Source organism: Halobellus sp. Atlit-38R (genome assembly GCF_003665925.1).
GTDB lineage: Archaea > Halobacteriota > Halobacteria > Halobacteriales > Haloferacaceae > Haloquadratum > Haloquadratum inordinatus.
The window spans coordinates 1-56,954 of sequence record NZ_QXIJ01000006.1 but is presented as its reverse complement, the minus strand read 5'-3'; the positions used below and the strand labels follow the sequence as shown (position 1 = coordinate 56,954).

Here is a 56,954-nt window from a genome sequence, read left to right as displayed (position 1 = left end):
ATGGCGTCGATGCCGACGGCAGTCATACCTCTCCCATCTCGTGGTTCGCTTATTGTTTTGTCGATAGCGGTGTCGACGATTGTCTAACAGTAAAGACAGGGTCGACGATGCCGAGCGTACGCGGAGAGTTGCGACTCGGTATAAAAAATCGGCCGACAGTCATCTCCAGATCCCACCGAAGATATCACCCCAATCCCAGCCATCGCCGCCACCTCGGGGCTCGTCATCGTCGTCACCCCAGAAGTCGTCCCAGAAGTCGTCCCAAAAGTCACCCCAGAACCCGTCGTCATCGTCGGACTCTGGGTAGACTCTCACGTTCACTTGGTCGGTGTCAGTCGCGCCGGCGACGTCGGATACCGTTAGCTCAACCGTGACCTTCCGAGTCTCGGATGGTGGTGCACCGACGAGCACCACTTTCGGGGTCGCACTCTCCGAATCCACGAGGGTAATGGTCTCTTCGGCGAGTCCACCACGATCGGTGATCTCCCAGCCGTAACTCAGTTCGTCCCCGTCTGGATCCCTACTCCCGGTCCCATTGAGTTCGACGAATGTCCCTCCGATTTCATCCGCGTCGTCGTCGGCCGCTGCAATTGGGACGGCCTCGATCGATACGGGGTAGATCACCGCTGCACTCGGGACACTAGGTTCCGTGAGTGCTCCCCCTTCGCCCCTGCCGATGTTGTCTGGTCCAGCGTGCTCAGGCGGTCCCTCTCCGGGGTGACCGTCGCCGTCATCCTCCTCGTTAGTACGGAGTTCTTTGTCGTCGCCAGCGTCGGCGATCGGCGGTTGGTTAGCCTGTTCGACCGTCACTGTCGTTCGATCCTCTCCGGTCGCCGTCGCGTTCTCGACGGTCAGTTCTACGACAACTGTGTGATTCGCGTCTGTAACGTTCTCTTGGACCTTGAACGTCGAATCGAGGGAATCAGCGTCCGCGACCGCGACGGCGTCGGTCGAGACGTCGTCGTAATCGACAATATCCCACTGATACGTGACCTCGTCTCCGCTGGCGCTGGTGCTCCCGTCTAGGCCTACCGCAGAGCCATTTTCGCCGGAGACGGTCTGCTGTGGCCCGGCGTCGACCACGAGCGTCCGCTCGGCCGCATCTGTCCCGTCCGCGCTCCCGTCGGCGTCCGATTCGGTGGGTGATCCGATCGTCGTCGTCTGTTGGAGCAAGAGGGTCTCGGTCGCGTCATTTATCACCGAGATGGTGACCTCAGATCCGGCGGCCTGATCCCACCCGAGTTGCCACGTCTCACCCGGATCAAACTGTCCGTCTCCACTGCCGCCATTGCGGATCTGTCCGGACGCGAAGGCGTACGAGAACTCTCCAGAACTGTTTGTGACGACAACCCGAAGTGCGTCCGTGGATACCGATGACCCACCGTTGTGCGAGAGTGTGAGTGACGCTTCGGTCGCCGTCATCGTGATCTCGATCGGCGTCCCGCTCGCGCTGCCGGCTGCGCCTGCTGCATCCCCGTTAGATCCTCCAGTTTGAGAGGAGACGTAATATGCACCAAACGTCGTCGCACTGACAATTACCACTGCGAGGAAGAGGACGGTTCCGAGGGACTCTGCTTGGGCGCGGGTGTCTATCATCCGACGGCTTTCTCCTTTACTTCGATGTTGCCGTCAGCATCTTTGGCAGTCACACGCACCACGTACGGATCGGTTTCCCTTTTTTCGTTGAAGTTCTTGTCTGTAATGGTTAGAGAACCAGTTCCTGAACTTGTATCCGACTCGATAGGGGTACTGTTTCCATTTCCATCAACAAGTTCGATAGTGAGTTCTTGGACGTCATCGTCGCTGTCGCTATCTTTGGCGGTCACTGCCTGGATTTTACCTTTTATTCTGTTTGATTTACTTTTATCATCAATGTCGAATGGCTCAATCGTAATCGCCGACGTATCCGACCCACCATCGTCAGGGCCGCCACCACCTGCTGCCTGAACGTCCAGTGCGTACTGCACGTTCTCGTTTCGGCCTCCCTCAAAAGCGGAACTGCTCACGTCGTACACGCCGCCGGCCGCTGTCCGATAGGTCACGTTCACCCAGTCCGGCCCCGCCGCACCGGCGGTGTACTGATACCGATAGCGACCGGGATCAACGACGACACCGTCGGGGACGGTTCCGCTCTGGCTGTCCCCGAGCACGGACGTCCCGACCGGATTGTTGTACTTGTCGCGAGATTCGACGGCGAACGGATACGTCCGCCCGGCGAACGGGCTCTCGGTCAGGTCCTCGACGCTCGTCAGGTACGCCGGCTCCGTGTCGTCGACGTTTGTCCCAACCCCGACTTTCGCAAGCTTCAGTTGGTAGGTCACGTCCTGCTCGAAGAACAGTTCGACGCCGTTTGGTCGCTCTTCGACCCGATAGACGTATCCACCGTCGTTCGGATCCGCGGCGGGATCGTACTCACCGGTCTGATTCAGGAGTTCGAGCCACGACTGGCGGTTCAGTTCCGAGGGAACGAAGATCGAGACGTTCTCGCTCGTGCTCTCGTTCGAGATGCTGATCGTGCGCGTCGAGACGCTCACTGCTCGCGGATCGACGGCGAGTGTGCTGGCACCGCCCCGGGAGAGCTCGCCCGAGAGTGTGACGAGCGAAATCCGCTTCCCGGAGACGATCGGCTGATCGGTGAGAGTGAGATTTCCCGAGCGGAAGCGGTTGTAAACGATGCCGTTCTCGTAAACGGTCGCGGGCGCGCCGTCGTAATTCGCGTAGCTCGGCCGATAGACGAGCGACTTCGTGGTGTAGTTGTGCGTCGTCCCGTTCCAGAAGTCCGCGGTCTCGGGGTAGTCCTCCTCCGTGGTGGCGCGGTCGTCGGCCGTCGCGTTCCGAATCTGAACCGTCCCGAGCGACGACGTCGAGAGGGTCCCGCTCGGTGGCGCGGGATTCACGGCGACGACGCGCGTGGGATACTGCGTCCCGAGTTCGACGCTGGCCGGCGCTGACGATCCCGTCGCGGCCGTACCGAGGATCGTATTTCGGACTTCCTGCAGATCCGACTGGACGCGCTGATTGTGCTGGAACTCGATCTGTCGGTTCTCCTGTGGAACGACAGTCGCCTGATACAACGAGAGCGAGATAACGAGAAATCCCAGGAGCAGGACCGCTCCGATCTGTACCGTCACGGCCCTGTCGTCGCCCCCGAGAGACATACCCCGGAATCGGCGACTGGTGGATAAAAATATGCCGGCAAAGCGGCACGAATCGAGGCCGAGATCGCATCGGAGACCGACGCTCGCGTCCCGGTCACGGGAATGGTAGAGTGATTGTCACTCCCGGCCACCGCGAGCGCCGTCGCGACGACGTGTACCGCTCAGTCCTCGTCTTCTTCTTCTTCGACGACTTCGGGATCGCTCATCGCGCTCTGGAGGCTGTCCAGTCCGTTGACCCACTCGGAGACGAGTCCGTATTCGAGCTCTTCGACGACGGCCATATCGAGTTCGTCGCCCTCGATGATCCGCGTGCCGGCCTGCACGAGGTAGCCGAGCGCGGCGTCCATATCGTCGTCCTGCTCTGCGGCGGCGGCGGCCTCGACGTACTCCGTCAGCGGCGCTTCTTCGGCCGCGCCGGCGACGATGTACTCCTCCGCAGCGTAGAAGACGCAGACGAGACTCGTCTGTACGCCGTCGATGAGCATCACCTTGTCCTCGCGCGCGGCCTCGTCTTCGATGTCCAGTTCGGGCTCGGAGAGGACGATCGTGCGGACGCGTTCGAGTTCCTCGATCGCTTCCTCGTCTTCGAGCCGTCCGTCCTCGTACGCAGAGACGATCTTTGCGACCGCGATGGCCGCGTCGTCCTGCAGATTCAAGAGCAATCGCGCGGAGTCCTCGTTTTCGGGATCGAGATCCTCTTCCTCGACGCGCGAGAGCCAGTTTTGCCAGCGTTCTTCGGTGTAGTAAGTCTCCTCGGCCTCGGTCATATTCCACCATTTCCGCCGGGATTCAAATGCCTTTCTTGTCGAGGGTCCCGACGAGTGCTCACTTAGCGTGACAGCGTCGCACGCGTGTCGATCCCGTAGACGTCCGCAGGCGTCTCGACGTGAGCGCGCTCGACGGCCGCGTCGTACTCCGATTCGAGGAGCCATCGCACGCGACGCGGCACGGTCTTCGGACCGAGCACCATCCCTGGACGGTCGGGGTCGTCGACGAAATCCGTCTCCATCAGGAACGGCTCGCCTGATTCAGCCGCGACCTCCAGGCGATCTTTCTTGCTCATCACGCTCGGCGTCGGGCCCGCGAGCGTCCCACCGGCGTAGTGTTTCACCACCTTGTGGGCCGAGAGCCCGCGCGCTTCGGCCCACTCGGCCACCTCGGTCAGGTCGTCTGTCGCCTCCGTGTGCAACTGGACGGCGCAGTCGTGATCTGCGCCCAGCGAGAACGCGTGGCGCATTACCTCGTTCGAGGCCTCCCACACCGCGTCCGAGACGTCGTAGTGCGGCCGCCCGGACTTCAGCGCGAGCGCGTCGCCCCCGGCGACGTACTCCGCAGCGCAGCCGAGCCCCGCCTGCATCAATGCGCTCGCGTCCGCCGGCGAGAACCCGCGGTCGTCGACGAGCTTCGAGACCAGACCCGGATGGACGCCGAGCACGGGCCACGCCCGGCCCGGCAACAACTCCGTCGCTTCCTCGACCACGTCGATTGTCGTCTCGAAAACCGTGCGGAAGTCCGCCCCTGTCTCGGGTTCGACGCCGAGGAGCCAGGAGGGTTTGTTCACGACGAGCAGGTGCGTCCCGCCGAGCCGCGCGAAGTCGCGGACGGCGTCGAGGCCACGGCCGTGCGCCGGGTCGAGATGTAGGTGGTTGTCGAGCACCGGCGTGCCGAGATCTTCCATACGCGCCCCTCGGCTCGCCACTCAAAAAATTCGCCCGTTTGTCGCTGGGCGGGGAGGACGGTGTGGCGGACAGGTCGGTATGGGCGGTCAAGACGCTATGGGCGGCCAGGGCGGTGACGTGTCGCGGTCGTCGCGCGCCTCGCGAACGGCACCGCCTCCGACGCCTACGCGTCGTAGCCGACGAGGGTCGGGCTGTCGTCGTCTTCCTCTTCCTCTTCCTCTTCCTCTTCGAGTGTGACGCGCTCTGTCGCGGCGTTCCGCAGGGCGTCCGAGCGGCCGAACTCGCCGGGGGCGATCGCGAAGGTCCGACAGCCGTAGGAGTTCGCCGTCTCGATTGCGGGCTTGAAATCGGTGTCGCGGGAGGCGATAGCGATGATGTCCGCGCGGTCTTCGACGGCAAAGCGAGTCACGTCGACGGCGAGTCGGACGTCGACGTCGCCGCTCGTGACGATCACCTCGAAGCCGCGTGCTTCCGCCGCCTGGATGAGCCCCGGCGTCGCGTGCTCGTCGAGATAGAGCCGTATCGCCGTCAGTTGCCCGACGGCTGCAGCCGCCTCGCGTACGTCGTCGAGGTCGACGTCGAACTCGTCGCGGAGGACGTTCGGGCCGTCGACGAAGAGCGCGACCCGCGGTTCGTCCGCCTCGTCGGCGAACAGGCGTCCCAGGAGGTCCATAGCACCGATTTCACGGGGACCGACATAACGCCGACGATGCCGGCCGCCGCCGAACGCGGATCGCAGCGGCACCGCCCGACGACATACTATATCTAGAATATACACCTACTACACCTAATACCGTACGTTTATCAATCAGTATCAGAATATAGTGGACATAACGAGCACGATATCGATGACCGAAACAGATTCGTTCACTGTCGTATCCGCAATGAACCCACACGACGCGCTGACCGTCCGGTCCGCGACCACGCACGCGACGTACCAGTTGGTCGAATACACCGACGAGTCCACGCGCGACGCGCTCGCGCCGCTGCGGCCAGGCGAATCGGTACGGCTGTCGCTTTCGCGTGTCGGCCGGCGCGGCAACGTCTGGCGCGTCGATACCGCGTCTCACCGTGTCCACCCAGAGGCCGTACGGACCGAATCGCAGGCCGGAACGTAACCGGAACCCACGACGGGCCGGCGGTGGTACGCCGCGTCCTTCCCGCGCACTCAGAACGAGGTGTCGTCAAGCACCGTCTCGAACAGTGCCGCGACCACCAGTGCGCCGGCGACGATCACGCCCTCGACAATCCCGTATTGGAACGGGTAGACCGTGAGAGCGATCAGGACGCCGGCGCCGACGAGGCAAATCACCGCAACGAGTAGTGCGCGTGTGCGTCGCCGCATCGCTGTGAAGTCACCTCCGTACGCCGGATTACAGACGCCAAATCTGTAATATGTGTCGGCACCGCCGACACCGGATCACGTGCTCGCTGGGTGTGATCTTCCTCGCGAACGCAGTCCCGCGCTGTAACGCTACGACGTTCGATTCGGGACGTCCAGCAGGTGGATATTTCTCTCTGCCGCACGCGCGCTCAGGCACCTGATGACACAGGAGCGCGTCGGCCAGGGACGAGACGAATCGGGGGCACTGGGCACCTTCAGGCGCTTTTTCGCGCTCGAACGCGACGTACTGGTGCTGTCGCTCGCGATGTTCGCGTTCAGTCTCGGCTTCCAGATGACGAACCGCTTCCTCCCGGAGTACCTCGTCGCGCTCGGAGCCAGCGGCTTCGTCGTCGGGCTGTTCGGCACGGTCGGGAACGTCATCTCGGCAGTCTATCCGTACCCGGGCGGTGCGATCTCCGATCGGATCGGCTCCCGCTACGCGCTGACCGTGTTCGGCCTGGTGTCGACGCTGGGGTTCGCCGTCTGGCTCCTCGCGCCCGGCGTCGGTCCGGTGTCGCTCGCGGGCGTGACGATCCAACCGTGGATCTGGATCTTCGTCGGCCTGCTGCTCGCGCAGGCGTGGAAGTCGTTCGGCCTCGGGGCCACGTTCGCGGTCGTCAAGCAGGCGACCGAGCCCTCGCGGTTGGCTGCTGGGTTCGCCAGTACGGAGACGTTCCGCCGGACGGCTTTCCTCGTCGGCCCCGTCCTCGCCGCTGTCCTCATCGGTCTTCACCCGGCGTTCACGGTGAGCTTCCAGTACGTCCTCGGCGTCGCCGTCGCGTTCGGGGTCCTCGGGACGATCGCCCAGCATCTCCTCTACGACGCCAGCGAGGACACGCTCGGCGGTTCTTTCGCAGGCCTCGATCGAATCCGCCGCGACCTCCGCGAGATGCCGACGACGCTGCGGCCGCTGCTCGTCGGCGACACTCTCGTCCGGTTCGCCAACGGGATGGTCTACGTGTTCTTCGTGCTGGTGATCACGCGGATCTACCAGGTCGGCTTCGCGACGCGTATCTCGGTCGCAGGCTTCTCGTACGCGATCGACCTCTCTCCGGAGGCGTTCTTCGGCTACCTGCTCGGCGTGGAGATGCTCGTCGCACTGCTCGTGATGGCACCCGCAGCGAAGGCCGCAGAGCGCGTCGGCCTGAAGCCCGTCGTCGCGCTCGGGTTCGCAGTGTACGCGCTGTTCCCGGTCGTGCTCATCAACGCGCCGGGGACCGCGGCGGCGATGGTCCTCGTCTTCGCGTTCTCGGGGTTGCGATTCGCCGGCCTCCCCTCGCACAAGGCGCTGATCGTCGGCCCCGCACAGCAGGGGACTGGAGGGCGCGTCACTGGCACGTACTACCTGCTCCGGAATACGATCGTCATCCCTAGCGCCGCCCTCGGCGGGTACCTCTGGGAGTTCGTGAGTCCGGAAGTCGCGTTCACCATCGCCGCCGTAGTCGGCGTCATCGGCACGGGCTACTTTCTCGTCTTTGGCGAGGAGTTCGAGGCGTATGCGTAAGCAACGGTTACTTCGACCGTGGTACTCTCACGCGAACGGAATCGTTCTCCGTTCTTTCCCCCTCCACGATCCGACCGCTGATATTTAAACACGCTGTATATTCAATGCTGATAACAAGACACAGAGTTTATACTATCTTGGTATTTTCATTTGCGATATGGGAACAATCACCAAGCAAGAGCGGGGGCAGGTGGACGGACAGCGATTAACCGAGAAGATCGGTATCGACGACGGCGAGATCAACTGGCGAAAGGACTTCACGCAGTTCGACGAGGCCGACCGGCAGAACCTCGAACAGACGGCGCCGGTTCTCGACGACATCGCCGAGGACCTCGTCGACGACTTCTACGATCACATTCAAGCGTACTCGGAGTCGGTCGCGATACTCGAGTCGTCCTCGAAATCGGTCGAAGCTCTCAAGAAAAGCCAGATCGAGTACTTAAAAGGACTCGGACGGGGAGAGTACGGTCGCTCGTACTTCGATCGGCGGGCTCGGATCGGGAAGATCCACGACATGCTCGATCTCGGACCGAAGATCTACCTCGGGGCGTACGCCATCTACTACGAGGGGATACTGCAGGGAATCGCGGACGAAGTGAAATCGAGCGTACGCGCGGCGGTCGACGAGCCCACGGCTGCTGCGCGGAACGGGCACGACTCGGCGTCTGCTGTCGAGGAAGCAGTCGAAGATGCCGTCGACACCGTCGTCGACCGGACGCTCTCGGTCCTCAAGCTCATCAATCTCGACCAACAGGTCGCGATGGACACGTATCTACACTCCTACACCGAACGGATCGAGCGGGAACTCGATCGGCAGCAGTCCGTCGCTCGTGACGTCGACGCGTCCGTCGGTGCGCTGCGGGAGGCGTCTGACGAGGTCTCCGAGTGCGCTCACGAGATCCGCGAGGTCACCGTCGAACAGTCCGAGAGTATGACAGAGGTCTCGGGTGAAGTCTCGAACCTCAGCGCCACCATCGAGGAGGTGGCGTCGACCGCGAACCAGGTCGCGACGACTAGCGAGCGCGCCGAGACGCTGGCCACGGAGGGCCGCGAGTCGGCCGCGGACGCGATGGACGTAATGGACGACGTCGGCGAGGCTGCAGACGAGGTCAGCGACGACGTCGAACAGCTCAAAGCGCGCGTCGAAGAGATAGACGAGATCGTCGAGGTGATCAACGATATCGCCGATCGGACGAACATCCTCGCGCTGAACGCGTCGATCGAGGCCGCGCGGGCGGGTGAGGCCGGTGACGGATTCGCGGTCGTCGCCGACGAGGTGAAATCGCTGGCCGAGGAGTCACAGACGCAGGCCGGTCAGATCGAAACGATGATCGAGGAGATCCAGGCTGACACTCAAGAGACGGTCGCCAGCCTCGATACGACGACCGACCGGATCGACACCGGCGTCGACAGCGTCGGCGCCGCGATGGCGAAACTGGACAACATCGCCGAGGCGGTCTCCGAGACGTCGAGCGGCATTTCCGAGGTCGCAGACGCGACCGACGATCAGGCAGCGAGCACCGAGGAACTCGCAGCGACGATCGACGAAGCGAGTCACCGCGCCGAACGTATGGAGACCAAGATCCAGGACGTCGCGGATGCGGTCGACCAACAGGGAGAGAGTATCGACGCGATTTCTGAAACCGTGCGCGAGCTCACGAATGACGGCCAGCAGCGGAATTCGGTCGGTTTGTGACGAGCGAAACTCCCCGCGTCCGCCTCGACGCAGCCTCACAGCCGCACATCTCTCCTCGCCTGGTGCCGACCTGTCGCAACGCCTCGGCGGGCCGTGGCTATGCGCTTAGCGGAGAATCCCCCATTTCATATCGCGTCATAGCATTTATCGAGGCGGTAGCGGCCACAGAGCATACCAAAACATTTCTTGTACCAAACCAAGCCATCAGTATGGCCCATCGGAAGCCACCGCTGTACGACGTGTACGCCGCGGACGCGACGTTCACGGAGTTCGGCGGATGGGATATGCCGGTCGAGTTCGACTCGATTCGGGCGGAACACGCCGCCGTCCGCGAATCGGTCGGGATCTTCGACGTTTCGCATATGGGCGAAATCGTCGTCACCGGCTCGGATGCAACGGCGCTGATGCAACGGCTCACCTCCAACGACGTGAGCGCGCTCGCGCCCGGGGACTCCCAGTACGCGATGCTCACCGACGAATCGGGGACGATCGTCGACGATACGATCGTCTATCAACTGCCCGACGAGGAGACGACGCGCTACTTGTTCGTCCCGAATGCGGGCCACGACGAGGAGGCGTATCGGCGATGGGTCGACCACCGGGACGAGTGGGGCCTCGACGCGGAGGTCCGAAACGAGACCGACGCGTGGGCGATGCTCGCCGTCCAGGGACCCGACGCCCCGGACGTCGTCGACGCCGCGACCGACGTCGACGTGACGCCGCTCTCGTGGGGCGAGGCCACCTACGCTGACATCGGCGGGGTCCGCTCGTGGGTGTCGCGGACGGGCTACACCGGCGAGGACGGGTTCGAGATACTGTGTCCGAGCGACGACGCCGAGGCCGTCTGGTCGGTGTTCGAAGGCGACGTCACACCCTGCGGCCTGGGCTGTCGCGACACCCTTCGTACCGAGATGGGCTTTCTCCTCTCGGGGCAGGACTTCGATCCCGTCGAGGAGCCACGCAACCCCTACGAGGCCGGCGTCGGCTGGACTGTCGACCTCGACACCGACTTCGTCGGCCGCGACGCGCTCGCTGAGATCGAACGCGAGGGCGTCACCGAGACGTTCGTCGGGCTGATCCTCCGCGAGCGCGGGATCGCCCGCCACGGCCACGAGATCGTCGCCGACGGCGAAGTCGTCGGGCACGTGACCAGCGGGACGATGAGTCCCACGCTGGGAGAGGCGATCGCGCTGGGCTACCTCCCGACAGATCTCGCAGACCCCGGCACCGAACTCAGTGTCGTCGTTCGCGACCAGGAGAAACGCGCGGAAGTCGTATCCACACCATTCATCGAGGACAACTAATGTTCGAAACACCCGAAGACCGCAAGTACCAGGAATCGCACGAGTACGCAACCACCGACGACGAGACCGTCACGATCGGCATCACCGACTTCGCACAGGACGAACTGGGCGACGTCGTCTTCGTCGAACTGCCCGAGGTCGGCGACGACATCGCTCAGGGCGAGGAGTTCGGCGTGGTCGAGTCGATCAAAGCCGTCTCGGACCTCTATGCCCCGATTTCGGGCACCGTCACCGAGGTCAACGAGGAACTGTTCGACCGCCCGGAACTGGTGAACGAAGACCCCTACGGCGAGGGGTGGATGCTCAAAGTCGACCGCGCGGACGACGCGGACTTCGACGCGTTGCTCTCGGCCGACGAGTACCGCGAGCAGACCGAGTGAGGGCGACAGTGAACGTGACTGCGATCGCGGTTGCTGTCCACAACGGAGAACACCGATGAGCAATCACAACCGACACGAACGCGCCCAGGGAAGTCCCTACGCACCGCACACACCCGAAGACACGGACGCGATGCTGGACGCGATCGGCCTCGAAAGCGAGGCCGAGTTGTTCGACGTCCCGGCGGAGGTCCGCTTCGAGGACGAGCTGGGGATCGACTCGCGGAGCGAGCGCGAACTCCGCGCGGAACTGTCGTCGACGCTCGCGAAGAACGCCGATCTGACGGAGTTCCTCGGCCGCGACCACCACACCCACTACGTGCCGTCGCTGATCGACGAACTCTCCGAGCGCTCGGAGTTTCTGACGTCGTACACGCAGTATCAACCCGAGATCACGCAGGGATTCCTCCAGGCGCTCTTCGAGTACCAGTCGCTCGTCGTCGAACTGACCGGGCTGCCGATCGCGAACTGTTCGATGTACGACGCCGCGACGGCGCTCGGTGAGGCCGCACGGCTCGCCGGGCGCGTCCGACAGGCGTCGGGGACGCGCGTGCTCGTCCCGGAGATACTCCACGAGAACAAGCGCGCCGTCCTCGAAAACTACGTCGGCGGCACCGACCTCACGGTCCACACGTATCCGATGGCTGACGGTACCGTGGACGTCGAGGCGCTCGCGGAGGCGGCCGACGAGGAGACGGCGATGATCTACGCGGAGAACCCGACCGTCCACGGAACGATCGAGCCCCGACTCGCGGAGGTAGGCGACGTCGCAGACGACGTCGAGGCGCTGTTCTGTCTCGGCTCGGACGTCGTCGCGCTCGGCCTGCTCACCGAACCGGCGAGCGTCGGTGCCGACGTCGTCGTCGGCGAGGCCGACGCGTTGGGGCTGCCGACGGCCTACGGGATGGGTCTCGGTCTGTTCGCTACGCGCGAGGCGTTCCTCCGACAGGTGCCCGGCCGACTCGTCGGCGCGGGCGAGGACGCCGCAGGCAAGCGCGCGTACACGCTGACGCTGCAGACGCGCGAACAGCACATCCGCAAGGAGCGCGCGACCTCGAACATCTGTACGAATCAGGCGTGGGTGGCGCTGCGGACGGCGATGCACCTCGCGTGGCTGGGTCCCGACGGACTCGTCGACCTCGCGAGCCAGTGCGTCCGCGAGGCGCAGTCGCTCGCCGAGCGACTGAGCGAACTTCGAGGGGTCAAAGCCCCCGTCCACGACCGGCATCACTTCAGGGAGTTCCTCGTGCGGACCGATCAGCCTGCGTCCGCCATCGCGAACGACCTCGAAGCGAGCGGGTTCGCGGTCCACGTCGTCGACGACCACCGACTGCAGGTGTGCGTCACGGACGTGAACGCCGCAGCGACGGACGCCCTCGTGGCGGCGTTCGAGGAGGCGCTATAATGAATCACGATCAGGCACGCTACGGCGACGACGAACGGTACGAACCGCTGCTCTCCGAGAAGGACACGACGAGCGTCGACGTCGACGAACAGTCGCCGCTGCCCGACGACCTGACGCGCGACAGCCTCGAACTGCCGGGGCTCTCAGAACCAGAGATCGCTCGGCACTACACGCGGCTCTCGCAGATGAACTGGAGCGTCGAGAGCGGTCCGTACCCTCTCGGGTCGTGCACGATGAAGTACAATCCGTCGTTCACCGAGGACGTCGCAGCCGACCCCAACGGCGCTGTTCACCCCGACCGATCCGAAGCGAGCCTGCAGGGGACGCTCGAAGTCCTCCACGGCCTGCAGGACTACTTAGCACGCATCGGCGGGATGGACGCGGTGACGCTGCAGCCCCCCGCGGGCGCGGCCGGGGAGTTCACCGGCATCCTCGTCGCGAAGGCGTACCACGAGTCCCGCGACGACGACCGTTCCGAAGTGATTGTCCCGGCGTCGGCTCACGGCACCAACTTCGCGAGCGCCGCGATGGCGGGCTACGACGTCGTCGAACTGCCCTCGGGCGAGGACGGCCGCGTCGACCTCGACGCACTGGAGGCGGCCGTCTCCGAGGACACGGCGGCGCTGATGCTCACGAACCCCAACACGGTCGGCCTGTTCGAGCGCGACATCGTCGAGATCGCCGACATCGTCCACGACGCGGGCGGGCTGCTCTACTACGACGGCGCGAACCTCAACGCGCTGCTCGGCCGCGCCCGACCGGGTGATATGGGCTTCGACGTGATGCACTACAACGTGCACAAGACGTTCGCGACGCCGCACGGTGGCGGCGGCCCCGGCGCCGGTCCGGTCGGCGTCGTCGACGACCTCGTGGAGTTCCTCCCGAGCCCCCGCGTCTGCGAGACAGAGAGCGGGTACGAACTCTGCGAACCCGACCAGACCATCGGCAAGGTCCACGGCTATCAGGGCAACTGGCTCGTGCTCGTGAAGGCCTACGCGTACATCGCGCGCCTCGGCGACGAGGGACTCGAAGACGCCTCCGCGAAGGCGGTGCTGAACGCGAACTACCTCGCCGAACAGATCGACTACGAGATCCCCTACGGGCCGTTCCATCACGAGTTCGCCGCGACCGCGGGCGATCGGGACGCCGCCGACGTGGCAAAGCGGATGCTCGATTACGGCGTCCATCCGCCGACGACGAAGTGGCCCGAGTTCGTCCCCGAAGCGATGCTCACCGAGCCGACCGAGGCCGAGAGCCGCGCCTCGCTCGACGACCTCGCGGCCGCGTTCAACGCCGCGATGGCTGACTCGATCGAGGACGTCGAGAGTGCGCCCTCGAAGACGACGGCGCGGCGGATCGACCAGGCCGCCGCCGCGCGAAACCCGCGGCTCTCGTGGCAGGCACTCGGCGACGAAGAATAGAACTCGCAGTCGACGAGCCGACTACGCGTTCGCTTTTGCGGTACTGATGCCGTTGATCTCGATGAAGCCGTAGCCACACTCGCCGCAGCGCCACTTCGTCTTCGTTCCGAGGTGCAGTTCCATCGACGCCGTCTTCCAGAACTCCGTGTTGCCACACTCGGGGCAGTCGTACTCGCGTTCGAGACTCATACCCGCGATTTTGGCGTGGTCGGTGTTGAAGATACTGATTCGGTCGATGTCGTGGGAGAAAATAAACCGATAGCCGCGATACGATTTGGCGCTGAGGCCGCTCAGTCGTCGGCGACTGTGGACGTCGCCGTCGGCTTCGGGGCTTCTGTCCGGGGCTGTTCCGTGAGCGGCGTCCAGTTGAGATCGCCCGTGTAGTGGAGCGCGCGGTGGTCCTGCGTGGGATCGACGACCGTCAGCGAGAGCCAGTCGTTGTCCAGCAGACCGGCCAGGTTTTCGTGTTCGGCGACGACGGCGGTCACGCGTTCGACGGGCGCGTGGATGACCGTCGAGAGACGGAGCGGCTGGTGGTACGGCTCGTCGTCCGCGCTCGTCAGTGACTGCAGGGGGAGACCGGTCATCAGATCGCCGCCGTTGCCCTGGTAGACGCCGATGTTTCCGACGGGGTTGTGCGTCACCTTCGAGCCGCTGCCGTAGACCGCGTTGTCGACCGTCGCGAAGTAGTACTGCGCGTTGATCCACTGAGTGACGACCATCGGGCCGGTCAGGATGGCTTCGAGGGCGTCGCCGTCGTCGTCGGTCCGCCAGTCGTAGGAGTGGAGGAACGAACGGCCGTCCAGGTCGAGGTCGTCGGTGAGTGCTCTGGGGCCGATGACGAATCCCGCGTTGCCGGCCAGTCCCCACTCCGGGCGCGTCTCCGCCCAGTCGGCCGCGCGGCGCTCGGTCTCGCGGACCCCTGTCTCGGTCTCGGCGCCCATATCGCTGGCCCGTTCGGCAGCCGCACCGGCGCGCGCGGTCGCGAGGTCGGCACGGAGCTGTTCGACGTCGTCTTCGTGCGTCTCTGGGACGCTCCCGTCGTACAGTTCCACCTCGTCGGTCGTCGTGTTGTGCTCGCCCGCGACGAAGACGGTGTCTTCGGGCACGTCGATCCCGCGCTCGCGGAGTTTCTCTCTGACCGCCTCGTCGTTACAGATGGTCGCGAGGACGCGCGCGTTCGGCCCGCCGGGGTTGCCGGCGCAGGCCCCACAGTCGAGACTCGAACCGAACGGATTGTTCGTCGTGTGGCTGGCGTGACCCGCGAAGACGACGACGCGGGCGAACTGCTCCCAGCCCATCAACTCGAACGCCGCCGCGGCGTACTCGACTTTCTCCTCGAGGGTGAGCCCCTGCGGCAGTTCGTCGTCGGCACCCGGTTGGTGATCCACCGACGGTTCACAGACCTCGTGGTCGCCCGGGAGACGTTCGTCGGTGGCGTCGACGAGGTCGTAGACGCGTGCCGGGAGGAGCGTCCGGGTGGCCAGCGCCAGTCCGTAGCCCGCTCCCGTGCTCTCGACGAAACTGAACGCCGTCGCGGCGTTCGATTTCACGCTCTTCATCGCCTTCTCTGCGGTCGTGAGTGCGGTGTTCCAGCGGTCGTACGTGCGGTGATGATTCTCGCCGCAGTCCGCCGCTGGACGATCGTCGATGTGATGCTCCGCGTCGACGATCGGCGGGCAGGCGTCGACGGTCACGTCAGAGTCGTACCCCGAATACCGCATCGGAATCCCGAAGAAGCCGGCGTAGCCGTGAGTCTCGTAGTCGCCGATCGCCTCGATGTGCCGGCGGATGATCTCCGAGCGCGTGTCGATGCAGAAGACGAACTGGGCGTCCAGGCGGTCCGACCCTGAGTCCGCCGCGACCGACGCGCTTGCGTCGGTGAGCGAGTCGACCAGCTCCGCGCGGTAGGTCGACTCCCACGCACTCAGCCAGACCTCGGAGAGCGGGACGGTGCCGTCGTCTGTGTTTGCACTCCCGTCGACGTCGTCCGGGGCTTCCTCGGGGGCGAGCGGCGCACCGAACAGGTCTGCGAGCGTCAGACGCACGGCCAAGTATCCCGACAGCGTGATCGGGTACGTCGCCTGCCAGGCGTCGTTGTCGGCCGCGCGCTGCTTGATGAACCCCGTCCAGCCGGGGAGCGCGGTCAACTGGAACTCGAAGATGTCCTGCCACTCGCCGACCGGATACTCAGAGAGCCGGGTCCGAATCGCGTCGACCGGCTGTTCGGGGAGATCGGCGATGGTCTCGTTTCCGGGGACGTCGCCGTCGTGTGGCGCCACTGTCCGGAACGCGTCGTAGAATCCCTGTTCGCGGTTCGGCATCGGCCACTCGGCGCGCCCCTGATCGAGGAACGCGGACAGCCACTTCGTCAGGACCGCATCGACCTGCTCTGCGGCCGGCGACCGCGCGGCACTTGAGTCGCTCACGTCCCCGGCTTCGATGCGGTCGAGCGTCGCCTCGGGATCGGCGTCATAGCCGTTAGCACTCAGTTGGTCCCGCAGGATCTCGGGGTCGATCTGACCGTCTTCCCACGCGCGGCGGAACGTCTCGGCGCTCGGGTATCCGTCGCCGCCGAGCAGTTCCTCGGCGTCAGCGACGGCCTCGTGAAACGGCCGGTCCTCGAACCCGGCGAGCGGGTTCGCGGTCACGAACGAGTGGAGTGGCCAGACCGCGCCGACCGATTCGGCCGCTGCGTCGATGCTCTCTTCGATGGCGGATTCAGTACTCATTGTAGTCCTCCGTTGTCGTCAACAGGGTGTCTGTGGGCGGCTGCGTCGCGTTCAACAGCGCGACGTACAGGCGCTGGCTGCGGCGGTAGACGCCGGTCTCGATCGCGAGGTAGACGGCGAGGAACGCGGCGCCGACGAGTCCGTAGGCGAGCGTCAGTTCCGCTGGCTGTCCGATCGCGGGGAGACCGGAGAGCAAGCCCTCGATCACGCCGTAGACCGTGGCGTAGATGGCGATCGCGGGCAACGCGACCAGCGGAACGGCGCCGTAGCGTACCAGGGTCGGAAGCGAGGTCTGCGTGACCACGTCGCGGGTGGCGTGCATCACCGTCAGGACGACGAGTCCCACGAGCAGGACGCCGCTGTCCAGTTGCGTGCCCTTTCCAGTGAGTCCGGCGAACACCGCGCCGCCCGCGAGCGCGGTGAGCACGATCACGGCGACGCCGACGAGACCGACCGATCCCGACTGCTTTACCTTCGTCTTCGTCGGGCTCTCGTGTGCGACCTCACCGCCCGACGAGAGGAACTGGTACGCCTTGTAGAACCCGTGGAGGATGAGGTGGGTGATGGCGGCCCCGAAGAACCCCAGGCCGGCCTGCATAATCATAAAGCCCATCTGTCCGACCGTCGAGCAGCCGAGTTTGCCCTTGACGTCCGTTTGCACCGTTCTGAGAAGCTTTCCCAGAAGGGCGCTCGCCGCGCCGACGAGGACGATCGCGAGCATCACTCCCGCGTCGGCCGTCACCACCGGCGCGAAGCGAACGAGGAGCACGCCGCCGGCGTTGACGAAGCCGGCGTGCATCAGTGGCGAGGCGGGCGTCGGTCCCGTCATCGACGCGAGCAGCCACGTGTGAAACGGGACAAGCGCGGACTGGACCATCGCCGCCAATATGAGTGCACCGGCGGCGAGCAGCACGACCGTAGACGACGCGCCGGCGACGCTCGATGCGAGCCCGGAGACCGTCGTCGCGCCCGTGTCCCACCACAGCGCCGCGAGCGCGATCGTGAGCAAGGCGCTGCTCGCGAGGAAGTACCGGCGCGCGAGCGAGGCTGCGGCCTGGGCCTGGGGCCAGCCCTCGACGTGTCCGATCAGGTCGGCCATCAGGAGCCCCATCGCGAGCCACGCGAGCCCGAACAGCGCGAGGTGGTCGGCTGCGACCAGCAGCATCACCGCCAGCGTGAAGGCGAACACGCGCCCGAAGAACCGGTCGATCGTCCGACTCCCGGCCAGATAGCGCCGCGAGTAACTGTGGACGATCCCGCTGAAGAACGTCACCGTCACCCACATCACGGCCGTCAAGCCGTCGACAGCCACGAGACCCGCGATCTCCCAGCCTCCACCGCCTCGGAACCGGACGGCGAGTACACCCAGGCTCACAATCCACAGGACCCACACGAGCCGCGTCAACGTCGCCGGCACGCGTGAATCGCCGTTCGTCGGCGTCGAAAGCTGTCCCACGGTCGTCGACTGCTCTTGTCCGGTCATCGTTTGGGGTGTCTGTGACCGACCACTGCGACGACGGCGTGCGCCCCGCACACCGATCACAGCATTCGGTCGTTCTACCCAACTGTACGAACAGATCGGTTGTTAAATCTATCTATTCTCCCAGTCTGTTCGGAAAAATAAAATTATAGAACGTGATGGTATCGTGTAGCACACAGGCTCGGCTAGCGCGTGGCTCGCGGTACGCATCAGTAGCTAGTCGAAAGAGCGAGAGCCACCAGGGCGTCTAGATCCCGCCAGGCAGCCCTTGAACCCTCGGAAACGCCGAATAGTGTCCTCGTCGCGAACGGATCAGTCCCTCGTAGAGCAGCATCCTACGCTTCTGTTCGGCTATCAGATGCCCTGCTAGTGACCGTTTTCTGCGTGCGTCTCGGGGTCGAACTTTCCGAACGGCGTGGTCTGGTGACTCCGCACGAGGACTTCGTCGGCGACCGTCAGTCCCATATCCAGTAGTTGCTGTGCGACGGGCGTGATGTCGCTGTCGGACTCTCCGACGACCGTCACGAGGAGGTTCTGCTCGCCGGTGACCAACTCCTGGACCGATACGACCCCATCGATCTCCAGTATCTCGTCGATGAGTTCGCCGCGTTCGGCGATCGATGCGGTGCAGAACAGCAACATCCGAAGCGGGTAGCCCGACCGCTGGTAGTCCACTTCGGCGCTGTAGCCTTTGACGATCTCGTCGGTCTCGAGACGCTGGATGCGCTTGCGGACCGTGCTATCGGAGGTACCGGTTCGCTCTGCGATGTCGCCGGACGACATATTTCGGGCGTCTTCCTGTAGCGCATACAGGATCGCTTTGTCCACGTCGTCGATATCCTGATTGCCCATATCGGTACATCGGCGGCAAAGGCACTTTACCTTTGTATGATGGTGCCCCTCCGTCGCTACGCTTTTGATCGATTACTGTGACGTTTCGCTATGGGTTCGTTTACCGACGCGGTTGCGGTCGTCACCGGCGGCGGATCGGGAATCGGACGGACGACTGCGATCGAGTTCGCCGACCGCGGTGCGCGTGTCGTCGTCGCCGACGTCGACGTCGAGGGCGGCGAGGAGACGGTCACACAGATCGAAGATGCCGGCGGCGAGGCGTGCTTCGTCGAGACCGACGTCACGGACACGGGCGCGACCGAAGCGATGGTCGACGTCGCGGTCGACACCTACGGCCGACTCGATTACGCCTTCAACAACGCTGGGATCAGCGGCCCGAGTGCCGCCGTCACCGACCACGACCCCGAAGAGTGGCAGGGCGTCATCGACGTCAATCTCGTGGGCGTGTTCAACTGTATGAAATACGAGATCGCACAGATGCAAGAACAGGAGACCGGTGGCGTAGTCGTGAACAACGCCTCGATTCTGGGACACGTCGGGTTCAAGAACTCCTCGGGCTACGCCGCCGCGAAGCACGGCCTGCTCGGCCTGACGAAGACGGCCGCACTGGAGAACGGCGAGACGGGCGTCCGCGTCAACGCGGTCTGCCCCGGATTCATCGAGACGCCGCTCCTGGAAGAGGCGGGCCTCACATCCGACCCAGATATGCGAGAGCAGATCGAACAGCTCCACCCGATGAATCGACTCGGAACGCCGCAGGAGGTCGCGGACGCCGTGTGCTGGCTCTGCGAGGACGAGGCGTCGTTCGTCACCGGCGAGGCACTCGGCGTCGACGGCGGCTATTTGGCACGGTAGCGTCGCGCCGTCCGCGTTGCAGAAGCCACCGACTCAGTCGCTCCACTGCTCTTCGATCGGCTGGGGCGTCTCCTCGCCGAGCGCGACGGCTTTGAGCGTCTCTCCCCGTTCGGTGGTGACTTCGAGGTCCGGGACGGAGACGGGATTGCCGTCCTCGTCGATGGCGACGTAGACGAAGTGCGACTCCGTCGTGAGTTTGCACTCACCCGACAGCGGGTCTTCACTGAAGACGCGTAAGTGAATGTTCACGCTCGTCGACCCCGCCTCGTAAGCGTACGCCTCGATGAGCGCGGCGTTCCCGCGCGGAATCGGCTCGTGGAAGTCGACGCTCTCCATATGGGCTGTGACGCAGGTCTGCCCGGCGAACCGCATCGCCGACATCGCGCCGACCTCGTCCATCCACTTGACGACGTTGCCGCCGTGTGCGATCTCGTGGTTGTTCGTGTTGCTCGGCTGGACGAGGACGCGATTCTCGATGTAGGTTTCTTCGAGTGAAATCATAATCTGCTGTTTCCCGACAGCCGTAATTGATCTGTCGTCTCGGCGAAATCGTCACGGGGTGCCGGGACGCTTACGGTTCTCCGAGCCCTGCGTTCACGCGTGGACAGGGACGGACTCGTCATCGGCATTGCGGCAGTGTTCGCGGGGACGACGGTTCTCTTGACCGTCCTCGCGTTCGTCTATCAGCCGTTTCTGCTGCTCCTGGCAGTTCCGTTCGGGATCGCGACGTACCTCCTGTGGTACCACGCGAGCGGTCGTCTCCGCGACCGGCTCCGCCGTACCGTCGAAGCCGGACCCGGATCCGGCCCCGGACGACGAGGGCCGAACGCGGCGTCCCGGGGCCCGCGTGACTTTCAGGGCTTCGGCCCGGGGAGACGCGCGGCGGGGGCCGAGAACGGACGCCGTACAGGCCGGGGGCGGCGAGCGACCGGACGCGGCCAGCGCGCGGCTGACGGCCGTGGTCGCCGAACTGCGGGCCCCCGGCGGGACCCGAACGAGCCGACGCTCGCCGAAGCCTACCGCACACTGGGTCTCGACCCCGACGCGGACGAAGCAGACATCCGAGCCGCCTACCGCGAGCGGGTGAAAGCCGTCCATCCCGACACCGACTCCGGCGACGAAGAGCAGTTCAAGCGCGTGAACCGCGCGTACGAACGCCTCACGGAGTGAATGGGGCGTCTGCGTCACTCCCGCTCTTGGTCGATAAGTCACAGGGCACGCGTCTAGACCGCTACACGCCGTTCGGTACCGCTACTGTGACACGAGAACTCACACCACGAAAAGGGTTTTAGCGGATCGTTCCCTATCCGCGGCTATGAGCGCTGATCGGGCCGTACTGGAGTCGGCCCTCGAGCGCGGCGAGGAGGAGGGCGGAAGCGTCGAGTTCAAAGAGCGACTCTCACGGGAGTTGCATCTCGCCGACGGCCGACTGGAGAGCCTCGCGGCACAACTGCGCCACCGGGTACTCTCCGGCGACGGCACGGCGACGTACGTCGTCGGCGTCACCGACGACGGCGGCATCGCCGGCATTCCGCCCGAAGCCTTCTCCGAATCGATGGACGTCCTCTCGATCCTCGCCGAGGAGGCGGACGCCCACATCGAAGACGTCGAGACGTGGGGCGTCGGCGACGACGGCGAGCGCGGCCTCGTCGGCGTCGCGACCGTCCAGGAAGGGGCGATGCTCGACGTCGACGACGACCACATCGTCGTCGGGACCGCGGGTCACGTCGACCACGGCAAGTCGACGCTCGTGGGGTCGCTGGTCACCGGGACCGCCGACGACGGCCAGGGCCAGACGCGCGGCTTCCTCGACGTCCAGCCGCACGAAGTCGAGCGCGGGCTCTCGGCGGACCTCTCGTACGCCGTCTACGGCTTCACCGACGACGGCGCGGTCCATATGGACAACCCCCACCGTAAATCCGACCGCGCACGCGTGGTGGAGGAGGCCGACCGGCTCGTCTCGTTCGTCGATACCGTGGGCCACGAGCCCTGGCTCCGGACGACGATCCGCGGGCTCGTCGGCCAGCGCCTCGATTACGGACTCGTCGTCGTCGCCGCCGACGACGGCCCGACGAAGACGACGCGCGAGCACCTCGGCATCCTGCTCGCGATGGAACTCCCCACCGTCGTCGCGATCACCAAAGCCGACGCCGTGACCGACGACCGTTTCGAGGCGGTCGAACGCGAGGTCGAACGGATGCTCCGGGACGTCGGACGGACGCCGCTCCGGGTCGACCGACACGGCGTCGAAGCCGCCGTGGATGAACTGAGCGACTCGGTCGTCCCGATCCTGCGAACGAGCGCGGTGACGATGGACGGCCTCGACGACCTCGACGCGATGTTCGAGCGCCTCCCGAAGACGGCGACCGACACCCGCGAGGACTTCCGGATGTACGTCGACCGGACGTACTCCGTGACCGGCGTCGGCGCGGTCGCCTCCGGGACGGTCAACTCGGGCTCCGTCGAGGTGGGCGACGAACTGCTGCTGGGGCCGATTCCGGACGGCTCCTTCCGCGAGGTCGAGGTCCGCTCGATCGAGATGCACCACCACCGCGTCGATCGGGCGAAGGCGGGACGCATCGTCGGTATCGCGCTCAAAGGCGTCCGCGAGGAGGAGATGGAGCGCGGAATGGCGCTGCTGCCGGGCGACGCCGACCCGCCGTCGGTCCGCTCCTTCGAGGCGGAGGTTATGGTGCTGAATCACCCCACTCGCATCCGCGAGGGCTACGAGCCAGTCGTCCACCTAGAGACGGTGAGCGAGGCGGTCGTCTTCCACCCCGAGGGCGGCCAACTCCTTCCGGGCGATACGGGAACGGCGACGGTCGAGTTCAAATTCCGCCCCTACCTGGTCGAGGAAGGCCAGCGGTTCGTGTTCCGCGAGGGACAGTCGAAAGGCGTCGGGACCGTCGTCGACGTCGGTGAGTAGCCCAGACGCTTTCAAGATCCAGTTTTTCTGCCGTTTCGGTCACGCTTCGTCTTAGAGACGCTCCACCCAGGGCAGCGCACGTAGCTCCGGGAGCGAGTGGATCACGTGGTCAGCGGTCTCGCCGTCGGTCGCGGCTGTCTCGTTCCCGTCCGACACGAGGAGTACCGACGTCAGCCCCGCCGCGTTCGCACCAGCCACATCCGAGGCGACCGAATCCCCGACGTGAATTGTTTCTTCGGGGGGGACACCGAGGTCGTCGAGTGCGCGAGAGAACGGTTCTGGTGCGGGCTTCGCGGGCGTGTCGTGGCCGGCGAAGACGACGGTGTCGGCGCGGGTTGCGACACCGGCGGATTCGAGTTTCTGTCGCTGCGCGTCTCGCGAGCCGTTGGTCACGATCCCGATCGAGTACTGCTCGCTGAACTGGTCCAAGACGCGGCGTGCGCCCGCGAGATACTCGACGTTCCGGTGGTCCCGGGTCGCGGCGTACGCGTCCGCGACTCGTCGGCCGAGCCCCGGATCGTGGCCGCGCGCCGAACAGAGCGCCGCGAAGCACTCCCGGCGGAGTTCTGCCATCGAGTCAGTGCATTCGGCAAACTCGTCGAAGCGGTCGTAGTAGGCCTCGATCGGAAAGAGCTGACCAGTCCCGACGGACTCGAACGCTCCCTGGAGGAGGGCGTCAGGCGGACGACGGTAGCGAACGAGTGTGCCGTCGAGATCGAAGAGAACGGCCGATACCGGATCGGGCATCGAGTAGAGGTCACCGCAGAGAGTAAAGAGTGTTCGGCCGTCAGCCACGTTCGGCGCGGTCGATATCGAGTGGGGACTCCCGCGAGGTTGAAGTCCCACGACGCCCCAGGAACGCATATGGTCTCGCTATCCGCGCTCGCACTCGTCGCCCTGCTCGGCGGCGTCCAGGTGCTCGAGACGGTCCTCGACTATCTCAACCTCCGTCACGGCGCGGCGGCCGTCCGCGACGCCGTCGAGTGGGTTCGCTCGGCGCTCGACGTCGACGACCCCGAGGAGATGCTGGCCTACCAGCGCTCGAAGACGATCCTCTCGCAGATCCAGTCGTGGCTGGGCGTCCTCGTCGTGCTCGCTGTCGTCGTCTCCGGGCTCTACGGCGACGTCGCCGCGGCGCTGAGTCGAACTGGCCTCCCGAGCGTCGCCCAGGGCGTGCTGCTCCTCGTCGGGGCAATCGTCGCCGGTCGGCTCCTGTCCGCGCCGTTCGACGCCTACGAGACGTTCGTCGTCGAGGAGCGCTTCGACTTCAACAATCAGACGCCGGCGCTGTGGCTTCGCGATCTGGCCGTCGGGACGGTCGTCGCGCTCGTCCTCGGCGGCCTCGTCGGCGGCGCGATTCTGCTCGCGGTCGACGCGCTCCCGACGCTGTGGCCCGTCGTCGGCTGGGGGCTGGTCGTCGGCTTCTCGCTGCTGTTTATGATCGTCTACCCGCGCGTGATCGCGCCGCTTTTCAACGACTTCGAGCCGATCGAAGACGGCGACCTCCGCGACGCCGTCGAGAACGTCTTCGAACGCGCCGGCTTCGAGTGCGAGCAGGTCTACGAGATGGACGCGAGTCGCCGATCGTCGCACTCGAACGCGTACTTCGTCGGGTTCGGGCGCGCAAAGCGCGTCGTCCTCTTCGACACGCTCGTCGACCAGATGGACCGCGAGGCGATCCAGGCAGTCCTTGCACACGAACTCGCCCACTGGAAGAAAGCGCACATCTGGAAGCAACTGGCGGCCTCCGCCCTGCAGATGGCGGTCGTCTTCGCGTTCCTCTGGTGGGTGACGACCTCTCAGTGGGTTTATTCTGCATTCGCGCTCCCGCAGGAGACCTACGCCGCGCTCGGAGTTGGGCTGCTGTACGCCGGCCCCGTGCTGTCGCTGACCGCGCCGCTCACGAATCAGCTCTCACTGGCACACGAGCGCGAGGCCGACGACTTCGCCGCGGAGACGATGGGCGAGGCCGCGTCGATGACTCGCGCGCTGCGCACGCTCGCGGGCGAGAATTTGAGTAACCCCTTCCCGCACCCGGCGTACGCCGCATTCCACCTCACGCACCCGCCGATTCCCGAGCGCATCCGTCGGCTTCGCGAACGGTACGGGACAGAGAACGAGGACGCAGACCGCGTCGCGGGCGGCGGTTCCGACGCGGGCGTGCCGCCGTCTGCGACGTAGACGGCGAACGGTTTCGCCTACTGGTGCCTGGAATTATTCTCGCGAGCGCACGTAACCACCGTCGCGTTCGGCGGCGAGATCCAACAACACGGCCCACCCCAGAATCCGCTCGACGCGCTCGCGCCAGACGTCGCGCCAGTCCTCGGCCGCGCGGTGGGTCTCCCAGACGGGCACGCGGTCTTCGAATTCCTCGAAGACCGTCTCGATCGACCGGGGCTCGTCGGTGTCGAGCGACGCCAGGACTTCTCGCGCGCCGTACACGCGCTCTCGAAACGCCGTTCTGAGGTGGTCGGGAGTCGGGTCGGTCGACTCCCGGACGAAGCCCGAGGACGTCTCCGAGGCTAATTCGAGCGCACGCAGGAACGTGAGCCACGTGCGCGCGACGTCGCGAGTGGGGAAGTCGAGGCGGCGCATCAGTCGGGCACAGCAGTCGTCTTCGGAGCCGGGGACGAGCGGAACGGCACGCTGGGCGTCCGCGACGCGGTCGAGCGATTCGGGTGGGTCCGGCAGGAGCTTGAATCTCATACGCGTACTCAGTTCACGCCTTCAGGTTCGGTAGCCGAACGACTCCGCGAGCAGTTCTTCGTCGGTCTCGCCGAGCACGTACGTCGGGCCGTCGACGACGTCGACCGTGACCTTTGCGGGCGCGAAGACTGTCTCCGGCACGTCGTAGAAATTCCAGTCGGCCGCCGCGAAGATCTCCTCGAAGGGCGTGCCGTACTCCTCGCGAGCGCTGGAGGGGACTCGATCGAACTCGTCGAAGTCCTCGGCGACGGTGAGGTGGACCTCGCCGCCGTACGCCAGCGCGTCGTTCGTCCGCGCCATCGCGACGCTCTCGTCGTAGCTGACCGGCGCGAGCGGTGCCGAACCGAACGCGGACTGGACGTTGCGGACGTCGTAGCCGAGTTCGAAGAGACGGAAGATCGCGAGTTCGGCGGCGCGCGCGGCCCCGGTGACGCTTCCGACGGTCGAGCCGGACGCGTACGTGGGGAGGAAGACGCCGCCCGGTTCGACGCCGGCGGTCTCGGCGACGTGCTCGGCGATACGGTCGCTCGGGAGGTCGATGCTCTCGACTGAGAGGACCGTCAGGTCGAACTCGTCGAAGTAGTCCAGCGCGTGGAACTCGTCTTCCTCGGCGACGAGCGCGCGGGCCGGCCCCGACCCGAGGCCGTCGAACGCCGGATCGTCGAACGTGAGTTCCCAGCCGGCTTTCTGCGAGCAGAGCAGTGACAGAGCGGGGTGGTCGGTCTGGAGTTCGACGTACGGCGTCGTCGCGCCCGCGACGTCGTCCATCCGCGTCTGGACGGTCGAGAGCCCAGCGGTCTGGATCTCCGCGAGCAGCATTCCGGCTTCGACGCCCGCCTGGGAGTCGACGCCGAAGTCCAGTACTGTCGCGCCCGACTCCAATTCGTGCGGGACGACGCGGAGTTCCTCCGCGAAGTCGATGGCCTCGTCGACGAGTTCGATGGCCATCCGATTGATGGAATCCATATCTCCGCGTTGGTCGTCGTGGGGTAAAGTCGTTGGTAGTTCTGTAGCTTCGTCTGCCGCATCTGTTGTGTGAGTCGTTACCACACAATTTCAGCAGTAGGAGGCTTCTTGCGCCCGCTCAGCGTCAGACAACTACACAAAGTATTTACCGGACCTGGTGCTTGGTTGTCTCGTACCCCTACCAATGGTGGCACCAGCGAGTACTGCGGGCCACGTCCGTTCGATCGGACACACGCACTCGCGTTCCGGTGCGCGCAAAGCTGTTGTCGCCGATTGCAGATCAAACAAACTATGACAGGAAACAACGGCAAACTCCGCGCGGTTTTCCTCGCGGCGCTTATGGTTCTCAGCGTCTTCGCTGGGACCGTGGCGTTTACGGGAAGTGCAGCTGCGCAGGAGTATGCAGGCGGCGCTGTCCACTATAACGACAGCTCGACTGCGAACTGGACGATTGAGGTACCGATTGATGGAGCAATTAGCAGCACAGACCAGATTGACTCGGGTAACGTCACCGTCCTCGACGACGGTGACGCGGTTTCTGGTGCGGTCAACTTCGCTGCGAGCCAGAGTGAAAGTTCGGTCAATACTATCCGGCTCAATATGACCCAAGAGTACGCTTCCAACGATCTGGAAGTCGAACTCTCTGGGTCCTTCGCGGACTCGCTCCAGGGCGAATACTCAGTTGCATACGCAGCTGAATCCTTCGATAACGACGACCTGACGTCGAACGAGACCGTCTACCAGGGCACGACGGTTGCAATCTACAACGTCAGTGGTGAAGGTCCGTTCCCCGTTGAGGGCGAGGACAACGATTACTTCCAGAACTTCGGCCCGGGTACCAACAGCGATGTCTTCTACATCGACACGGACAACCTCGACCTGGGTGACTACAATTATAACGACGGGCAGATGTACTTCATCGTCCGTGACCTCGGCCTGGACGTTAGTGTTGACGACCTGAACGTCACCACTGACGACACTATCGAGGGAACTATCGAAGCCAGAGACTCCAACCGTCCGATGACTGTCGAACTGCTCGACAGTGACGGCGACACGGTCCAGGAAAAATCCTACACGCTCAGCGGACAGGGTGAGGTCGACTACGAGTTCTCGGCAGACCGAGACACGGGCGAGTACACGGTCCTCGTGACCGACGAGGGTACCCTCATCGAGCGCGAAACGTCGACGATCACCATCAGCGAAGCTGACGACCGTGACGCCGCGTTCGCTGACGGAACTGTCTCCGAGCAGCGCGGGGACATCGTCGAAATGACGGTTGAAATGACGAGCACTGACTACGCGTCGATCACGGTGGGTAGTCCGGACCAGGGTATCGTCGCGAACGCAACTGTCGAAGACGAAGACGGCGACGACCAAGCGACCGTCTACTTCAACACGTACGAACTGTTCAACAACAACGACGAGCCCTTCGCAGTTGACTCCGACAGCGACGATTCGATCACCGACCAGGACGTCGGCGTTACTCTCGGTGACCTCATCGACGCTGGCGAGTACGATCTCGAAGTGACTGCTGGCGAGGAGCAGTACGCAGCAGACTCCGATGGAGTCGCGACCCTCGTTCTTGAGGAACGGAGTACAGACCAGTTCCAGATGTGGACTGGTACTGCCGGCCTCAGCCCGACCGATCTTGAAGACATCAACGAAGCTCTCGAAGACGGTGAGATTACGCAGTCCTCGGATATCGCAACGGGCGACTGGGCTGTCCACCAACTCGTCGCGTCTGGATTCGAAGGTGCGCTTGACGCTCGTGAGAATGAGCAGCGGACCACTCAGTTCTTCAACCTCGTTGAGGACGGCCCGATCAACCTGACTGTTGAGGAGGCCAACCCTGGTGCGAACCAGGACGCAGACGAACTGGTTCTCGGTTCGGACAACACGACGGTCATTGCTGACGGTGCCAACGACACCTACTTCATCCTCGTCGACACCGGTGAAGTGAACGTCACCGACGGCACCAGCAACTACAACCTGCCGAACGACGACGACACGGAACTCGAAGCGAACTTCACCGTTCTCAACGACGACTTCGGTCCGGGCTACGACTTCACGCCTGACGACCAGTTCGACGATGACGAGAACGAAGAAACGCTCGTCGAGTACACGGTCGTCGAACCGGAAGTCAACGTTGACGAACCGTTCAACGTCGGCGCAGCTAGCGGACAGGTCGTCAGCGGTGACGCCACGCTCGCTCCGGGTACGGAACTCGACATCCGCATCCGCAGTGACGACGGCGTCACGCCGAGCTTCCTGAAGACCGCGTCGCCGGTCGTCCAGGCCGACGGTACCTGGAACGCGACGTTCGACTTCAGCGAGCAGAACGTCGGTGACACCTACGAGATCACTGTCTCTGACGAGAACAACCTCCTCCCGAGCGACACGACGGAGGACGGCGAAGTCGTCGAAGCGGTCCAGACGACTGCACCGGGCACCACGGAAGCTCCGGACACCACGGAAGCTCCGGACACCACGGAAGCTCCGGACACCACGGAAGCTCCGGACACCACGGAAGCACCCGGTACGACCGAGCAGCCCGCGACTGAAACGCCGACCAGCACGCCTGGCTTCGGTGTGGTCGTCGCGCTGACGGCGCTCATCGCCGCTGCGCTGCTCGCGGTCCGCCGCGACAACTAACGACCTGAACTACCGGACGTAGTCCGGCTCTTCAATTTTCCATTTCTTTCGGCGCTACACCCGATAGCGACAGCTGCGTCCACCGACACGAGATATCGTCTTCCTTTGTAGCCCGGTGCGCTCGTGTTCGGCACTGGGATGATGTCTCACGTACGCAGCGCTAAGAACAACAGTTCAGAATCTTCGAGGAGAGCGTCGCCGGTTGTTCGGTCTGTTCGGATCTAGAATCTGGGGGTAACTTCGCAGCGTAGAACGTCGACGGCGCTTACGATCTTCGTAACCCGGTACTGACGACTCACGTCGACGACGGCAACGTCAGCACAGTCTGGCACGATATGCCTAATTCCGAATGAGACGTCGACGTCTACCCTCGGCTTCGAAACGTCGTCAACTGTCAGTGCTCATCATCACCGCACTGTCGATCGACTGGCATTGAGACTAGACACTCTCCCTGCAACTCATCTTACGGAAGGAATGATAGCGAATAGGCAGCACTCGGCACATTTCGGATTCAGTGCACCTGCCGGTCGTTCCTCTGACGCTTCGGAGGATCACACAAAAAGCCGAAGCTAGTAGCGAATATAGATCCGAAATTCGAAAACGCGCTGCTACGACGTTGGATTGAGGAAAAGTGCCCGGGGTGGGCTCCGAACCCACGATCTCCGCATGTCCCAGGTCCGAGGCTCGGCGGGCCCCGTGGGGAGCGGCGGAGGCTTCCAAGGCGTACCGCACCGAATCTCAGGAAACCCTATGAGTGCGGCGCTATGTCCAGCTAAGCCACCCGGGCTCACTTCTCCGTTGTTCGATGACGTTCTTAAACCTTCGCAAGTCCGGTGGCCGCGAGAGTGTCTCACAATCGCACAATCGGCCGTATCCGGTCTTATTGATCTCCACCAAACACCGCTCCATCGGCGCCCGTACGCCTATCAGCGTACCAGCCGTAGACCGTCGGGCCGAGCAGGAGCACGGCCACCAGCATCGCGGCGACGACGACTCGCAGGTCGGCCGCGCCGGCGAGATCACCAGCCGCGAGCGTCTCCGCCGACGACCCCGCGAGAATCCCGACGATCACCCACGGAATCTCGCCGATCGCCGTCCCGAGCAGAAACGCCCACAGCGGGACGCCGGCCATCCCCGCGGCGACCGAGACCACGTCTGAGGGGGCCGGGACGAGCCGACTCGCGACGACGCTCCGCACGTCACCGGTCTGCTCTCTGAACGCCTCACCCGCGTCGGCGACGCGACCCGTCCGTCCGAACCGGCGGGCGAGAAGATACGGTGGCACGCTCGTGAGCGTGACCAGCGCGAGAGCGAACGGAAACCCCGACGGCCCGAGACCGTAGCCGAGGAGCACCGCTAAAAGCGTCGTCGGCCACGCGAGCAGCGGTCGGACGGCGGCCAGTGCGACCGTGACAGCAACGAGCCGTACCGGATCGGCGACGAGCCACGCCGCTCGGGAGAGCACCGCATCGGGCGAGGAGACGAGCGCGGCCGCCGCGACGACGACCAGCGCTGCGCCGGCGACCACCCGCGCTCGCAGTCGAGACCGGTCCATCGTTTGCAGGTCGCCGCCGGGTCGGGATAACAGTTAGTGACCGGCGGTGATCGAGCGGGGGCAAGGTCGGCATATTCGTCGTCCCGGGGGAGACAGTGAAATATTATGTCCGCGCACGCGGAAGACAGAGTGAACTGTGGCCGACGACGAGCAATCGGATCTCTCGACGTTCGATGCCGGAAGCGGCGCCGACAGCGACGTCGACAGCGACACAGATAGCGGAGCCGACAGCGGCACAAATCGCGGCGCGGAAGGCAGCGCAGGGAGCGGCGATGCGAATGAATCTGGAGACGACAGCCCTGGCCCCACTGATCACACAGATGGGTCTGCGCCGGTGGGACGCGTCGCCAATCTCGACAAGAGCGAGCGCGTCGAACTCGGCGTCGACCTCCTCGCACACGTCGAGGCCAAGTCGCTCTCGCTCTCGGAGGCGGTCGATCGCATCGAGACGGTGACGACGAACCCGGCACTGACGCGGGAGATCCTCGACACCGCGGAACTCCGCGGCGTCATCGAGCGCGAGGAGGGGCGGATCCGTACGCATCGTGTCGGGACCTACGTTCGCTTCGAACAACAGGTCGTTGAGCGCGAGGGCGACTACGAGTGCCGGCGGTGCGGAGCGAGCCTCTCGACGGGCCACTTCGTGCAGTTCCAGAGCGGCGAACTCGGTCCGTTCGGTCCGTCGTGCGTGAGAAAAGTGCTCGGTCGAGAGTAGGTTAGCGGCCGCGACGGAGCTCTTCGATGAGCTGTTCGACCAGTTCGCGCTGCGCGCGCAACTCTTCGTTCTGTTGCTCGACGGTTTCTCGGAGTTCAGCCAGTTCCTCGCGAAGTTGCTCCTCTGCAGTAGGAGTCGCAGACTGGAAACCCGAGCCCTCGAATCCGGCGGTGGACGACGGAGTCTCGTTCGACCCCGCGTCGCTCGCCGCGCTCTGCGTGTGGCTTCCCGCTTGTGTCGAGTCGGCGTCCGCCGTCTCGGGCTGTGTGCGGTCCCGTGTGGCGTTCGCCCACGCCGTGTCGGTCGCTTCGGTGGTCTCGGCAGCCGATTGCGCACTGGAATCAGACGTTGTGGCGCTGCTTTCGGCGGTGTCAGTCGTCGTCTCCTGTGCGGGGCGTTCGACCTGCTGGGTGACGGCGTCCGCGCTGGCGTCGGCGGCGCCGGCCTGTGCCGTCGAGCGGTCCCCGCTGTCGCCGGACGCGACCGCATCGGTGGGTGGGGTTTCGGCGCCGTCTCCGGATCGCGTGGCGTTTTCGGGGAGTTCTTCGGGCTCTGCGGGGTCGGCGATCAGTGGGTCGGGACCGTCGCCGAAGGAGACTTCACCCGACTGGTCGCCGTCTGCGACGTCGCTTTCGGCTTCCTCCTCGTCGGATTCTGCGGCGGCACGGAGTTCCTCCAGCGAGTCGACGCCCCAGTACGAGAGCAGCGTCGTCTCCAGGGCCGCGCGAACCGCGCGAGCGTCGTCGTTAGGGGCTTTGAACCGCTCCTGGCGGCCATTGACTGTGAGCACGACCGATGTGGCTACGCTGCCGTCCTCGAAATCCAGGTCGCTCACGTCGCTGTAGTGGTAGGACTCGAAGTCCTCGTCCCAGAGATTCGCGCCGATGTGGCGCACCACGCGCTCGCCCGCGATGACGATCGTGAGCTCGCTGAACCGGAAGAGGCGCTCCATCGGCTCGTCGTCTTCGAGGACGTCGTTCGCTTTGAACACGCCTTCGACGATCGGCTGCAGCGCGCGTTCGAGCCGCTTTGCGGGCAGCGAAATCGTCTCCTGACCGTCGAGGCCGTAGTCCAGCGTCACCTTCGCCTTGCGGCGGCCCTCGGAGACGGTGATGCGCTCGGCGTCGTGAGAGTACTCCTCGACCGACTCGTCGGAGAGCAGCCCTTCGGCGCGATAGAGTAGCGTCCGCGTCGGCGTCACGTACAGTTCGTCCTCGCCGCCGAGGTCGACCCGCGCGACCACGTCCTCGCCAGCGAGGGCGGCCTGGACGATCTCCGGTTGGCTCATAGCATCGTTCTCCGTCCGTTTCGTCATAAATCCGTGGGTCTTGCTGGCGCTCGCACGTGATGGTATACCGAACTTTCCTGGTGAGCGAACTGCCGGCGGCGAAACGGGGTAAAAAGAGCGGAAGAACGGCGGTCGTGGTCGGTTATCCGATCAGTCGTCGGCGACGACGTGCTGGCTCTCGCCGGTCATCGCGAGGACGTCGTCGAAGAAGTCGAGCGAGTCGTGGGGGCCGGGGTGGGCTTCGGGGTGGTACTGACGGGTGATCACGTCGAGCTCGTCGTTTGCGAGTCCTTCGGCGGTGCCGTCGTTGACGTTGACCTGCTTCACGTCGAGTTGGTCGCCGGGTTCGCCGACGGTGTAGCCGTGATTCTGCGTCGTCATCACGACCTGTCCGGAGTCGAGGTCGCGGACGGGCTGGTTCACGCCGCGGTGCCCGAAGTCCATCTTCTCGGTGGTGCCGCCGAGCGCGCGGGCGACGACCTGCTGGCCGAGACAGATGCCCGCGATCGGAACCTCGCCGACGTTCTCTTCGACCAGTTCCTGTGCGGCCCCGAAGTTCGCCGGGTCGCCCGGGCCGTTGGAGATGAACAGGAGATCGGGGTCGATCTCGGCGAGGTCCTCGCTCGTGGTGTCGTAGGGGAGCACGTGGACCGACGCGTTGCGTTCGACGAGCGAGTCGACGATCGACATCTTCGCGCCGCAGTCGACGAGCGCGACGTCGATGTTGCCGTCGCCGTAGGTCGTCTGTTCGGCCGTCGAGACGCGCTTGCCGATGTCGACGTGCTCGCTCATCCCCTTGCACTGTTCGAGTTCGGCTTCCGCGTCCTCGGGCGTCACGTCGTCGCCGACCGCGATGCCGCACTTCATCGCACCCTCCTCGCGGATCGACGTGACGAGGTCACGGGTGTCGATATGGTCGAGGGCAGGGACGTTCTCGTCTTCGAGCCACTCGACGACGTCCTCGGTGAACTCGTGGGAGATGGCCGCGCGCGGGTGGACGCGGTCGGACTCGAATCGCTCTTCTCGGACGCCGTAGTTGCCGATGAGCGGGTACGAGAACGTCAGGACCTGTTCCTCGTAGGAGGGATCGGTCAGGCTCTCCTCGTAGCCGGTGTACGCAGTCGTGAACACTAACTCGCCGCGGGTCCGCCCCGGCACGCGACCGCGGGCCTCGATGACGCGGCCGTCTTCCAGGGCCAGATAGGCGTCCGACATTACGAGAAACGCACGTGATTCTGGGGTATAAGTGTTACTTTCGTAGCTCAGTTACGAATTTCGTAATCGGTAAGCCCCCCGAGCGCGTCTGGGGGGTATGGACGATCTCGATCGCCAGATCCTCGATATTCTCCGCCGGGACGCCCGAACGCCCTACACGGAGATCGCAGCGCAGGTCGGGACCTCCGAGGGGACGGTGCGCAACCGAGTCGAGCGCCTGACAGAGGACGGCGTCATCGAGCGGTTCACTATCTCGACGCGGACGGGAAACATCAAAGCGATGATCGAGGTCTCGGTGAAAGTCGACGTCGACACGACCGAGATCACAGAGCAGATGACAGAGTGGGATCAGGTCGACTTCGTCTGGCAGGTCTCCGGCGAGGAGGACGTCGTCCTCGTCGTCGACGCCGCCGACACCCAGGCGGTGAACGATCTCATCACTCGCGCGCGCGAGCTCGACGAGGTGAAGAACACGAAGACGCGGCTCATCCTCGACGAGCGCCTCGGCCGGTCGCCGTAAGATCTGGACGCGACAGCGCCCCACGTCGCGCCGGAACGAATCGTTTTAGTGCGCGCTGGCGGAACAGGGGAGTATGGCGATCAAACCCAAGTACGTCAAACAGCTCGGGAAGCTGCTGCTGGAGAAGTACCCGGAAGCGTTCAACACGGACTTCGAGACGAACAAAGAGAGCGTCGCGACGCTGACCAACGTGGAGTCGAAGGGCGTCCGCAACCGGATCGCGGGCTACATCACGCGCAAGAAGGGCGGCTCGCAGCCCTCCACCTCGGCGTAAGTCGGTGACCTGTTTCTGAACGTCGTCGATATCGCGAGCGACTGCCGTCTCTCCTCTCTCGCACGTCCAACAGCGATCGACTAGTAGCGACGAGTCCGTAATAGCCAGAAGCGACGCGTCGCGCGCTCAGAGCCGGTCGGCGCGTCCCGCCGCAGTCCACTTGTCTGTCGGTGCGCCGTCGGGAACGCGGCGCACGCGACGTCCGCTCGTGGCGTCGACGCGGCCTGCGAAGGTCCACTTCTCGCCGGTCCACCTCGGCTCCGACTGGGCCGCTGCCGCGGCCGCGACCGCGGCGGCCCGCTCGCCATCAGCGACGTGAGCGGCAACGGCGGCGGCGATCGCGGCCGCCTCTTCTTCGTCCGCACTGTCCGGGAGCGTGAGGCGGTCGAGCACGTCGGCGACCGGGTCGGTGCCGATCGAGTCGTCACCAACCGAGTCGTCGGCAGTCAGACCATCGTTAGCCGGATCGTCGGCGGCCATCTCAGATCGGGAGGTTGCCGTGCTTCTTCTCGGGAAGCGACGAGCGCTTCGAGCGGAGCATCTCCAGGTCCGCGACGAGCCGCTCGCGCGTCTCCGGCGGTTCGATGACGGCGTCGATGAAGCCGCGATCGGCCGCGGTGTAGGGGTTCGCGAACTCCTCTCGGTACTCCTCGATGAGTTCTTCGCGGCGCTCGTCGGGATCGTCCGCAGCCGCCAGTTCGTCGCTGTAGAGGATGTTGACCGCGCCCTGCGGCCCCATCACCGCGATCTCGGCCGTCGGCCACGCGTAGTTGACGTCCGCGCCCAGATGCTTCGAGGCCATCACGTCGTAGGCGCCGCCGTAGGCCTTCCGCGTGATCACCGTCAGGAGCGGCACTGTCGCCTCCGAGTAGGCGTACAGGAGCTTCGCGCCGTGGCGGATGATCCCGTTGTGTTCCTGGTCGGTGCCGGGGAGGAACCCGGGCACGTCGACGAAGGAGACGATCGGGATGTTGAAGCCGTCACAGAAGCGGACGAACCGCGAAGCCTTCTCGGAGGCCTCGATGTCGAGCGTGCCGGCGTTGACGCGCGGCTGGTTCGCGATGACGCCGACCGAGTGACCGTCGAGGCGGGCGAAGCCGACGAGGACGTTCTTCGCGAAGCCCGCGTGGACCTCGAAGAAGGAGTCCTCGTCGAGGACGCCGCCGATGACGTCGTGCATATCGTACGGCTTCCGGGGCTCGTCGGGCACGACCTCGTTCAGCGACTCGTCGGCGCGCTCGGGGTCGTCCCACGGTTCCACGCGGGGCGGGTCCTCGACGTTGTTCGGTGGGAGATACGAGAGCAGCCGTCGGATGTCGTCGAGCGCCTCCTCCTCGGTGTCGCAGGCGAAGTGTGCGACGCCCGAGGTCGACGCGTGCGTGACCGCACCACCGAGTTCCTCGAAGCTCACTTCCTCACCGGTGACGGTCTTGATCACGTCCGGACCGGTGATGAACATGTGGCTCGTGTCCTTCACCATGAACGTGAAGTCCGTGAGCGCGGGTGAGTAGACAGCGCCACCGGCGCAGGGCCCCATAATCGCCGAAATCTGGGGCACAACGCCCGAGGCCTCCGTGTTCCGCCGGAAGATCTCACCAAAGCCACCGAGCGACTGGACGCCCTCCTGAATGCGGGCCCCCGCGGAGTCGTTGAGTCCGACGACTGGCGCGCCGACCTCGACGGCTTTGTCCATCACCTTCGTGATCTTCTCGGAGAACACTTCCCCGAGCGAGCCGCCGAAGACGGTGAAGTCGTGGGCGAAGACGAACGTCTTTCGTCCGTCGACCTCGCCGTAGCCGGTCACGACTCCGTCGCCCGGGAGTTGGGTCTCCTCCATCCCGAAGTTGTGGTTCCGGTGGGTCCGGAGCTGGTCGAATTCGTTAAACGTCCCGTCGTCGAGGAAGTACTCGATGCGCTCGCGGGCCGTCATCTTTCCCTTCTCGTGTTGGGATTCGATGCGGTCCTCGCCGCCGCCCTTGAGCGCTCGCTCGCGCTTCTCGCGTAGCTCCTCGATACGGTCCTCCATCGTCACGTCGGACCACCTCCGATCATCGTCACGTACGTACCGACGGGAGGCAAAAGGGTTTCCGCAATCCGACAAGGGGAGGTTCGTCGAACGTCGACATTCTCAAATAACGTATAAAAAATAATTATGTTTATTGCGCTCGGAATCGTGGTAGTAAGTACCACGATGGCTAGCGCACACCGATCACCCTTCGAACGCCTGCGGTCGCAGTACAACGACGTCGACCTCGTCTGTCCGAAGTGCGGCTACGACGACATCGACGGGGAGTGGCAGGCCGTGACGACCGGTCGCACGATCGAGTACCGGCACATCTGCCCCAGTTGCGGTGCGATCCGACGGCGGACGATTACACTCGAAAAGTAGATCGCAGGCGGCGGACCGAGATGAAAAGGACCGCGACTGCCGCGCTGTGTCGCGCGCTTGCAGTCAGGTCAGACGAGCGACCGCTCGGTCCGGAGCCCGACGAACGCCACTGCGCCGACGAACACCGCGACGAGCACCGTCGGCCAGAAGCCGAGGCTGGCGTCCACGCCGAAGGTCGTCAGGAGGGTGAAAAGCAGGAAGATCGGGAGGACGACGCCCGCGCCGAGCAGCCACGGCGTCGCGAGCGCCTGCGAGACGCTGCCAGCGCCGGAGCGGAGTTCGGTGATCGCATCGCGGCCCAGCACCCAGCCGGCGAAGACGAGCACGGCGGCCAGCCCGAGCGTCAGGAGGGTGTCGACGAGCGGCCCGGCGACGAAGCCGAACACCGCCGTCCCCGCGATCGTCGGGTTGATCGCACAGATCCCACCCGTCACGACGACGGCACCGGTGACGAGCGCCACGGCGCGGTGTCGCGAGAAGCCGTACTCGTCGACGAGGAACGAGACGGGGATCTCGAGCATACTGATCGACGACGACAGCGCCGCGAGCACGACGACGCCGAAGAAGGCCGTCGCGACGAGCGCGCCCGCGGGAAGTTGGGAGAACGCGCCAGCGAGGCCGACGAACAGCGCGCCCGGCCCGGGTGCAGTCTGTGACGGATCGACGCCGAGGGAGAACAGCAGCGGGAAGACGACGAGGCCCGCGAGCACACCAACGAGCGTGTTGAGAACGGCGATGATCGTCCCGTCGAAGGGGAGCGAGCGGTCCTCGTCGATGTAGGAGGCGTAGGTGATCATCGTCCCCGCGCCGAGTGAGAGCGTGAAGAGCGCCTGTCCGGCCGCCGGCGCGAGCACGTCGAAGAAGTTCGCGCGGATCGTCGCGAGGTCGAAGCTGAGATAGAACGCGTACGCTTCGGCCGCACCGGGGCGGGACCCCGCCCAGACGGCCAGCCCGATCAGCAGTGCGAGCACCGCGGGCATCATCACCTTCGTGCCGAGTTCGATCCCGCGGCGGACGCCCGCGTAAACGACGAGCGCCGTCAGTGCGAGAAACAGCAGGTGGTAGCCGAGCGCGTCGAGGCCGGCGGCCACGCCACCGAAGTACTGGCCGGGCGAGGCGAAGTACGCCGGTTCACTCCCGACGAGGCCGAGCGCACTCTCGCCGAAGTACCGGAGGATCCAGCCGCCCACGACGCTGTAGAACGAGATGAGCGCGATCGCGGTGAAGACGTAGAAGACGCCCCACAGCCCCCACGCCCGCGACCCCGAGAGATCTCGAAAGGCTCCAACGGGACTTTTCTTGCCGCGTCGGCCGACGACGAACTCCCCGAGCAGCCCCGGGACGCCGACGAGCAGTACGATGCCGAGATACACCATCAGAAACGCGCTTCCACCGTTGTCGGCTGTCACCCACGGGAAGCGCCAGATGTTCCCGAGGCCGACCGCCGAACCCGCGGCGGCGAGGATGAACCCCGCGCGTGTCGCCCATGTCTCACGTGTCATTGGCTCTCACTCACCTGCTCGCGAGTAAGTGGCTTTCGGACCGAATCCGTCTCCTCGGCCGATAACACGGTCATTCGTGAGGGATTTTGCCCCGCGGCAGTGAGCGCGACGCCAGCGATCGTCGGTGCCGCGACGACTCCGAGGCCGCCGGTGTGCTGGGCGGAGACTTATTTATCACGACCGTAATGAACAACTATGACTGATGCTGATCACATCGTGATCGCAGGCAGCGGACGTGTCGGCCACCGCGTGGCTCAGCACTTTACTGACCGAGGGTGGAACGTTACGGTCATCGATCCGGACCCGGGGCGGGCCATCGGGGACGACGACATCGACGTCATCAGAGGTGACGCGACGAAGCCGTCGGTGCTCGACGAGGCCATCACCGACCGGACGGACACCGTCGGCGCACTGACGGACAAACAAGACACGAACCTCGTCGTCTGTATGGCGGCGAAACGCCACGCGACGGGGCTCCGAACCGTCGCCCGAATCGAAGAGGGCGCGGGCGACGAGTACGAGGAGTACGTCGATCAGGTCTACTTCCCCGAGCGCGCCAGCGTCCGCGCGGCGGTCAACGCCCTGTCGGGGAGCGACGTCCGCACGCTGGAGGAGGTCACCGGTGAACTGGAAGTCCTCGACGTACGGATCGACTACGACGCGCCGGCGGCGGGCGAGGTCGTGTCCACTGCGCTCCCCGAAGGCTCCGTGGTCATCGCCGAGGCGGACGGCCACGTCGCCGTCCAGCACTCGACAGAACTGATCGGTGGCCGACGGTACCTCATCGCGGCCGACCGCGACGTCGTCGGAGAAGTCCTCACGCAGTGTCGCGGTGAGGACGCAGTGTAGTCAGGAACTGCTTCTCCGCCGTCGAGAGTGCGGGAACGCCGACGGGTTCGGAGCGGTTTGCGGGATCACTCCTTTCGTGATTCGAGGTACGACCGGCCTACAGCGGCGGCACGATCGCGCCGTCGATGAAGAGCGTCTGGACGCCGAGCGCGAGCGTGAGGAGCACGCCGAGGATGACGACCGTCCGCGCGAGCCAGAGCCACGTCATCCCAACGCCCGACCCGAGCGACGAGCCGGAGAGGAGTTCGTCGACAGCGGGACGGCCGTAGATCCAGCCCGCAAAGAGCAGGATGCCGAGCACCGACAGCGGGAGCAGCAGTTGGTACGCCAGCGTGTCGAACCAGCCGAGCCAGGCGGTGTCCCAGGCCGAGGGGATGCCGAGCAGGAAGATGAGCCCCCCGAGGACCGCCGCGATCTGCGGGCGGCGCGCGCCGTAGTTGTCGACGGCGTAGGAGACGACGACCTCCAGCAGGCTGATCGCCGAGGAGAGCGCCGCGATGAGGACGACCGCGAAGAAGACGACGCCGACGAGTCGGCCGGCCGGAAGCTCGGCGAACGCCGTCGCGAGGCTGACGAACAGCGCGCCCGCGCCGCCGCTGCCGGGCTCGATGCCCTGGACGAACAGCAGCGGGATGACGACGAGACCCGCGAGGATCCCGACCGCGCTGTTGAGCACGACGACGGTGATGCTGTCGCCGAAGAGGCTCTGATCGTCACCGATGTACGACGCATAGGTGATCATCGCGCCCATCCCGAGCGACAGCGAGAAGAACGCCTGACTCACCGCGAACGGAATGATATCCGTGAGCGGCCCACTGAACGACGGCAGCGGGTCGAAGGAGACGCTCAGGCTGAGCTGTGAGAGGTCGGGCGACAGGAAGTAGGTGTAGCCCGGTCCCGCGCCGGGGAGGGTGAACACCCAGACGCCGAGGACAGCGAGGATGACGACGATGCTGGGGACCATCAGCTTCGTGGCCTTCTCGATCCCGTCTTCGACGCCGCCCGCGACGATCGCGACGACGAGGATCATAAACAGCGCGTGGAGCGCGAGCGCGTCGACGCCCGCCGAGATCTGACCGAAGTAGGCGGCGGGGTCCGCGAAGTACGCGCCGGTGACGCTGCCGCCGATGTAGCGGAGGACCCACCCGCCGACGACGCTGTAGTACGACAGGATCCAGAAGCCGGTGCCGACGCCGAGGACGCCGACCCACTTCCAGTTCCGATGGCCCAGTTCCTCGAACGCGCCGATCGCGTTCAGACTGCTTCTCCGACCGACGACGAACTCCGCGAGCATCGCCGGGAGACCGATACCCAGTGCGGCGACGAGGTAGACGACGAGGAACGTCGCCCCGCCGTACTCGGAGGTCTTGAAGGGGAACTGCCAGATGTTCCCGAGGCCGACCGCCGAGCCGACGGCGGCGAGGATGAACCCTGCGCGCGTCGCCCACGTTTCTCGTTCACTCATTGCTGGCCGGGGCTAGTCGCCGACCGGGTGATAAGATACGCGATTATCGGGCGAGAACGACCCGAAAATTGTACACAATCGTCTCAGAGAGAACGTTTCCGTACATACGTACGCACCCGTCCACCGCTCGCCTGCGACCGACGGCTGGATCCGGGACGGCGTCGCTTTTGTCACTCGATCCGCTTCGGATCAGTATTTAATTACCGTCCGAAACTGAACCCCCCACGCGAATGCGCGGACTCCCCGGCCGCTCTGATTCGACGGCGACCCTCCTCGTCGGTGCCGCCGCCCTCCTCGGCGCGAACCTCCTCCCGCTCGTCGGCGTCGTTGCCTGGGGCTGGGACCTCACAGCGCTGCTCGTCGCCTACTGGGTGGAGGCCTTCAGTACGGTCGTCCTGGCCGCGGTGAAGGCGCTGTTCGCCGAACGCGGCTCGCCCGGGATCCCCGGACAGATCGAACCGCTTCACGAACTTCGGGAGAAACGCGGCGGCTGGCAGTTTCGGCCGACGTGGCCGCCGCTCTATCCCCGAAATCTCCCCTTCGCACTCTCGATACTCGGATTCTGGCTCGTCACCGTGGTCCCACTGAGCGTCCTCTATTGGTTCTCGGCGGACCTGACGCTCGTACTCACACTCGATCTGGCGCTCGGAACCGGTGCGCTGGTGATCGCACAGGGATCCGATTTCGTCTTCGAGTACATCGGGAACGGCGAGTACGCCGACGTGTCGGCACAGGAGATCGTGCGGACGCCAGCGCAACTGTCGCTCGTCGTCGTCTCGGTCGGCCTGCTGGCGGCCGCCGAGAGCCGCGCGAGCGGCCTCCTGATCCTCGCGCTCGTCGTCGCGGCGAAGACGACGGTGTCGATGTATCAGTTCTACGTCGAACACGTCGGCACGCCGATCCTCCGACTACGCGAGCGGTTCTTCGACGACGAGACGGATAGCGAACCACCCCCGGAGTTCGACCTGCCGAACGCGGACGTCAGCGGGCGAGTCACGGCCGACGCCAGAGCAGTGCTGCTCGGGAGCGTCGGGGCCATCGGCTTCGGCTTCGTGAACCGAGTCGGGTTCCTCACGCTCGTCTTTCTCGTGCTCGCGATCGTCGCCGGTGACTTCCTGTGGCTCGCGGTCGCGCTCCTGGCTGTGCTCGTCCTCGCTTCCGCTCGGGTTCTCAGCTACTTCCTCCGGTACGGGACGGTCGAGTACCAGCGCCGCGGCGACGACCTCGTCGCCTACGACACTGCGCTGGAGGCGCCACAGTGGATCGCGTCGGTCGATTCGGGAGCGGACTTCGCGGTCCGAAACGCGATCGCCGACCGGCTGCTCGGCACGGGAACGCTCACGATCGCGGACGTCGAGTCGGTCGATCGGGACGTGCGACTCGGTCCCGTGAGAGACATCGACCGAGCGGTAGCGCGGCTAGATCTTCCAGTACAACAGACTGAGCGTCCGGAACGGGATCCGGCTGTCATCGCCGCCGCGAGCGTGCTGCTGCTCTTTTTCTTAGCGATTCCGGCCGGGCTGTTCCTCACGCCGGACGTCAGTGACGCGCTGGCGTGGGGCCTTTCGCTCGTGTTCGCGCCGTTCTTTCTGCTCCCCGTCGGGGCACTCGCCTGGGCGGCCCTCTCGCGCGTGTGACCGACTACGGCACCAGCACGAGCTTTCCGACGAAACTGTCCTCCAAGACCGCACGCTGGGCCTCGCCCGCCTCCTCGAAGTCGTACGTCTCGTGAACGACCGCTTCGAGTTCGCCGCTCGCAGCCAGATCTGCGACCCGCGCGAGCACCGCGCCGATGTCGTCGGCGTTGAACAGCGACATAAACTGATACTGGATCTCCTTGCCTTTCGTGACGCCGATGTTGTCGAAGCCGCCCTCGGCGGTGTCGTTGCCGATGCCGACGACCCGCGCGCCGGGGTTCGCCACGTCAGCGTTGAACTGGAGGTACTGATCCATATGCAGGTCGACGACCACGTCCGCGCCGCCGGCGCCGACGACGGCGTCTTCGAGGTCGTCGCGGCTGTAGTCGAAGACCCGCTCCGCGCCGAGATCCGAGAGCGTCTCGAAGTGCTCGGGCGACGCCGTCGCGTGGACGTGCGTGCCCATCGTCTCTGCGAGCTGGATTGCGACGTGGCCGACGCCACCGCTGCCGCCGTGGACGAGAACGTTCTCGGTGGGCTCGGCCTGCGCGTGGTGGACGAGCGCCTGCCAGGCGGTCGCGCTGACGGTCCCGAGCGCGGCGGCCGCCTCGAAGTCGATCTCCTCGGGCAGGTGTGCGAGGTAGTCTGCGGGCGCGGCGGCGGCTTCGGCGTACGAGCCCGGCATTCCGTTGCCGAGGCCGGTGCCGAAGACGCGGTCGCCGACGGCGAACTGGTCGACGCCCGGGCCGACTTCCGCGACGGTGCCCGCGAGGTCGCCGCCACCGATGAACGGGAGGTGTGGGACCGGGTACGCTCCCTCGCGGAAGTACGTGTCGACCGGGTTCACGCCGGCCGCTTCGACGTCGACGACGACCTGCCCGTGTTCGGGTTCGGGTTCGTCGACTTCGTCGACCGTCAGTACCTCGGGACCACCGTGTTCGTGGAATCTGACTGCGCGCATCGGCCGTCGATTTGACACGGAGGTTCATAAAGGAAGCCGAAGCAGACGTACGCGTGTCTTCAGAGATGAACGCGTGCCCTCCGAGACGAATGCGTTCCCTCCGAGATGCGCTCCCGATTGCGAGTCGCGATAGCGGCTTGTGTAGAGCTACCCGAATTCGAGTAAACTCGCGTCGTAGCCGCGAAAACTGCCGCATCGAGGAATCGATATCGGCGGGATTTATGCGGGCGCACGCCCCTCCCTCGGACGATGCGCTTACACGAGTATCAGGCGAAGAATGTCTTCGCCGACGCCGGCATTCCGGTGCCCGAATCTCACCTCGCAACCTCCGTCGACGAGGTCGTCGAGGCGGTCGCGGACATCGGCTTCCCGGCGGCGATCAAAGCACAGGTACACGTCGGCGGCCGCGGGAAGGCCGGCGGCATCAAGATCGCGACCTCCGAGGAGGAGGCCGAACAGTACGCCGAAGAGATCCTCGGGATGGACCTCAAGGGATACACCGTCGAGAAGGTCCTCGTCGAGGCCGGCGTCGACTTCGAGAACGAACTCTACGTCGGAATCACGATGGACCGCGGCGCGGGCGAGCCCGTCGCGATGGTCTCGACCGAGGGTGGCGTCGACATCGAGTCGGTCGCCGAAGAGACGCCCGAAGCGATCGCACGCGAGCACATCGACCCCGCGTTCGGGCTGCACCCCTACCAGGCGCGGAAGGCCGTCTACGACGCCGGCATTCCCAAGGACGTCGCCGGCGACGTCGCCTCCATCCTCTCGACGCTCTATGACCTCTACGAGTCGAAAGACGCCTCCGAGATCGAGATCAACCCCGTGATGATCACCGCGGATCGAGAGGTCGTCGCGGCCGACGCCGTGATGAACATCGACGAGGACGCGCTCTTCCGACAGCCGGACCTCGCGGAGATGGAAGACGAGGCCGCCGAAGACGAACTCGAACAGAAGGCCAACGAGTACGGCTTCGACTACGTTCGTCTCTCCGGCAACGTCGGCATCATCGGCAACGGCGCCGGTCTCGTGATGACGACGCTCGACCTCGTCGACTACTACGGCGGCGAGCCCGCGAACTTCCTCGACATCGGCGGCGGCGCGAAGGCAGAGCGCGTCGCGAACGCGCTGGATATGGTGTTCTCCGACGAGAACGTCGACGCCGTCGTGTTCAACATCTTCGGCGGCATCACCCGCGGTGACGAGGTCGCGAAAGGTATCAACGAGGCCCTCGGGCAGTTCGACGAGATCCCGAAGGAGGTCGTCGTCCGCCTCGCCGGCACGAACGCCGAGGAGGGGATGGAGATCCTCAACACCGACCTCGTCGACGTCGAGGCGACGCTCGAAGACGCGGTTCAACAGGCCGTCGAAAACGCACAGGAGGCAAGCCAATGAGCATCTTCGTCGACGACGACACGCGCGTTGTGGTACAGGGAATCACCGGTGGGGAAGGCAAGTTCCACACCGAGCAGATGATGGAGTACGGCACGAACGTCGTCGCGGGCGCGGTCCCCGGCAAGGGCGGTCAGGAAGTCGCCGGCGTCCCCGTCTACGACACGGTCGATCAGGCCGTCGAAGCCGAAGACGCCGACGCGTCTGTCGTGTTCGTCCCGCCGGCGTTCGCCGGCGACGCCGTCTTCGAGGCGCTCGACACGGATCTCGACCTCGTCGTCGCCATCACCGAGGGCATCCCGACCCAGGATATGGCGAAAGTGAACAAGCGCCTTTCTGAGACGGACACCCGCCTCATCGGCCCGAACTGTCCCGGCATCATCACGCCCGGCGAGGCCAAACTCGGCATCCTCCCCGGCAACATCTTCGAGTCCGGGAACGTCGGTCTCGTCTCCCGCTCGGGGACGCTGACCTACCAGGTCGTCTCGAACCTCACGGATCGCGGGATCGGCCAGACCACCGCGATCGGCATCGGCGGCGACCCGATCATCGGCACGTCGTTCGTCGACGCGCTCGAAGCGTTCGAGAACGACCCCGACACGCACGCGGTCGTGATGTGCGGTGAGATCGGCGGCGAAGACGAAGAACAGGCCGCGAAGTTCATCGCGGAGAATATGGACACGCCCGTCGCGGGCTTCATCGCCGGGCGGACGGCCCCGCCGGGCAAGCGGATGGGCCACGCGGGCGCCATCGTCTCCGGCTCGGGCACCGGCACCGCGGAGTCGAAGATCAACGCCCTCAACGACGCGGGCGTCCCCGTCGGCGACACGCCGAACGAAGTCGCCGACCACATCGAAGACTTCCTCTAGACGGCGACCTGCGGCAATCTTCTCGTTCCTCTTTCCCCTTTCTCATCGCATTCGTCGCCTCGTCGCTCGGAAATTCTTTATTCTCCCCACACGACCGTGGAGTGATGCGCGTCAGCGACATCCTCTCGCCGTCGGTCGTCACCGTCGACCTCGAGTCGTCGCTCGCAGAGGCGGTCGGAAAGATGCTCGACGAAGACGTCGGGAGCGCGGTCGTCACCGACGACGGCGTCCCGGGCGCGATGATCACAGAGCACGACGTGCTCGACGCGACGTACCAGACGGACGAGCCGCTCTCTTCGATTCCAGTCAGAGCTGCGGCGAGCGCCCCGCTGGTCACCATCGGGCCGTCCGCGTCGGCCCGTCGCGCGGCCGAGGAGATGGACGATCACGGTGTCCACCGCCTGGTCGTGGTCGACGGCCTCGACGTCGTCGGCGTCGTCTCGACGACGGATCTGATCCGAAACTACACTGGGATTCGGGTGGACGAACGGAAGCGGGCCGACGCGGAGTACGAGTGGTTGACGCGCGAGGAGATGCGGTGAGTATCGGGAGTCGCGGCTGGGTCTTGCTGGCACCACTGCGTCCCAACAGGGGAGCCGGCGCTATCCATCGCCTTCGGAACCGTCATCAGCGTCGAGCGACGACCTCCCGATACGGAGACGATGTCGCCACCACGCACGACCCGCCGCGCGCTCCTCGGCAGCGTCGCGACGGGCGCTCTTCTCGGCACTGCCGGCTGTCTGCAGACGCTCGGCTTCCAGCGCCAATCCGCCTGGCGCGACCCCCCGCTCGCTGAGGACCGCCCCGACGCGGTGTACGTTCCGGCGGTCATCGAAGGGATGGAAACCTACGGCGAGACGACCGCCGGCCGCTACGGCGTCGCCCTCACCTACTCGTACCCCCATCGCTTCTGGACCCTCTCTGGAACTGAGACGTCGAAGACGGTCGTCGAAGCCGACGACGACGTCCACCTGATGGTCTCGCTGTGGGACACCGAGACCGGCCGCGTCCTCCCGCTCGATTCGGGCGTGACGATCGAGATTTTGGATACAGACGGCACACTCGTCACCGAGGAGGTCGCCTATCCGATGCTCTCACAGACGATGGGCTTTCACTACGGCGCGAACTACGCGCTCGACGGCGAGGGCGAGTACGAGGCGCGCGTCCACGTCGGGGGCGTCTCGCTCCGTCGAACCGGCGGCTTCGCGGGCGCGTTCGAGTCCGCCGCGACGGTGACGATCCCGTTCACCTTCGAGACGGACGAACTGCACAGCGTCTCGATTATGCGCCCCAAGAACGCCGGCGTTCGCGACGCAGCGATGCTGATGGAGATGGACGGCGTTCCGGCCGGTCGAGCCCCGACGGCCGACTCGCTGCCCGGACAGCACCTCGGCGCGCCGAACTTCGGCGACGCCGTGTTCCAGACGTTCCTCGTCGAGGGCGACAGCGAGCGTTTCGGCGCGGAGCCGTACCTGTACGTCTCCACACGGACGCCGTACAACCGCTTCGTGCTCCCGATGATGGGCCTCGAAGCGACGCTGACGCGCGGTGGCGAGACGGTGTTCGAGAGTCGACTGACGCGCACGCTCGACCCCGACCTCGGGTATCACTACGGCGCGTCAGTTTCTAATGTCGAATCCGGAGACGGACTGACGATCACGACGACGATCCCACCGCAGGTCGCCCGCCACGACGGCTACGAGACGGCGTTCCGAGAGATGGGCGACGTGTCGATGACCGTCGAGTAGCGGCAGTTAGCCTTTCTGCAGTTTTGTAGTGTTGAAATACGCGAGAACGCGGGATGCGTAGTAAGGTAAGGGATAGAGGAGTGGCGAGACCGATCGCTCAGACGACCAGCGCCCACGCGGCCACGACGACCACAGCTCCGAGAACGGCGCTCAGCGCCGCGTGATTCCGGAGGCGGTCCTGGAGTTGGTGAATGTCGCCGTCGTAGTCCGCGTCGACGGGACACGTCTCACTGCCCGTCGAACACTCCGGCAGCAGGTCGACGGCGACGTGGAGGAAGACGCCGGCCGCGACGCCGAAGAACAATCCACGGAACCCGCTCGTCGGCGAGAAGCCCAGGATGCCGACCGGGAGTGCGACGAGGCCGACGGCTGCCGCCGGGAGCAACAGTGTCGCGACCGACCGGCCGCGTTCGGCCAGTCGCCGCGCGGCCGCGTAGCCGGCGGGCGCTTTGTGCGAGACGAGCGCGAGACCGAGCACCGAGGTGAGCGACGGCATCGCCGTGTAAATTGCGCCGATGATGGCGCCGGCCGAGAGCGCGTGGACGGTCAGCTCCGACGCCGTGCGATCGATCGGGAGGTCGAGATGTGCGAAGCGGTGGCCGATGGTGTGTCCGACGTAGCCGCCGAGGAAGCCGAGTGCGATCCCGAGACTGCCGAGTTGGCCGTGCTGGTTCAGTGCCTGCGGAATCAGGAACAGCGCGGCGCTCGCCACCATCGCACCGCTCGCGAGGCCGTATCCCCAGACCGGCTCCAGCAGGTGTTCGGATTTCACCGCGCGGGCACCGAGCGGCGCGCCGATCGCCATCGCGGCGAACGCCGTCCAGGAAATCGCGATGAGCTTCCAGGAGACGTCGGCGAGCGCTGCCGCTCCCGAGAGAACGAGCAACGCGGCCAGTCCGATGCCGCCGACGACCCAGCCCGAGTTCTGTGCGGCGCTGTGCGACCCGTGGTCTGTGGCGTGCAGTTGGTCTCCAGTCACTATTGTGTATTAGTAACTACACTGTTCGAGTTATTAATACTTGTGGTGGTTCTATTACTGGTGAAATTAGGCCAATGAGACGGAAGATAACGAAATATCACTATGACAGAACTACGTGCTTCTGCGGAACTGTGCGAATTTAGTGAATACCTAACCGTACTTCCTGCGACGGCCGTGACTGGTGTCCGTCGAACAGAGCAAAAAAGTGATTTACTGCTGATCTGCGGCGACTCAGTACGCGCGCGCTGCGTCGCTTTCGGCTGTCGAGGCGCTCAGCGAGGACTGCGTTGCGGTCGAGTCACCGGACGTGCTGTCAGTGCCCGATTCGCTCGTACCGCTGGTGTCGCCCGAAGACGAGCCGGAGTCCGACGAGCCGCCGATGTTGAGCTCTTGGGCGTTCTCTTCGAGTTCGACACTCAGTGTGCCGTCCTCGTCACCGTTGACCTGACCTTCCGAGACCGAGAGGTTCGCCTGGTAGCTGGTGATCGTTCCGTTGTCGAACGTCGCGGGCGTCGAGAGCGTGTACGGGCCCGTCGCGCGCACGCTGACGTTCGTGTAGCCGTTCTCGGGACCGTACTCGTCGTAGCCGGTCGTCGAGTACGGCAGCGTCATCGTGAACTCGCCGTCCGCGTTCGTCTCCACCTGCTGCGTGTAGGTGAACGTCGAGTTCGTCGTCGGGATGCGGAGTTCGGTGCTCGCGGTCACCGTCGTGTCCGCGGGCGCACCGCTTCCCTGGACCGTCGCGCCGGGGACGCGCTCGAAGGTCTTCAGCCACGCTGGGCTGCTCGGCACCGTCACCTGCGGGTTGACGCCGGCGACCTGTGCGTCGCGGCCGGTGGTCCGGAGGATCGACTGTCCGGCCGACGTATCGCTGACGTGTGCGAGCCGGTAGTGATCGAGCGCTTCGACGCGCTCGCTCGGGAAGGATCCGATGCCACCGATCTGGGAGGTCGGATCGTTCTCAACGTACTCGCGCGCGGCGCTCATATTGTCGAACGTCTTGATGAACGTGCTGTTGCCCTGCGGATTGGCGGGCACGGTGACCGCGTCGCCGGCGTTCGTCTGGACCTGTCGCGGCTCCCAGTCGACGACGACTGGCGAGGGCTGCCGCGCGCTCCCGTGGTAGTAGTACAGCCGCGTCATCGTGCTGTTGTAGAAGCGCTGCGTGCGGAGCTGGAAGGTCCCGACGAACTGCCCGTCGTTCGAGTCGTCGAAGCGGTATCGCGTCTGCAGGAAGTCCTGCCGAGAGACGTTCTCCTCTGCGTTGTAGAAGACCGTCGGCGCGCCGAACTTCGATCCGGGCGTCGCCATCTGCCAGTCCACCATCACGTAGCGGGTGTTCTCGCCTTCGGTGCTCTGGGAGGCGAGGACGTCCTGAGACTGGGTCTCGTTGGGTGCGAGCAGGAAGTTCGCCGCCGTGGTCGCGCCCTCCTGGAACGGGTTGGCGTTCGGAATACGCTCGCCTTGGACAGTGATCCAGTGGCCGTAGTCCCACCACGACATCACGCCGTAGGCGCCGTCGGGATACTCGAAGTCGTCCGTCCGCTGGTAAGTGCCGTAGTACTCCATCTGATCGGCGTTGCCTGCACCGCCGAGATTACCCTCCGCGGGCGTGTTGTTCTGCATCCATTCGAGGGAGCCGTCCCAGACGGTGACCGCTCCCGGGCCGTTGTTCTGTGCGGACTGCCAGGCCGGCGAGGTCTGCGTGTTGCCGACGGCGATCGGGACCGTGAGTGCCGGTCCGAGGATGAGCAGAACCGTCGCGACAATCGCGAGCACCTGATAGCCGTCGATGTCGTCGACTGCTTCGCGCGCCGACGTGCGGAGGTTGAGCCACCCGAGAACCTCACCGAAGAGGTAGGCGTTGAAGACGGCGACGGTGATAGCGAGATAGTAATTGAATCGCACCTGGGTGAACGCCATCGAGGTGATGAACGCCGCCCAGACGATCAGGAACAGGTTGTCGGCGTCGTAGTCGGCGAGGAAGGTCGCGCCGACGATGAGCGCCGAGACGATGAGGAGGCCAGCGACCTGTTGATTGATGCCCGTGACGCTCTCGATTCCACCGAGGAGCGGCGGAATGAGGAAGACGAGCGCGATGATCGCGAGCGATCCAGCGATGTAGCCGTACGCTCGCGTGGTTCCTTCCTTGAGGAGTGGCTTCGTGTGCAGCCAGACGGCTGCGACCAGTCCGGTGAAGAAGGTGAGACCGTATTCGAGAGAGATCCGGCCAGCGGCACCAACGCCATATCGTTGGAGAGTGCTTTGTGCGATGAACGGTTGCGCTTCGCCGATGGTTCGGGCGGCCGCCCCGGCAGAGAACCCGACGATACGCAGGAGGTTCGTCGCGATGAGGTCGAGAAGACCGAATGGGAGAACCGCGAGAATACCGAGACTGACGAGCAAGATGCCGCCGACTCCAGCGGGATAGAGTGATGCGTCGAGATCGGACCCTTCCCAGATCCGCGCAAGCCACGAGAGTGCGATTGCAGCGGCGGCGACGCCCAGTGCGGACGCAGGCTGGAGTAAGGAAGGAATCGTCGTATTGAACCCAACGTCTTCCACGACGATGAGCGACATTACCGTCACAACAAGCATACTCGCCACGAGGACGAACGCCGTTGGCTCTGGCGTACGATCGTTGACGACGTCGCTCGGGATTTTGACGAGGGCAAAGACGCCGATAATACCCACGAGGATCACACCTGGCGGCCAGGTCCAGATATAGAGTCCGGTAAGGAATCCAGCAAGGAGGCTCCACTTTAGTGGTTCACTGAGTGTATTGAGGCTGCGGCTTTCGAGAAGCTCTTCCCTGACGACTTCCCAGACGGGCATCGTCGATTCGGCCTTCTGGAGGGCGATGACGAATCCGAGGACGGCCAGCGCCATCGCAAGTGGTTCGACCGCGTTGTGGTCGGCTACCCCAGCGAGCGTACGTCCGAGGAACGTGCCCGGTAGGAGCATCAGAACGACCGCGCCGAAGAGACCGGCGAGTCGCCCGGAAAGCCGCTTACCGAGGAAGTATACCGGGATAGCTGCGAGTGCACCTGCGACAGCTGGGGCGACTAGAAGCGTCTTGCCGATGAGCGCTTCGCTCGGTGACCCGAGTCCTAAGACTAGTGCAACGGTCGCGACGATCTGGTCGTAGAGCGTCCCGAACTGGCCGACGAACGTCCCGTAGGGGAAGTACGTCCACGGATCGAACGGGATCGTAGAGGGCCAGTTTTTCACCGTGTACATCACTTCTCGGAAGTGATACCACGCGTCGTTTCCGGAGAAGTAGACCTCGCCGTTGCGGATGAAGTTGGAGTAGGATTGCATCCGCAAGGCGAACATTACGACTACCACGAGGAGGAGAGTAGGGACCTGATACCAGTCTTCGACGATGTCGAGGACGGACTGACCTCCTCCGTCGTCAGTTTCGCTACGCGAACCCATTATGGACGGAATGTTTCGGAAAGCGCGAATAAGCCTTTTGTTAGCCGGACGAGGGTAAGAGTTGGACGTTCCTACCTCGTCGACTCAGGAGTGATTAGGTAAGATTGTATCTCTCGGTAGTAGCCATTTTGACAGTCCTAGTTCAAAGAATATTTGATATTTATCTGTCCTATTTCTGCTCTCCGGATAGCCGATCTCGATACGCCAGCCGTTTACCGGAACCGCTTCGATTATCGGGCCCTGCTGGGTGAGTAGGTTGGTCGTCTTGGCTAGAGACTGTACGAGAGGACGGCTTGGAATATTGACGGAATGTATGTGCAGCACGAGTCTACGGTGATCATCGGCAACTTGCAGGTCTTTTGATGACCTTGACAGTCCCGTTGGACAGCCAGTGGCACAGACGTTATTCATCGGATTCCCTTCCCTAGGTCTGCTTGAGTAACGACTGCGCCAGCGTCATTCTTGCGCTGGCAATTGACGGTGCTGATGAGGTTAGTGTCCAAGGTGGTGTTGACGGGCAGCAAGCTGAATTCGTTGCTTACCCTGTTATCGTCAATAACTGGCCGAACTGCATAGCTGCCTATGTCCACGGATTGTCGCTTAACCCAGTAGGGGAACCTCAAACGGAAGGTTCCGGTCGACAGTGGCCCGAAACTGCGGCGAGATTGTGAGCAAGGTCAAAAAGTACACTGTGGCTCCGCTGCCGACGAGTCCGAGGACGATAACAACGTTGTGGCTGACGACGTCTGTCGTCTCAATCACGTCGAGTGCGGCCCAGACGACGCCGCCCATAACGAGCGCGGCGAGAACTTGACGGAGAGGCTCGCGAACCGGGGTTTGGAACTCGATCAGGTTGTCTAGGGCGTAATACGACAACACGAGTCCGACAAGCGCTGAGAGCGCGGTTGCGACTGCCGCGCCCTCGACGCCGAACTGCCAAATTAGGACGACGTTGAGGACGGCATTCAGGCCAATGAAGATGAGGTTGATGCGGAACGCGAGGTCCGGCCGATCGATTGCGTTTAGGGTGTTGAGCAATCGACTTTGGTAGGAGTAGATGAGCGTTGCGAGGATGAGTAGGGCGAGGACAGTTGCTCCTTGCGCGAACTCGGGGCCGTACAGCCGCATAAGCCGCTCGGCGAGAACCAACCCGCCAATGAGACCGGGAATCGCTATTAGACCGTTGAAGGCAAGCGAATCTTCAACCATACCCGCGACATCGTTAGTTGACCCCTGTGCCGACGTATGACTGATTTCCGGAAACATTGTCTTGCCGATAGCGTTCCCGAACAGCTCGAGAAACTTTGCAATCGACCACGCGACAGAGTAGACACCGACCAGCGAAGAGGAAACGAACACACCCAGCAGGAGGATATCGACCTGGTTGAAGGCGCGGGATTTCAATCCGCTCAACCAAGAGAACTTGGCGTAATCGAACAATCTCTTGAAATGTTGTTTTGCGGGTCTTGCAGGTCGGATATGGACCCAATAGAGACCTAACAGTCCGACGAGAACCCCGCCGAGCATCCATCCCACGAGCATCCCCAGCAGTCCGTACCCAACGAACACCAGAACAATCTGGAAGAGACTCCTCCCTCCGACGTTGACAGGATCCAGCAGCCCGCGAATGTGAACCATACGCTGAGCAACAATCAAACGGAAGACAGACCGGTGTAATAGCTGAATATACAGAATACCGAGGACGAACCAGACAACGGATATTTTGACGTATCGTTCGAATTCACCGAGGTAATTCTCCAGAAGGGGGTGGAGCACTAACACGCCAATTGAGATGAGTATTGCTGTGAAGATCACCCAGAGAACGGCAGCCGAAAGGTACTCACCCTGATCCTCCCCCTCGCTGATACGTTTTTTCATTGCCTGCCCGACACCGACGTTCCCGACGAGCGTTAACCACCCGACAACGGTCGTCACCAGTGCGAACAGGCCAATTACCTCCGGACCGAGTTTGCGAGCGAAGTAGAGTGTGGCGAGAAATCCTAAAGCCGATGCAAGCAACCGAGATAAAAAAACCACTAGTGAAGTTTGTCCAATTTTCATTAATTAAAACAGTATCGTTATATCTCCTATATCAACTCGACGTGATATCGTAAATAGTTTTTGAATAATCTCCTTTTTCCGTACGAACCTCGAAAGAATCAACAGACTTGAAGAAATCGCGGATAATAGACCTATGTTTATCAAGTATGCTGGATGTTATATCTTCATCAAGATAAATAGCTTTTCGAACTAAATGGTGTAATTTACTTACTGCTCCATCTCCATCAAAGTAGCTTGCAATTGCAGCCCGTTCCTTACTTTTTTCTGAGTCGATTTCTTGGTAGTCTACACTTTTTGAAGGCGGTTCTAAATAGATATTATATGCAGGAGTGGCGGACTTAACTAGTTTGGCGACCCGGTCCGGAGCGATCTTCATCCGGGTACTTGGATAGATGGGCAAAACTGCTCCGGGAAATTTACCAAGTAACTTATTAAGTTCATACCTCACCCGCTCCTTTTTATTTAATACATTACTCGGTAGCAAAGTGCCGGGAGATACCCCCACCGGTCTTGGGAATGAATAAACGGTTTGATCTTGGACAATGACAGAATCATCACCAAGTAAACTAAAATCATATTCATCAGTCATCAAAAGTGCTGTTGAAGATTTGCCCATATTGCTGAATCCGTGGATCAAAACACCCTCATTTCTGCCATTGACTACCCCAGCAGCATGAATTAGTGTAGCATTTTCAACCCACAACTTGTACCTAATGATAGACATCACTAGTTCAGTCACATCTCCTTTTTGTAAAAATGATTTATTTACTACCAAGTCAGTACTGCCAGATAGATTTGATATCTTGGCCCTTGCCTCTGGCCATCCAAACCCCTTCTCGCTCCAGTCGACACAAATCGACTGATTGCAGTCGCTCCAGAAATATATGTCCCCTACTCTACTATAATCCTCCTCTATCGTGTCTATCTCCCTTACATAAATATGAATATCATTCCGTTTGTCCTGTGCTTGATTCCAACGAAGGAATTGACTTGGTATCTCTAACACAAAGTCAGACTCAATTTGGATTATGTTGTGAATATTATATCGGTATTTTTTCGTGGTGTCATCCTCGGCATCTTCATTTAGAGAGCTTCTTGCCGGCATAGATAGAGCTGTTGTAATGCACATACATAGGCACTCGGTTACGGCAGAGAGCAATATTTTGCCGTGTTGAATAGCGGTCTGATCGGCTAATATCACGGAGTAGAAGGACGAAGCCGAGGAAAGCAATTCTGTCTATGGAAGTCGATCTCCTCGAGTTCGTTGAGCAGTGTCGGCATCTAGTCAAACAAGAGTTGGGAAAGCACGCGGGCGAGCCCGCCAGCGGCGGGTTCGCCCGCTGGAAGCACGTCGTGCTACACTGTCTTCGCCTCGAAGACGGCCACAGCTACCGAGAAACGCCGAATCGGCTGAAGTATATGGCTGAGATTCGTGACGTCCTCGGCTTAGATCGAGACGATCTGCCGGACTACAGCACGATCTACAAATCGTTCGATCGGCTGAAAATGTGGGTGTGGCGGGCGCTGCTGCGCGTTCCAGCGCAGCAGCACCCGCAGTCAGGACATACGGCACTCGATAGCACGTTTTTCGACCGTCGCTCGGCCTCGTCGTACTACCGCCAGCGGTCGGGAAGTAACGTTCAAACGCTGAAAGTGACGACGCTAACCGATAGAGAGTCTCTTGCCGTCCTTGACGTACATATTTCTGCCCGGTGGAAACACGATACAAAGACTGGGCCGCAGGTCGTCCGCCGGAACGCGGACGACCTGCTATCTGTCGCCGCCGATAAAGCGTTCCACAACTGGATCACGAAATACGAGTTCTACGCACTTGGCGTCGAACCACTCATCCTCCAGCGTGGGTTGAGGCCGTTAACGCTAGGACACAACGCACTCATCCGGGCAAACGGCTACTCTCAGCGCTGGATGGCCGAAACGTCGTACTCGACAACGAAGCGCTCGCTCGGCGACGCCGTGCGAGCGCTCGGCTGGTATGTTGAGCACCGTCAACCAGAAACACGGCGGATTCGACACCGTGCTTCTGACGAGGTTCATATAGGGACATCTCGGTTAATGCAGTCGTTGTCGTCGCAAACAACCGCAAATGCAGCAGGTCATTTGTGTCGGAATCAGCAGCGGCGTACAGGCCAGAATTGCTGATCGCCGATTCGAATCACGGTTTCGTCAACCGCAACGTGATTCGGGCTTCGACCCTCGCAGGCTGTAGTCGGCTTTCTGCATCCAACCGTGGATTGTTTTGCACGATCGCTTGACATCAACTTCTTCGAGAATCAAGACGGTATTCGACAGAGACAGTCCCGCTAACTGCGGTTGAATACCGAGTTTCGTCCGGGCTCGGGTGTCCGCTGGCACTTCACAAAAATCTAAGTCAATCTAGTTTGTGCATCTGGTAAGGCGGGTGATTTCTGGCATAGAGCTCCAAATGCAACCCCCCAAAGAAGGTCCTACTGCAAACACTACGACGCGTAACAAGTATGGCGAGCGATTCTAAAGAACAGAATTGGTTCTTTCGGGTGGAAGTTTCGAAGTGAGGAACCAGACGATATACTACACTGGTAATCCGAGTCCTACAAAAATCTGGAACTATCGCTAACGTGTGAACCACCCAATGCTATTTACCTCGAATAGTGTCGAACAAACAAGGGTTCAACAGAGCCATTAATCAGGAGTTCGGAACGACAGATTCTGTGCACGAGGCGGGTGACTGACTCCGATTGCTGGCCAACTGTAAAGCGATGTCTCAAACGACATCCCAGTTCGAGTCTGCTGATCGCAGACTCGAACAACAGGCCGAGGAATTGATTCACAAAGACACGGACCTTCTGACTGTGGTCCGTGGGTTTGACTTCAGTGGGCTGTGTTGAATCACTAGACAGCGTCGGGGTGGGTCGCTAAATCAAAGGAGTTGAAGCGGGATGACTTGGTTGTCTATGACGCAAATCTCCCGCTTCACTGGTGAGATTGTACCGATTGCCCAAG

At 63.7% G+C, this 56,954-nt stretch carries 49 protein-coding genes, 1 tRNA gene and 2 pseudogenes (1 of these 52 running past the window's edge); 23 read left to right on the top strand and 29 right to left on the bottom strand.

What is annotated here, in order from left to right; all coding sequences use genetic code 11:
- From hmgB to D3D02_RS09925, 6 genes are all read right to left on the bottom strand, one after another.
- Positions 1-26, bottom strand: the start of a protein-coding gene (gene hmgB, locus D3D02_RS09950) for a hydroxymethylglutaryl-CoA synthase (protein WP_121569833.1). The gene continues 1,312 nt to the left of window position 1, outside the view; only the first 26 of its 1,338 coding nucleotides appear in the window; its start codon is at positions 24-26; its stop codon lies off the left edge, out of view.
- 133 nt (positions 27-159) lie between these two features.
- The gene (locus D3D02_RS09945) at positions 160-1,596 is read right to left on the bottom strand and encodes a hypothetical protein (protein ID WP_121569832.1); all 1,437 of its coding nucleotides are present in this window, start codon (positions 1,594-1,596) and stop codon (positions 160-162) included.
- On the bottom strand, positions 1,593-3,158 hold the full coding sequence (locus D3D02_RS09940) for a hypothetical protein (RefSeq protein ID WP_121569831.1): 1,566 nt from the start codon (positions 3,156-3,158) through the stop codon (positions 1,593-1,595). The genes D3D02_RS09945 and D3D02_RS09940 overlap by 4 nt, the downstream gene beginning before the upstream one ends.
- A gap of 161 nt (positions 3,159-3,319) precedes the next feature.
- Positions 3,320-3,925 (bottom strand): DUF2150 family protein, encoded by a 606-nt coding sequence (locus D3D02_RS09935; protein WP_121569830.1) that lies wholly within the window; start codon positions 3,923-3,925, stop codon positions 3,320-3,322.
- A gap of 62 nt (positions 3,926-3,987) precedes the next feature.
- Positions 3,988-4,836 (bottom strand): TatD family hydrolase, encoded by an 849-nt coding sequence (locus tag D3D02_RS09930; RefSeq protein WP_121569829.1) that lies wholly within the window; start codon positions 4,834-4,836, stop codon positions 3,988-3,990.
- Positions 4,837-5,000: 164 nt separating this feature from the next.
- Positions 5,001-5,510 carry an NYN domain-containing protein gene (locus D3D02_RS09925; protein ID WP_121569828.1) on the bottom strand — a complete coding sequence of 170 codons (510 nt, stop codon included), beginning with the start codon at positions 5,508-5,510 and terminating at the stop codon, positions 5,001-5,003.
- Positions 5,511-5,685: 175 nt separating this feature from the next.
- Here D3D02_RS09925 and D3D02_RS09920 point away from each other — a divergent pair, with 175 nt between their 5' ends.
- Positions 5,686-5,955 carry a hypothetical protein gene (locus D3D02_RS09920; RefSeq protein WP_199723059.1) on the top strand — a complete coding sequence of 90 codons (270 nt, stop codon included), beginning with the start codon at positions 5,686-5,688 and terminating at the stop codon, positions 5,953-5,955.
- A gap of 50 nt (positions 5,956-6,005) precedes the next feature.
- Here D3D02_RS09920 and D3D02_RS20630 read toward each other — a convergent pair whose 3' ends face one another.
- Positions 6,006-6,182, bottom strand: coding sequence for a hypothetical protein (locus D3D02_RS20630; RefSeq protein ID WP_158599350.1), 177 nt, complete (start codon positions 6,180-6,182; stop codon positions 6,006-6,008).
- A gap of 199 nt (positions 6,183-6,381) precedes the next feature.
- Between D3D02_RS20630 and D3D02_RS09915 the strand changes: the two genes are divergently transcribed.
- From D3D02_RS09915 to gcvPB, 6 genes are all read left to right on the top strand, one after another.
- Positions 6,382-7,725, top strand: a complete 1,344-nt coding sequence (locus D3D02_RS09915) for an MFS transporter (RefSeq protein ID WP_121569827.1) — start codon at positions 6,382-6,384, stop codon at positions 7,723-7,725.
- A 157-nt stretch (positions 7,726-7,882) separates the two neighbouring features.
- Positions 7,883-9,421 carry a globin-coupled sensor protein gene (locus tag D3D02_RS09910; RefSeq protein ID WP_121569826.1) on the top strand — a complete coding sequence of 513 codons (1,539 nt, stop codon included), beginning with the start codon at positions 7,883-7,885 and terminating at the stop codon, positions 9,419-9,421.
- A 209-nt stretch (positions 9,422-9,630) separates the two neighbouring features.
- Entirely contained in the window at positions 9,631-10,725 is a 1,095-nt protein-coding gene (gene gcvT, locus D3D02_RS09905) for a glycine cleavage system aminomethyltransferase GcvT (protein WP_121569825.1), read from the top strand.
- Positions 10,725-11,105: a glycine cleavage system protein GcvH gene (gene gcvH, locus D3D02_RS09900; RefSeq protein WP_121569824.1), complete on the top strand. Its 381-nt coding sequence runs from the start codon at positions 10,725-10,727 to the stop codon at positions 11,103-11,105. The genes gcvT and gcvH overlap by 1 nt, the downstream gene beginning before the upstream one ends.
- Before the next feature lie 55 nt (positions 11,106-11,160).
- Positions 11,161-12,507 carry an aminomethyl-transferring glycine dehydrogenase subunit GcvPA gene (gene gcvPA, locus D3D02_RS09895; RefSeq protein ID WP_121569823.1) on the top strand — a complete coding sequence of 449 codons (1,347 nt, stop codon included), beginning with the start codon at positions 11,161-11,163 and terminating at the stop codon, positions 12,505-12,507.
- Complete coding sequence (gene gcvPB / locus D3D02_RS09890; protein WP_121569822.1) at positions 12,507-13,928, top strand: aminomethyl-transferring glycine dehydrogenase subunit GcvPB; 1,422 nt, start codon at positions 12,507-12,509, stop codon at positions 13,926-13,928. Before gcvPA ends, gcvPB begins: the two co-directional genes overlap by 1 nt.
- Positions 13,929-13,949: 21 nt before the next feature.
- Here the strand turns inward: gcvPB and D3D02_RS20925 are convergent, their stop codons facing one another.
- The 4 genes from D3D02_RS20925 to D3D02_RS09875 all read right to left on the bottom strand — a co-directional run bounded on the left by D3D02_RS20925 (position 13,950) and on the right by D3D02_RS09875 (position 18,992).
- Positions 13,950-14,117 carry a hypothetical protein gene (locus tag D3D02_RS20925; protein WP_199723058.1) on the bottom strand — a complete coding sequence of 56 codons (168 nt, stop codon included), beginning with the start codon at positions 14,115-14,117 and terminating at the stop codon, positions 13,950-13,952.
- A 101-nt stretch (positions 14,118-14,218) separates the two neighbouring features.
- Positions 14,219-16,660, bottom strand: a complete 2,442-nt coding sequence (locus D3D02_RS09885; RefSeq protein WP_121569821.1) for a DUF2309 domain-containing protein — start codon at positions 16,658-16,660, stop codon at positions 14,219-14,221.
- Positions 16,650-18,143: a proton-conducting transporter membrane subunit gene (locus D3D02_RS09880; RefSeq protein WP_121569820.1), complete on the bottom strand. Its 1,494-nt coding sequence runs from the start codon at positions 18,141-18,143 to the stop codon at positions 16,650-16,652. The genes D3D02_RS09885 and D3D02_RS09880 overlap by 11 nt, the downstream gene beginning before the upstream one ends.
- Positions 18,144-18,506: 363 nt before the next feature.
- Positions 18,507-18,992, bottom strand: a complete 486-nt coding sequence (locus D3D02_RS09875; protein WP_121569819.1) for an Lrp/AsnC family transcriptional regulator — start codon at positions 18,990-18,992, stop codon at positions 18,507-18,509.
- A 90-nt stretch (positions 18,993-19,082) separates the two neighbouring features.
- On the opposite strand from D3D02_RS09875, the gene D3D02_RS09870 reads away from it, so the two are divergent.
- Positions 19,083-19,847, top strand: coding sequence for a glucose 1-dehydrogenase (locus tag D3D02_RS09870; RefSeq protein ID WP_121569818.1), 765 nt, complete (start codon positions 19,083-19,085; stop codon positions 19,845-19,847).
- Positions 19,848-19,880: 33 nt separating this feature from the next.
- Here the strand turns inward: D3D02_RS09870 and D3D02_RS09865 are convergent, their stop codons facing one another.
- Positions 19,881-20,348 carry an acyl-CoA thioesterase gene (locus D3D02_RS09865; RefSeq protein WP_121569817.1) on the bottom strand — a complete coding sequence of 156 codons (468 nt, stop codon included), beginning with the start codon at positions 20,346-20,348 and terminating at the stop codon, positions 19,881-19,883.
- A 99-nt stretch (positions 20,349-20,447) separates the two neighbouring features.
- On the opposite strand from D3D02_RS09865, the gene D3D02_RS09860 reads away from it, so the two are divergent.
- The gene (locus D3D02_RS09860; protein WP_121569816.1) at positions 20,448-21,017 is read left to right on the top strand and encodes a J domain-containing protein; all 570 of its coding nucleotides are present in this window, start codon (positions 20,448-20,450) and stop codon (positions 21,015-21,017) included.
- A 145-nt stretch (positions 21,018-21,162) separates the two neighbouring features.
- Positions 21,163-22,773, top strand: a complete 1,611-nt coding sequence (locus D3D02_RS09855; RefSeq protein WP_121569815.1) for a GTPBP1 family GTP-binding protein — start codon at positions 21,163-21,165, stop codon at positions 22,771-22,773.
- 51 nt (positions 22,774-22,824) lie between these two features.
- Here the strand turns inward: D3D02_RS09855 and D3D02_RS09850 are convergent, their stop codons facing one another.
- Positions 22,825-23,520: an HAD family hydrolase gene (locus D3D02_RS09850; protein WP_121569814.1), complete on the bottom strand. Its 696-nt coding sequence runs from the start codon at positions 23,518-23,520 to the stop codon at positions 22,825-22,827.
- 117 nt (positions 23,521-23,637) lie between these two features.
- Between D3D02_RS09850 and D3D02_RS09845 the strand changes: the two genes are divergently transcribed.
- Positions 23,638-24,954, top strand: coding sequence for a M48 family metallopeptidase (locus tag D3D02_RS09845; RefSeq protein ID WP_121569813.1), 1,317 nt, complete (start codon positions 23,638-23,640; stop codon positions 24,952-24,954).
- Between the two features lie 33 nt (positions 24,955-24,987).
- Here D3D02_RS09845 and D3D02_RS09840 read toward each other — a convergent pair whose 3' ends face one another.
- Together D3D02_RS09840 and mch are read right to left on the bottom strand one after the other, a co-directional pair.
- Positions 24,988-25,479: a hypothetical protein gene (locus tag D3D02_RS09840; RefSeq protein ID WP_121569812.1), complete on the bottom strand. Its 492-nt coding sequence runs from the start codon at positions 25,477-25,479 to the stop codon at positions 24,988-24,990.
- Between the two features lie 21 nt (positions 25,480-25,500).
- Positions 25,501-26,445, bottom strand: coding sequence for a methenyltetrahydromethanopterin cyclohydrolase (gene mch, locus D3D02_RS09835; protein ID WP_121569811.1), 945 nt, complete (start codon positions 26,443-26,445; stop codon positions 25,501-25,503).
- Between the two features lie 291 nt (positions 26,446-26,736).
- Between mch and D3D02_RS09830 the strand changes: the two genes are divergently transcribed.
- Positions 26,737-29,097 carry a BGTF surface domain-containing protein gene (locus D3D02_RS09830; protein ID WP_121569810.1) on the top strand — a complete coding sequence of 787 codons (2,361 nt, stop codon included), beginning with the start codon at positions 26,737-26,739 and terminating at the stop codon, positions 29,095-29,097.
- Between the two features lie 632 nt (positions 29,098-29,729).
- On the opposite strand, the gene D3D02_RS20625 is transcribed toward D3D02_RS09830, so the two are convergent.
- Both D3D02_RS20625 and D3D02_RS09825 read right to left on the bottom strand, forming a co-directional pair.
- Positions 29,730-29,884, bottom strand: a tRNA-Met gene (locus tag D3D02_RS20625).
- 93 nt (positions 29,885-29,977) lie between these two features.
- Positions 29,978-30,652 (bottom strand): TVP38/TMEM64 family protein, encoded by a 675-nt coding sequence (locus D3D02_RS09825; protein WP_121569809.1) that lies wholly within the window; start codon positions 30,650-30,652, stop codon positions 29,978-29,980.
- A gap of 334 nt (positions 30,653-30,986) precedes the next feature.
- On the opposite strand from D3D02_RS09825, the gene D3D02_RS09820 reads away from it, so the two are divergent.
- Positions 30,987-31,367: a DUF5830 family protein gene (locus D3D02_RS09820; RefSeq protein WP_121570002.1), complete on the top strand. Its 381-nt coding sequence runs from the start codon at positions 30,987-30,989 to the stop codon at positions 31,365-31,367.
- A gap of 1 nt (position 31,368) precedes the next feature.
- Here the strand turns inward: D3D02_RS09820 and D3D02_RS09815 are convergent, their stop codons facing one another.
- The gene (locus D3D02_RS09815; RefSeq protein ID WP_199723056.1) at positions 31,369-32,655 is read right to left on the bottom strand and encodes a hypothetical protein; all 1,287 of its coding nucleotides are present in this window, start codon (positions 32,653-32,655) and stop codon (positions 31,369-31,371) included.
- A 150-nt stretch (positions 32,656-32,805) separates the two neighbouring features.
- Positions 32,806-33,870, bottom strand: coding sequence for a glutamine-hydrolyzing carbamoyl-phosphate synthase small subunit (carA, locus tag D3D02_RS09810; RefSeq protein WP_121569808.1), 1,065 nt, complete (start codon positions 33,868-33,870; stop codon positions 32,806-32,808).
- 97 nt (positions 33,871-33,967) lie between these two features.
- Here carA and D3D02_RS09805 point away from each other — a divergent pair, with 97 nt between their 5' ends.
- Together D3D02_RS09805 and D3D02_RS09800 are read left to right on the top strand one after the other, a co-directional pair.
- A complete protein-coding gene (locus D3D02_RS09805) occupies positions 33,968-34,390 on the top strand; it encodes an Lrp/AsnC family transcriptional regulator (protein ID WP_121569807.1) in 423 nt (140 codons plus the stop codon).
- 73 nt (positions 34,391-34,463) lie between these two features.
- Positions 34,464-34,664, top strand: coding sequence for a 30S ribosomal protein S17e (locus D3D02_RS09800; protein ID WP_121569806.1), 201 nt, complete (start codon positions 34,464-34,466; stop codon positions 34,662-34,664).
- 126 nt (positions 34,665-34,790) lie between these two features.
- On the opposite strand, the gene D3D02_RS09795 is transcribed toward D3D02_RS09800, so the two are convergent.
- Entirely contained in the window at positions 34,791-35,144 is a 354-nt protein-coding gene (locus tag D3D02_RS09795) for a hypothetical protein (RefSeq protein WP_233560633.1), read from the bottom strand.
- A gap of 1 nt (position 35,145) precedes the next feature.
- Positions 35,146-36,690, bottom strand: a complete 1,545-nt coding sequence (locus D3D02_RS09790) for an acyl-CoA carboxylase subunit beta (protein ID WP_121569805.1) — start codon at positions 36,688-36,690, stop codon at positions 35,146-35,148.
- A 165-nt stretch (positions 36,691-36,855) separates the two neighbouring features.
- Between D3D02_RS09790 and D3D02_RS09785 the strand changes: the two genes are divergently transcribed.
- A complete protein-coding gene (locus D3D02_RS09785; protein ID WP_121569804.1) occupies positions 36,856-37,053 on the top strand; it encodes an HVO_0649 family zinc finger protein in 198 nt (65 codons plus the stop codon).
- A 68-nt stretch (positions 37,054-37,121) separates the two neighbouring features.
- Here the strand turns inward: D3D02_RS09785 and D3D02_RS09780 are convergent, their stop codons facing one another.
- Positions 37,122-38,555 carry a sodium-dependent transporter gene (locus D3D02_RS09780; RefSeq protein WP_121569803.1) on the bottom strand — a complete coding sequence of 478 codons (1,434 nt, stop codon included), beginning with the start codon at positions 38,553-38,555 and terminating at the stop codon, positions 37,122-37,124.
- A gap of 195 nt (positions 38,556-38,750) precedes the next feature.
- Here D3D02_RS09780 and D3D02_RS09775 point away from each other — a divergent pair, with 195 nt between their 5' ends.
- Positions 38,751-39,404: a TrkA family potassium uptake protein gene (locus D3D02_RS09775; protein WP_121569802.1), complete on the top strand. Its 654-nt coding sequence runs from the start codon at positions 38,751-38,753 to the stop codon at positions 39,402-39,404.
- A gap of 97 nt (positions 39,405-39,501) precedes the next feature.
- Here the strand turns inward: D3D02_RS09775 and D3D02_RS09770 are convergent, their stop codons facing one another.
- Positions 39,502-40,869: a sodium-dependent transporter gene (locus tag D3D02_RS09770; protein WP_121569801.1), complete on the bottom strand. Its 1,368-nt coding sequence runs from the start codon at positions 40,867-40,869 to the stop codon at positions 39,502-39,504.
- A gap of 230 nt (positions 40,870-41,099) precedes the next feature.
- On the opposite strand from D3D02_RS09770, the gene D3D02_RS21180 reads away from it, so the two are divergent.
- On the top strand, positions 41,100-42,506 hold the full coding sequence (locus tag D3D02_RS21180; RefSeq protein ID WP_233560632.1) for a DUF6498-containing protein: 1,407 nt from the start codon (positions 41,100-41,102) through the stop codon (positions 42,504-42,506).
- Between the two features lie 4 nt (positions 42,507-42,510).
- On the opposite strand, the gene D3D02_RS09760 is transcribed toward D3D02_RS21180, so the two are convergent.
- Entirely contained in the window at positions 42,511-43,467 is a 957-nt protein-coding gene (locus tag D3D02_RS09760; protein WP_121569800.1) for an NADPH:quinone reductase, read from the bottom strand.
- Between the two features lie 249 nt (positions 43,468-43,716).
- On the opposite strand from D3D02_RS09760, the gene sucC reads away from it, so the two are divergent.
- From sucC to D3D02_RS09740, 4 genes are all read left to right on the top strand, one after another.
- Entirely contained in the window at positions 43,717-44,862 is a 1,146-nt protein-coding gene (gene sucC, locus D3D02_RS09755) for an ADP-forming succinate--CoA ligase subunit beta (protein ID WP_121569799.1), read from the top strand.
- Positions 44,859-45,728 (top strand): succinate--CoA ligase subunit alpha, encoded by an 870-nt coding sequence (gene sucD, locus D3D02_RS09750; protein ID WP_121569798.1) that lies wholly within the window; start codon positions 44,859-44,861, stop codon positions 45,726-45,728. Before sucC ends, sucD begins: the two co-directional genes overlap by 4 nt.
- A 104-nt stretch (positions 45,729-45,832) precedes the next feature.
- Positions 45,833-46,270, top strand: coding sequence for a CBS domain-containing protein (locus D3D02_RS09745; RefSeq protein WP_115821727.1), 438 nt, complete (start codon positions 45,833-45,835; stop codon positions 46,268-46,270).
- A 120-nt stretch (positions 46,271-46,390) separates the two neighbouring features.
- Positions 46,391-47,476, top strand: a complete 1,086-nt coding sequence (locus tag D3D02_RS09740) for an iron transporter (protein WP_121569797.1) — start codon at positions 46,391-46,393, stop codon at positions 47,474-47,476.
- A 97-nt stretch (positions 47,477-47,573) separates the two neighbouring features.
- Here D3D02_RS09740 and D3D02_RS09735 read toward each other — a convergent pair whose 3' ends face one another.
- The 4 genes from D3D02_RS09735 to D3D02_RS20290 form a co-directional block, all read right to left on the bottom strand.
- A complete protein-coding gene (locus D3D02_RS09735) occupies positions 47,574-48,281 on the bottom strand; it encodes a ZIP family metal transporter (RefSeq protein WP_121569998.1) in 708 nt (235 codons plus the stop codon).
- Between the two features lie 405 nt (positions 48,282-48,686).
- Entirely contained in the window at positions 48,687-51,893 is a 3,207-nt protein-coding gene (locus D3D02_RS09730) for an oligosaccharyl transferase, archaeosortase A system-associated (protein ID WP_121569796.1), read from the bottom strand.
- A gap of 600 nt (positions 51,894-52,493) precedes the next feature.
- The gene (locus D3D02_RS09725; protein ID WP_121569795.1) at positions 52,494-53,954 is read right to left on the bottom strand and encodes a polysaccharide biosynthesis C-terminal domain-containing protein; all 1,461 of its coding nucleotides are present in this window, start codon (positions 53,952-53,954) and stop codon (positions 52,494-52,496) included.
- A 31-nt stretch (positions 53,955-53,985) separates the two neighbouring features.
- Positions 53,986-55,059, bottom strand: a complete 1,074-nt coding sequence (locus D3D02_RS20290; RefSeq protein ID WP_147435601.1) for a hypothetical protein — start codon at positions 55,057-55,059, stop codon at positions 53,986-53,988.
- A gap of 134 nt (positions 55,060-55,193) precedes the next feature.
- Between D3D02_RS20290 and D3D02_RS09720 the strand changes: the two are divergent.
- Positions 55,194-55,964 (top strand): annotated as a pseudogene (locus tag D3D02_RS09720) (transposase); the annotation flags it as partial.
- On the opposite strand, the pseudogene D3D02_RS21175 reads toward D3D02_RS09720, so the two are convergent.
- Positions 55,927-56,348 (bottom strand): annotated as a pseudogene (locus D3D02_RS21175) (IS6 family transposase); the annotation flags it as partial. The pseudogenes D3D02_RS09720 and D3D02_RS21175 sit on opposite strands and share 38 nt — an antisense overlap.
- Positions 56,349-56,954: the final 606 nt, after the last annotated feature.

Excerpts from the sequence above, each read along its gene's own strand:
- D3D02_RS09920 (WP_199723059.1), top strand. The coding sequence starts at position 5,686 with ATGACCGAAACAGATTCGTTCACTGTCGTATCCGCAATGAACCCACAC.
- D3D02_RS09775 (WP_121569802.1), top strand. The coding sequence starts at position 38,751 with ATGACTGATGCTGATCACATCGTGATCGCAGGCAGCGGACGTGTCGGC.
- D3D02_RS09740 (WP_121569797.1), top strand. The coding sequence starts at position 46,391 with ATGTCGCCACCACGCACGACCCGCCGCGCGCTCCTCGGCAGCGTCGCG.
- D3D02_RS20630 (WP_158599350.1), bottom strand. The coding sequence starts at position 6,182 with ATGCGGCGACGCACACGCGCACTACTCGTTGCGGTGATTTGCCTCGTC.
- D3D02_RS09940 (WP_121569831.1), bottom strand. The coding sequence starts at position 3,158 with ATGTCTCTCGGGGGCGACGACAGGGCCGTGACGGTACAGATCGGAGCG.
- D3D02_RS09880 (WP_121569820.1), bottom strand. The coding sequence starts at position 18,143 with ATGACCGGACAAGAGCAGTCGACGACCGTGGGACAGCTTTCGACGCCG.
- gcvH (WP_121569824.1), top strand. The coding sequence starts at position 10,725 with ATGTTCGAAACACCCGAAGACCGCAAGTACCAGGAATCGCACGAGTAC.
- D3D02_RS09935 (WP_121569830.1), bottom strand. The coding sequence starts at position 3,925 with ATGACCGAGGCCGAGGAGACTTACTACACCGAAGAACGCTGGCAAAAC.
- sucC (WP_121569799.1), top strand. The coding sequence starts at position 43,717 with ATGCGCTTACACGAGTATCAGGCGAAGAATGTCTTCGCCGACGCCGGC.
- sucD (WP_121569798.1), top strand. The coding sequence starts at position 44,859 with ATGAGCATCTTCGTCGACGACGACACGCGCGTTGTGGTACAGGGAATC.
- D3D02_RS09780 (WP_121569803.1), bottom strand. The coding sequence starts at position 38,555 with ATGACACGTGAGACATGGGCGACACGCGCGGGGTTCATCCTCGCCGCC.
- D3D02_RS09910 (WP_121569826.1), top strand. The coding sequence starts at position 7,883 with ATGGGAACAATCACCAAGCAAGAGCGGGGGCAGGTGGACGGACAGCGA.
- D3D02_RS20290 (WP_147435601.1), bottom strand. The coding sequence starts at position 55,059 with ATGCCGGCAAGAAGCTCTCTAAATGAAGATGCCGAGGATGACACCACG.
- gcvPB (WP_121569822.1), top strand. The coding sequence starts at position 12,507 with ATGAATCACGATCAGGCACGCTACGGCGACGACGAACGGTACGAACCG.
- D3D02_RS09830 (WP_121569810.1), top strand. The coding sequence starts at position 26,737 with ATGACAGGAAACAACGGCAAACTCCGCGCGGTTTTCCTCGCGGCGCTT.
- D3D02_RS09735 (WP_121569998.1), bottom strand. The coding sequence starts at position 48,281 with ATGGCGATCGGCGCGCCGCTCGGTGCCCGCGCGGTGAAATCCGAACAC.
- D3D02_RS09730 (WP_121569796.1), bottom strand. The coding sequence starts at position 51,893 with ATGGGTTCGCGTAGCGAAACTGACGACGGAGGAGGTCAGTCCGTCCTC.
- D3D02_RS09885 (WP_121569821.1), bottom strand. The coding sequence starts at position 16,660 with ATGAGTACTGAATCCGCCATCGAAGAGAGCATCGACGCAGCGGCCGAA.
- D3D02_RS09840 (WP_121569812.1), bottom strand. The coding sequence starts at position 25,479 with ATGAGATTCAAGCTCCTGCCGGACCCACCCGAATCGCTCGACCGCGTC.
- D3D02_RS09875 (WP_121569819.1), bottom strand. The coding sequence starts at position 18,992 with ATGGGCAATCAGGATATCGACGACGTGGACAAAGCGATCCTGTATGCG.
- D3D02_RS09865 (WP_121569817.1), bottom strand. The coding sequence starts at position 20,348 with ATGATTTCACTCGAAGAAACCTACATCGAGAATCGCGTCCTCGTCCAG.
- D3D02_RS09850 (WP_121569814.1), bottom strand. The coding sequence starts at position 23,520 with ATGCCCGATCCGGTATCGGCCGTTCTCTTCGATCTCGACGGCACACTC.
- D3D02_RS09725 (WP_121569795.1), bottom strand. The coding sequence starts at position 53,954 with ATGAAAATTGGACAAACTTCACTAGTGGTTTTTTTATCTCGGTTGCTT.
- gcvT (WP_121569825.1), top strand. The coding sequence starts at position 9,631 with ATGGCCCATCGGAAGCCACCGCTGTACGACGTGTACGCCGCGGACGCG.
- D3D02_RS21180 (WP_233560632.1), top strand. The coding sequence starts at position 41,100 with ATGCGCGGACTCCCCGGCCGCTCTGATTCGACGGCGACCCTCCTCGTC.
- carA (WP_121569808.1), bottom strand. The coding sequence starts at position 33,870 with ATGTCGGACGCCTATCTGGCCCTGGAAGACGGCCGCGTCATCGAGGCC.
- D3D02_RS09825 (WP_121569809.1), bottom strand. The coding sequence starts at position 30,652 with ATGGACCGGTCTCGACTGCGAGCGCGGGTGGTCGCCGGCGCAGCGCTG.
- D3D02_RS09845 (WP_121569813.1), top strand. The coding sequence starts at position 23,638 with ATGGTCTCGCTATCCGCGCTCGCACTCGTCGCCCTGCTCGGCGGCGTC.
- D3D02_RS09790 (WP_121569805.1), bottom strand. The coding sequence starts at position 36,690 with ATGGAGGACCGTATCGAGGAGCTACGCGAGAAGCGCGAGCGAGCGCTC.
- D3D02_RS09745 (WP_115821727.1), top strand. The coding sequence starts at position 45,833 with ATGCGCGTCAGCGACATCCTCTCGCCGTCGGTCGTCACCGTCGACCTC.
- D3D02_RS09785 (WP_121569804.1), top strand. The coding sequence starts at position 36,856 with ATGGCTAGCGCACACCGATCACCCTTCGAACGCCTGCGGTCGCAGTAC.
- D3D02_RS20925 (WP_199723058.1), bottom strand. The coding sequence starts at position 14,117 with ATGAGTCTCGAACGCGAGTACGACTGCCCCGAGTGTGGCAACACGGAG.
- D3D02_RS09945 (WP_121569832.1), bottom strand. The coding sequence starts at position 1,596 with ATGATAGACACCCGCGCCCAAGCAGAGTCCCTCGGAACCGTCCTCTTC.
- D3D02_RS09805 (WP_121569807.1), top strand. The coding sequence starts at position 33,968 with ATGGACGATCTCGATCGCCAGATCCTCGATATTCTCCGCCGGGACGCC.
- D3D02_RS09925 (WP_121569828.1), bottom strand. The coding sequence starts at position 5,510 with ATGGACCTCCTGGGACGCCTGTTCGCCGACGAGGCGGACGAACCGCGG.
- D3D02_RS09930 (WP_121569829.1), bottom strand. The coding sequence starts at position 4,836 with ATGGAAGATCTCGGCACGCCGGTGCTCGACAACCACCTACATCTCGAC.
- mch (WP_121569811.1), bottom strand. The coding sequence starts at position 26,445 with ATGGATTCCATCAATCGGATGGCCATCGAACTCGTCGACGAGGCCATC.
- D3D02_RS09915 (WP_121569827.1), top strand. The coding sequence starts at position 6,382 with ATGACACAGGAGCGCGTCGGCCAGGGACGAGACGAATCGGGGGCACTG.
- D3D02_RS09795 (WP_233560633.1), bottom strand. The coding sequence starts at position 35,144 with ATGGCCGCCGACGATCCGGCTAACGATGGTCTGACTGCCGACGACTCG.
- D3D02_RS09800 (WP_121569806.1), top strand. The coding sequence starts at position 34,464 with ATGGCGATCAAACCCAAGTACGTCAAACAGCTCGGGAAGCTGCTGCTG.
- D3D02_RS09870 (WP_121569818.1), top strand. The coding sequence starts at position 19,083 with ATGGGTTCGTTTACCGACGCGGTTGCGGTCGTCACCGGCGGCGGATCG.
- D3D02_RS09770 (WP_121569801.1), bottom strand. The coding sequence starts at position 40,869 with ATGAGTGAACGAGAAACGTGGGCGACGCGCGCAGGGTTCATCCTCGCC.
- D3D02_RS09815 (WP_199723056.1), bottom strand. The coding sequence starts at position 32,655 with ATGAGCCAACCGGAGATCGTCCAGGCCGCCCTCGCTGGCGAGGACGTG.
- gcvPA (WP_121569823.1), top strand. The coding sequence starts at position 11,161 with ATGAGCAATCACAACCGACACGAACGCGCCCAGGGAAGTCCCTACGCA.
- D3D02_RS09760 (WP_121569800.1), bottom strand. The coding sequence starts at position 43,467 with ATGCGCGCAGTCAGATTCCACGAACACGGTGGTCCCGAGGTACTGACG.
- D3D02_RS09855 (WP_121569815.1), top strand. The coding sequence starts at position 21,163 with ATGAGCGCTGATCGGGCCGTACTGGAGTCGGCCCTCGAGCGCGGCGAG.